The following is a 57,671-nucleotide window of genomic DNA, read 5'->3' on the forward strand; positions in this document are numbered from 1 at the left end:
CAAAGGTCTTTATCGCCATTCAAGCGACAACTATCTTAGTATATCACCTACTACTCTTCTTGTCAATACCTTTTTTCATCTTTTTTTCTAACGCTAAAAGTTTTAAAACGAACCGAAAGTTCTAAAATGAAGTTAGCTACTTGAAAATAGAAATAAATATCTTAGAAACATGTCTACTGCCCCCCAAGAATTAAATACAATGATTAAAAGAGCCGATTCCAATATCTTAATAAACTGAAACCAGCCATTCAAGACTGTACTATTTTTATGAGTACGATTCGACACAAAACCGTCTAAAGTTTTTATGCACATTCAGTCTAACACCTTATTCATAAAGAAAGGTATCGTTTTTGTGTACGCCTTTGGATCTATCACAAACAATAAAAAAAAGCAATAATAGCCTTGATTTATCACTGTCATAAAAATAATTTTTATTGAAAGTGTTGATATCTTTTGTAAATGGTAGAAAAAGAATTTAATCCTGTCCAATACAGAACTAAATCCTTTCAATATTTTCTTATACAACTTTCGGGACAATACACTTCTTCTTATAGAATTTTCTCATCATACTTGCATACAGTTAGCTCAAAGAATCTTCTCATCTATCCTATTTATGTCTTAATTTTCTAGTCAAAAAATCACCAGCAAACTGGATAGTAAAGATAAGAATAATGATAATCACTGTTGCTAAAATAGTGACATCATTGTTATAACGATTGAAACCATAAGCAATAGCAACATTGCCAATCCCGCCGGCTCCGACAGCACCGGCCATCGCAGTTTCACCTACAAGTGAAATAAGAGTCACGGTCGTCACACGAATCAAATCGGGCAAACCTTCACTCAGATAGACCCCAACTAGGTCACTGAAAGTCGCTCCACTTGCCTGAGCAGCCTCAATAACACCATTGTCTAATTCGGCGAGAACAACCTGAACTTGACGAGCAAAGAAAGCAAATACAGCAAAAGAAAGTGGTACGATAGCTGCATTTGGTCCAATGCTAGTTCCTACAATCAAATGGGAAAACGGAGAAAGTACGGCTAACAAAATAATAAATGGAATTGCGCGAAAGATTGACGTGGTTTTATCTAAAATCCAAAAAACTACTTTATTTTCCAAGACTCCTCCCGGAGCGGTCAAAACAAGAAAAAGCCCAGCAATTAACCCTAATAATCCACCAATAACAAAAGAAGTGACTGTCATATATAATGTCAAGTAAATAGCCGTTCCCCATCCTGCCTGACCACTCCACCCCATTCGATAAACATTTGGCAAATATGTTTGAATAAAGTTTTCCATTTATGCTTCTCCCTTCAATACCGTCAACTGAACACCAGCTTCACGAATAGCTGTTTTAGCTGTTGCTAGATTTTTCTTTTCACCAGATAAAACAACAACCAGTTCTCCAACAGGCGTTCCACCTAAAATTTCAATATTTCCATAAAGTATGTTGGCAGTAACTTGATGATGTTTGTAAATCTCATTCAGCAAGGGTTCATCTGTAGATGTTCCCGCATATTTCATTTGCACCAGAAGGCTATTTGAAGCCAAATACTTTACAATCTCTTGCTGCTCAATCTTATCCATAGCATCATCAATTCCTGTTGCAGTTGAGATAAAATCTTTGGTTAAGTCTTGCTGAGGGTTAGAAAAAATATCCAAGACAGATCCTTCTTCAATCAGTCGTCCATTCTGCATGACTGCAACACGATTAGCGATATCTTTGACAATTTGCATCTCATGAGTAATCAAAACAATCGTTAATCCGAGCTTTTGATTCAAATCTTGTAACAATGCTAAGATTTGTTTGGTCGTTTTGGGATCAAGTGCAGAGGTTGATTCATCTGAAATTAAGATTTTGGGATCATTGGCAAGAGCACGTGCAATTGCAACCCGTTGTTTTTGCCCTCCAGAAAGCTGAGAGGGATAATTTTCAGCACGATCTGCTAAGCCAACGAGCTCCAACAATGTGTGTACTTTCTCTTTCTTCTCTTCTTTTGACAAACTAGAATGTTTCAACGCAAACGCAACATTTTCTTCCGCTGTTAATTGACTCATCAAATTAAAATGTTGGAAAATCATGCCAATATCTTGACGTTTACGACGCAATTGTTCTGCTGTTAAGGTTACTTTCTTGTCAAAAAGAACATCCCCATCTACAATAATTTTTCCACTTGTGGGTACCTGCAAAAGGTTAATCACACGCACCAAGGTTGATTTCCCAGCTCCAGAATAGCCAACAATTCCATAAATGTCTCCTTCCCGAATATGAATGGTCACATCTTTAACTGCTTGAATCTGACGTTTCTTTTGTTGAAAAGTTACGTCAATATGCTCTAACTGAATCATTTCTTTACTCATAACTTACAATCAGCTCCTCTACTAATTCAATATGGGTGTAATAATCTGCAATGCGTACATTCTCATCACCACCATGGTCTCGACTATTTGCATTACCAAGTCCAAAAGCGACGATCGGTACTTCAAGAGCTTCAAATACTGTATGCATCGGACCTGTACCGGCTGTGGTCGGCAAGACAGAAACTCCTTTTTTATAGAATTTCTTAGCCAGTTCAATAACCTTTAAAATCGGTGGCGCACTCATATCACTACGATAACTCATTTCGCCCAAAGTATAGACTAATTCTACCTTATCAAAACCATTTTTATCGAGTTGTTTTCGGATTAATTCTAATACTCTATGAGGTTCTAGTCCTGGAACTAAACGAACTTCTACTTTTGCTGAGGCTTCTGCAGGAAGGATTGTCTTGACTCCTTGTCCTTGGTAACCAGAAGTAATTCCTTCAATATTAAAAGAGGGTTCAAAGAAGATTCGATTTAAAAAATCTTTTTTCTCCGCTTGTAATAAAGGTAATTTCAAACCGTAAATGGCTTCTACTTCTTCTGGACTGCGCTGAGCGTATCTCTCCACCAAAGCCAATTCTCGTTGATTGGGTGTTATTACTTGTTCATAAAGCCCTTCTACTTTAATGCGTCCATCCTTATTTCTCAAGCTAGTAAGGGCATTAATCAAGTACCAAGAAGCTGAATCAATCACGCCACCAAAACTGGAGTGAATGTCCACTTCTGCACTTTTAGCCTTGATATCAAACGTGACAATTCCCTTATTTCCACCAGAAATTTCAAGTTGACCTAAAGAATTTTTAATGCCTTGCTCCCAAACCAACAGGTCTGCTCCGTGTAGAAGAGATTTGTGTTTCTCTATATATTTCTCCAAATCAACCGAAGCTGATTCCTCCGCACCTTCCATGATAAAAATGACAGTAACAGGCAAGTCATCATGAGTTTGTAGGTATTTTTGAACAGCCGTCAAACGTGCAATAATATGCCCTTTGTCATCATCGACTCCACGACCATACATGCCACCATCCCGAATAGATAGAGTGAACGGATCATCTGTCCAAATTTGATCACTATCTGCCGGAACTGTATCATAGTGGTTGTAAAAAATAATTGTCTTAGCTGTTGGATTCTGACTTTTAAATTTTGCTATCACAAATGGCGCTGTATAACTTTCATCTAATTCCACCTCTGCACCGGCTTTGATAAAGATTTCTTTTAGATAAGCAGCAACTTCTTGTAGACCAACCTGTTGGGCAAAGATTGATTTTTTAGAAATCAATGCCCGCAAAACGGCAATATAGTCTTGTGCCACCATATCCTCTTCAAATCTTTTAATTTGTTCTTCTTCACTTGAAAATGTCATCTTTTTTCCTCATAGTTATGGCGACAAAACTCAGTCGGCGATTCCAACTGAGTTTTGTCAAACTGAAATACAGATAAATAGGGGGAATCTTACCAAACTGGTTGATCTAGACCATCTGATGTTTCGTCAACTACTTTTTTGACTTCATCTGTATGATAGGCTTTGATAATTTTCTTAATGGCATCTGCTTTTGGAGATTTTTCCCAATCTTTTTTAGCTGCAATGATATTAAACCATTGTTTTGAGTTTTTATCTTTTGGTTCAACAAACAGAGCTTTTTTAAAATCAATTTTTGCTTCGGTAACAAAAGTATTATTGACAACAGCTGCATCTACAGATGTCAATGAACGTGCTGTTTGACTGGCATCCAATTCTGTAATTTTCAATTTCTTTGGATTTTCTTTGATATTTGCCACAGTTGCCAATTCATTCCCAGATTTGTCTAATTTAATCAGACCTGCAGATTGCAATAGATTGAGTGCTCGACTTTCATTTGTTGCATCATTTGGAACTGCGATTTCTGCACCATTTGGAATTTGACTTACTTTCGTATATTTATTTTTTCCATTTTTTGTACCAGAATAGAGGCGAATTGGGGCAATATAAGTTTCAGCTGCTGCGACTACGTTTTGCTTGTTTTCCTTATTCCAGTTGTTCAAAAAATAGTAGTGTTGGAAAGCATTGATATCCACTTCACCATCAGCAACTGCTTTATTCGGCTGAGAGTAATCCGTAAATTCTGTAAATTGCAACTTGATGTTATCTTTTTTCAACAACTCTTGAATCTTGTTCCAACGTTTTTCTTCCGAATCACTTTTTGTCATCACACCAATTTTAACTGTCTTGGCATCAGCATTTTTATTTCCCGAACCACAAGCTGCTAAACCAATTACTGCTGTCGCTGCTAGAGCTGTTATTCCAAACCATTTTTTCAATTTCATTTTCATTCTCCTTTAAAAATCTTATGAAAATAGTATCGCACATATTTACCTGATTGACAAATTGTTATTTCATAACAAGGGTTATAGTTTTAAGCTATAACTAAATTTATTAAAAAACCAGCTGACATTTAGCATCTAGCTGGTTTTAAGTTTCTTATTTCACATCTGCTTCTGCTGGCAAGTAACTACCACCAAAGAATTTTTGAGATAATTTTTCCAGAGTCCCATCTTTGTACAAGTCTTGAATGCGCTTATTGACAAATGTTTTCAATTCATTTTGCCCCTTTGCTAAAAGTGGATAAACATAAGGTTGTTGATTGCTTGGTAAATCAATCACTTTTAGGTTATCCAGTTTTTGATTTTTAATAACTGTTTCAACACCGATTTTATCAAAAATCTTATAATCAAACTTTCCATCGTTTAAATGGTTCATAATTTGTTGAAAATCCGCTTTTGTATAGCTAATTTTTGTTGGATTGTTAGCATGTGCTTGATTGTATTTTTCTAATTGTGCGGCAGTCGTTGTCCCTTGCACTACTTCTGTTTTCTTACCACCAATATCATCCAATGATTGAATAGTTTTATCCGATTTTTTCACTACTAAGACATTTGGATTTTTAGCAGTCGGAGCTGCATACAAGTACTTACCTGCACGTTCTTTTGTATAGCTGATATTGTTCACTGCCATTTGGTAGCGATCGCTATCTAGACCAGCGAAAATACCAGACCACTCTGTCGTTTCAAATTTGACCTTGTATTTATTAGAACCTTTAAAAATGGCACGAAGAACTTCAATCTCATAGCCGGTTAGTTTCCCATTTTCTTCATAGTTAAATGGCTTTGGTGAAGCATTCGTTGCAACTTTGACTTCCGTTTTCCCAGATGAAGTAGCTAACTTTGAATTAGAGCATGCTGCTAACATTCCTGCTGTTAAAAGTCCAAGAGCTACTAAAGAAGAGTATTTCAATACTTTTTTCATATTCCTACATAACCTCTTTCATTAAGATAAATCCTATCATATCAAATATTTTTCTTCTTGACTATTATTTGATTTTAAACATGGGAATGTTTATAGATAACGGTTCAAAAAACAGCCCAATTCAAATCTTTGAAACTAGGCTGTTCTCATAATATTATACATTATACACTAACAATAGCATTTTAATAAGTATTTCCTCTAAATATACGCATCAACGATTCATAAGACGTATCGCTTGAAGTATCTACAGTCCACTTATTGCCTTTTTTAACCAATTTTACTTCGTAACCATCACGACTAACTGAATTATTTGTAACTAATGGCAAACTTTCAAATTGGCTTGGCGCGTTTTCTAAAATATATTTTTCAGCAGCTTTATATGCATCGTTATACTCCGTATACTCACCTTTGTGCTCATCAACAAATTTAGAAATTAAATCATAAGTTCGTAAATTTTTAAGTCCAATTGTTTCTGGACGAACATAAACAACTGCAGTCTCTGGCAAGAAAGTTTTTACTTTGTATGATATTTTAGCTCGTTTAGCATTAACCTTAGCATAAGCTTCTACAAAAGTTCGTAATTCAGCTTCGGTTGGTTTATAGTAAGTAAAGCTTTTACCAAGCTTATCGATGAATTTTTTCACAAATTCATTACGATCTTTTTCTAGATCACCACCTAAAGTAAAATCAGCATTTTTAACGTCTTTTTTTGCTAACAAGGTAATAGCTGCTTGATCAGAATCTTGAGAAGTACTTAACTTTGAAGCTTTTCCCGAAGCATTTCCACTCAAAAATACTTTCTCTATATATTCCTTTGCAAGATCCGTTACTTTATCAACATTATCAGGGTATTTAGAAGCATCCACTTTCAGTTCAATATCTTTGGAACCTTTTTGACCAGTTCCAAAATCTAAAGGAGAGTAATGAAGTTTGTATTTTTCCTTCGGTTTTACTTCAAAAACAACATAACCACTAGCACTCTTCTTTTTCGAAATACTTTCAAAAGCAAAAGTTTGAAATTTATTACTTGAATCATAAACCTGAATTGGTTTAACCTTTTCATCATCTGAATTGTAGAGATTGATATCTCTTGTTGTAAGATTCAGAGTTTTATTGCTCTTATTTTTAATTTCGATATTTAATGCAAGGTATTTTGAATCTGAAGACTCATCGCGTGGCAACACGTACATTCCATTTTTTACTTTAAGATCAACATCATTATTTCCAGCAGTGTTCTTCCCACTCGTTTTACCAGCACTACAAGCCACAAGAGTTAATGCTATACCAGCAATTAACAGATATTTAAAAATCTTTTTCATAAATATTCTCCTTAAAATAATCTTTATCTATTTTACCATAGATATAGTACTAGGTAAACCAATTTTTGCAAATCATTTGAAATTTCCAATGAAAAATGAGATAAGTTCCATTTCGAAACCTACCTCATTTTTAGGCCTATTAAAATCCTTCTACATTTGTATAAATTTTTTGGACATCTTCGTCATCTTCCAAAACAGCATACAATTTTTCAAATGTTTCTAAGTCTTCACCTGATAAAGTCACATCAGATTGCGGAATCATTTCCAATTCGGTAACTTGAAATTCCTCCACACCAGATTCGCGGAGAGCAGTCAAGGCTTTGTGCAAATCTGTTGGTGCTGTATAAACGGTGATAGTACCATCTTCTGCTTCTACATCGTCCACATCAACATCAGCTTCTAGCAGTTGTTCAAACACACTATCAGCATCATCTCCTGTGAATACAATCACACCTTTATTATCAAACATATAAGACACTGAGCCACTCGCTCCCATGTTCCCACCATTTTTACCAAAGGCAGAACGAACATTTGCTGCGGTACGATTGACATTTGACGTTAAGGTATCAACGATGAGCATTGAACCATTTGGACCAAAGCCCTCATAACGTCCTTCAGTAAAGGTTTCGTCTGTATTTCCTTTTGCCTTATCTAACGCTTTGTCAATAATATGCTTCGGCACTTGCGCTTGTTTAGCACGTTCAATAACAAATTTCAAAGCTGAGTTCGATTCTGGATCTGGTTCTCCTTTTTTAGCTGCTACATAGATTTCAACACCAAATTTAGCATAAACCTTTGAGTTTGCTCCATCTTTTGCTGTTTTCTTTGCTACAATATTGGCCCATTTACGTCCCATTGGATATTCTCCTTTAGATTTTCACTTTTTCAATCTTTTTTATTATAACACAAGTCAACTTGAATTTCACTAGTAAATTAGTGACAAAATGCTGGTTTATAAAACAATTTTTCATCAATCTACCATAATCGGGATTCTTCCAAAATTCTGTTCCTCTAGCTTTACATTTCCTAGTTGGTAAATACGATCAGCTTGCTGTGTTAAGAAATCCCATGGTTCTTGACCAATGCGGCTGATGACTTCGATTTTCTTTTTCATCTTTTTAAGATGTTCTTGACCTGCTTGAGTAAAACCTAATACGTGAATCCCACTAGGCAAAAACTCATCTCTTGCACCAACCAAAATATAGGTCAAAATCCGTCTGATTCGTGCTTTCGTATATCGCTTGGTAGTCACTTGTTCGACCAACTCTTCTGTGGTATAACTGGTTTTTGCTGCTTCCCGCAAGCGCACTGCAAGTTCCTGATTAACCTGATAAAAAGTAGTCAGATCAGGATGACTAATCATCTGATAACGCAAAAAAGGATAGAGTGCTGACCAGGTTACTTTAGGAGACCGAATCAGAAGTTCATGATCTGGGGTAAATTTTGCTAGAAAACCTGAACAATTCATTCGCTTTCTTAGAGCAGTAGCCGAAGCATATTTTTCATTTTCTGCCTGCGAATGGTAGCCTGCTCCCTGACGTATGATTGGTGTCAATTGAATATTTTTTCCAGCGCAAGCTTTGGCATAAGAAAGCCCTAAAATATGATTTGGTGTATTTCCAGTGAAGGCCACACCGGCAAATTTTTTCCACATTTCCTGCGTTTTCTGTGGATAAGACAAATCTTCTGGCAAACTTTGCAAGTAATTCACCATTTTCTGTTGATTATCCTCATAAATCTGTGAAAAGTATTGATAATCCAGATTTTCTTCCGTCCCAAAAGCCAACTTATCCACACCTAGACGCTCTAAAATGTCCACCGCACCTTGTGCAAAGTAATCCGCTGACTGAACAGCCACCAAAAATGGCAATTCAACCACCAAATCAGCCCCATTTCGCAGAGCCATTTCCGCGCGTGTCCACTTATCCACAATCGCAGGCTCACCACGTTGGACAAAATTCCCCGACATGGCAACAATCTTCACACCTTTAGCCTGCTCTAGCAAAGATTTGTGACCATTGTGGAAGGGGTTGAATTCTGCAATGATACCGGTGATAGTCATGGAGTGCTCCTTCATATACAAAACTATTGATCTTTTAAACTGTTGTAGACATCATCAATAAACATCTGAGCAATGCGCTTTTTAAATTGTTCATTGTTGAGGAGAACACCGAAGAAATCTTGATTCTGCATATATCCTTCTGTTAAGGCTTGGTCAATCTCATCTTCAAACGAAAAGGCAAAATCTTCCCTGGAATTAACACGCGCTGATTGCTGCAACTTCTCATTCTTCTTCATCAGCTCACGAATGGAAACTGCTCCACTGATGCCAACTTGTGGGTCAATATCTAAATCCAATTGTTCATTGATTTCCTTGATAATCTCAGATAGTCTTTTTTCTTGCTCATCTGTGACAGAATTCAGGCTTGGTTTTCCTAAGGTTACTTGATAGTCACCTTCCAGATCAGACACCGTATAAACACCTGTCTGTTTATGTTTCATATAGTCTACAACAATCTTATCTGCAATGGTAAAATCATTTCCGCCCAAACGAACATCAATCATCTTGACTAAGCTCTGAAGAAAATTATATCGCTCATGCAAAATTTCATTTTGGTAAGCTGTCGCTTGAATTAAAAAGGTATACATACGTAAGAAACCACGAATAACCTTCTTGATATTCAACTGTTCTTTCTCATCATACTTTTTCACACGATCATAACTGACATTCAACAAAGCAACCATTTTCTGTTTTTCTCGACTAGAACGCTTTTCTTGATAGAGAAATTGATTATATTCATGAACAATATCATAGTCCAGAATCCCATATTCCTCAATCTTTTGGTCTAATTCAAAAACATCGCTTGGTGTAATGGTTTCAGCTAAGATTGTTTCACGATAGTAAGGTGCAAATCCTTTATTAATATCCTCGTATGTATTTTTAAAATCCAGAATAAAAGTTTTCTTATTGTAACCTTTCACAATACGGTTCAATCGCGACAAAGTCTGTACAGCAGCCACATCACGCAGCTTCTTATCCACATACATGGCCACTAGTTTCGGTTGGTCAAAGCCAGTTTGATATTTATTAGCTACAATCAGCACCTGATAAAGATCCGTATTAAAACGATCTTTCAGTTTCTCCTCACCAAAGCCATTCATAGCAGACTCTGCATATTCATGACCATCAAGATGAACTTTGCCTGAAAAAGCAATCAGAGTTTTAATCGTTGTCATGTGGTGTTCTGTCAGGTATTTTTGGAAAGCTAGTTGATACTTAACGGCTGCTTCACGTCCTGATGTCACAATCATAGCCTTACCATTGCCGCCTAATTCAGCCATAATATCATGCGTAATAAAATGATCCATGATAATCTCTACTTTCTGATTAATATTCTCATCAGAAAGTTCGATAAATTTAGCAATCTTCCGTTTGGCAACTGTTGTTTTTAATTCAGGATCCTCTTCGACAGCCTTATTGAGCTTATAATAGGTCTTATAAGTCGTGTAATTATTTAGAACATCCAGTATAAAACCTTCCTCAATCGCTTGTTTCATACTATAAACATCAAAGGGCGCTTTCGTTCCATCAGCATGCGTTTGCCCAAACAACTGTAGGGTGGTCGCCTTTGGAGTCGCTGTAAAGGCAATAATGGAAATATTATCCTGCTTACCAGTCCGAGCAATTTCCCCTTCTATCACATCCCCAACTGATACTTCTTGGACTTCATCAATGGTTCCATTCTCTTGATTAGTCTCTGTCAAGACATGGCTGACCGCAGACATATAAGTCCCTGTTGTTGAACTATGGGCCTCATCAATCAAAATCGCAAACTTCTTACCAGCTGTATTTCCAGCAGTCATCCAATTGGATTTATTGATTTGAGCAAACTTATGGATGGTTGTCGCAATGATTTTGGTATTGCCTGCCAGAGCATCTGCCAGATCACTGGATTTTGCTTTATCATCCATGACCTTGATGACCCCAGGCTGGTGCTGAATGGCCTGTACAGCACTTTGCAACTGACGGTCAACGACAATCCTGTCCGTTACGATTAAAACTGTATCCACAACATTCTTATCTTGATCATCATGAAGATTGACCAAACTGTGGGCCAGCCAGGCAATGGTATTGGTCTTTCCAGAACCAGCTGAGTGCTGAATCAGATAATTGCTCTCTGTGTGATTGACACGCATATCATCTAAAACACGATTAACCGCACGGCGCTGCTGATAACGTGGAAAAATAAGATCTTTCTTACTACGATTTTCTTTATAGACCTTTAAGAAAATAAATCGTTCGATGAGCTGAAGGATACTGTCCTTAGTTAAGACTTCCTTCCAAAAATAGGCCGTATCCGGTCCATCAGGATTGTGGGGATTTCCAGCACCTGTATCAATCCCTTCTCCTTTTCCTTTATTAAAGGGCAGAAAATAAGTGCTTTGTCCTTTGATCTCTGTGGTCATATAAACTTCCAGCGTGTCAAGGACAAATGCTGCCAGAACGCCTGTATTGAAACGGAAAAGACGATTTTTAGCATTGCGTTTTTTCAGCTGTTTCATCCCATCCTGAACCGACTGCCCGTTAGGATTGAATTTGAGCTCAATGACAAATAAAGCCAGACCATTCAAAAAGATAACCAAATCAATACGATCGTCCTCTTGATAGTTCACTTCTTCCATGACTGTCAGACGGTTTTTCTCATAGTTCTGATTCGCCTTGCTGTTGAAAGAAGTTGCAGGCTTACGATACATGAGATGCAGCTCTTTATTTTCAATGTAAACGCCCGATTTTAAGGAAAAAAGAAAACCGCCCTTTGTAATTTCTTGATTAATCAGGTTGATAATGGTTGCTTGATCCAATTTTTTCAAGAGATATTCCATGGTATCTTCCTGAGTTGCCATCAAGAAATCCCAGAGCATCTCCGTATCCATGGCTAAGCGCTGGTCATAAGCAGCATGAGAACACTCTACAAAGCCATTCTCACCGACCAAGTCATCTATAATCCAACGCTGAAAATCATACCGTTCTTTGAGATTTAATTCCGCCATTCCTTGTCCTTTCCTAATCTTCAAGAGATAGGATAGCTAAGTACATATCCAATCTCTCATTGACATATTGCGCAAAAAGATTTTCCATCGCAGCCAAACTCCCCTTGGCATGGTAGTCATCAAAAGCCTGATAATAAGCCAGCCTATCCGTGAATTTGATATCAATCGGAGGAAAGCCAGCCTTCATGAGTTCAAGATTGACCAAGAGTCTCCCTGTACGACCATTGCCATCAATAAAGGGATGGATACTCTCAAAGTCAATATGAAAGCGAGCCAGCTTGGTCACCATGTGCTCACTACTAGACGCATAATCAGCCAATAACTGCTCCATCATAGGGCGAATCCGATAAGGCTGGGATGGTTCATTCACTGCTCCCATGATACGCACAGGTACTTTCCGATAGACCCCACGGTCATCTTTTTTATCCGATAAGACCAGATAATGAATGTCCTTGATGACCTGCTCCGTCAAGGGATGATCTTCCGATACCAAGACCTGGACATATTGGAAAGCCTCACGATGACCAATGGCTTCCATATGATCCTTGAGCGGTTTCTGGTCGATGGTCAAACCACGCAAGACCATGTCCGTCTCTCTCAGCGTCAAGGTGTTCCCCTCGATAGCATTTGAATTATAAGTATACTCTACCGTAAACTCCTCATTCAGCCGTTCTAGCTCCCCAGAAGTTAAAGGGCGTAAAGTAGCCAGCTTGGCCAACTTTTCATCAATCAGGGGCAAGAGGCTAACCGCTCTTTTAAGACGACCATCTGATGGTTTCTTGGCATCCGCAGGAATCTTCCATAAACGTCCTTGACGGACAGCGCCCGCAATCTTGCCCTGCTGACAGAGATCCCTCACACGACGATCTGAGATTCCCCACAGCTGAGCAGCTTGCTTGACAGACATATACATAAAGATACTCAACCTCCTTTGTCATACAAATCTTACTAACATTATAGCATAGTTCGGAAGGATAGGGGAGTTTGCGGAAGGATATTTGGAGATTCGCGGAAAGATAGTTTTAAATGCCAAGTTCAATATTTACAATTTCAAATTATTCATCAATATCAAGTTTAAACTCATTATTCAAGGACTTCAAATATACATTTTCTCCTTTTTTTACATTTAGATTCTTATGACTAATAATAAACTTCTCCACTAAAATCTTATCTTCATTTTCTAATTCACAAGTAAAAATTCGATAATTTAAAATTTCTAAAACAATGTTTACACTAAAATAGTTGTGTTTAATACATAAATATCCTAGCGTGGTAAAGAAAACTAGAAATAGAACCATACTATCCCATTTTGTGAAGTCAAAAGCAAATAAGGGGAGAATATAGGATAAAAGGTATTCAGAGGTAATAGATTTTTCTTCTTGTATATTTTTCAAGACAAAAATACTTGTTCCTTCCTTCTCATCTGAAGAGAACCTAAGCAATACTGCTATCAAAGAAACTATCCACAAGAAAACAATAACAAAAATACTATATTTCTCCGTGCCTAGAGACTGAGAGCACTCTATACAACTTTTTATATCAATAAATAAAATAGATATCCAAAGGGGTGTAAATGAAGTATAGTATAGACTAAAAAACAAAAATTTCGACATATTCTTTAAATCTTATTAAATCCACTTTCTTGAACCAGAAACTTCCATTGGAATATCATCAAACGGATCAAGCATACCTTTCTGACAAAGCAGTTTTACAATTTTATCTGCAACTCCATCTTGAGTGGAATCAAATTTGTCATTCTTTAATGGAATATTGAATTTTTTTGCAATCTTCTTTCGAGACTTTTTATCCGCCAATTTTTCAAGATGATCATCATTGAACGAAACAAACTTCCTTGGATTATGGCCACTACTTGCAGACTCCTTAAAAGAATCAAATCCTTCAATAATAGATTTTACTTCAATTAACTGAATTTTGCTATCACAGATTGAGTGATAAGCTCTTTCCATATTAAAAAGTTTTTCTCCAGATAAATTCAACAGATATACGATATCATTAACGATTACCAAATCTATAGAATTTCTCAATGTTAAAACTTTATTGGAAATCTCTTTAAAAGTTCCATTAGACTGCAAAAATTTATTTTTCAAAGTGGTAATGGGATTTTGCATTGAAACAAACTTTACAGAAATTGTATCATCATCAATTAGCAAATCTCCTTTTATTACAGAGGCTTGGTATTTTAATTCTAGCGGTTGGATTTCTGTATCAGGATTAGCTATTGCTTGGAGTAACAGTCCATACTCGTTTGTTATCAGTTCACTTGACTTACTCAATTTATAAATAACTTTAACATCTGCTGAACCATCGTACTCACGACAATCAGTATATTGTTTTAGCTCTCCTTGTTTGCCCGACTGATTATCAGATAAATATTTTTTTGCCAACTCCTCTACATGCTCTTTTAATCGACCTTTAGGTGATATTTCCACCTCTCTTGTTGAATAACTCGAGCCATTTCTTTTTGAATGAGTAACTTTAATAATCTGCAATGACCATGCATCACACGTTGATACATTTTTTAAAATAGTTTCTAGGTACTGAATAGTCACAATAATCTACACCCTCCGTTTTCCTGTCACGTAATCATAAATCAGCGTTTGTCTTTGCTGATTGATATTTTCAATCTGTTTTTGCTTAATGTCAATCATTTGGTTGATTTGACTAATTTTTTGGTCGAGGAAATCAGCGATTTTTAGTTGTTCCTCCACATTTGGCAACACTATCTGCAGTTCAGATAAATCACTAAAACTTCCTCCTTGTCGAACTCCACCACCAAAACTATAAAATACCTTGCATATATCATAAGCATGGAACAAATAGTGATAGTACTTAGAATTCGTTTGTTTATTTATAGCTCTTATAGTGACATAAGCTGAGGTTATAAGACCTCGTTCTAAAGAAAGTCCCGTTCGTAAGCTTTTCTTATCATTCTGTAAATCAGTTAGCCTAAAGACAATATCATTTGCCTCTATTATATTGTAAGTTTCAAAAGATTCAGGAAGTAATCCCATCAGATTAGTATTTGATTTTCTTTTGATACTACCATAACTTAGCGAAAGTAAGTTATCTTCTCGATTTCCAATGTTTTTATTTTTCACTTCTATAAAATAATTTGAAACCTTTGTCACCCCCCACCCCTCTGGCACTTGTCCTATCCAGTCCACGCCAGAGTCTTTCATCGGGGCGGTTTTATCCAGACCTTTTGTAACGGTTTCATAGATGAGGCTTTGGCGGTAGGCTGCCAACTTCTGGATTTGCTCCTCTAGCAAGGACTTAGCCTTGTCCAATTGAGTAACCTTTTTGTCGAGAAAATCAGCGATTTTATTTTGTTCTTCGTCAGAAGATGGAAATGGAACTACAATATTTCTAATATAATCCCAACTAGCTCTAGGCATCTTACTTCCGTAGGTTGATGAATCCACATCATTTATAAAACTATCACTCTGGATCATCCAATATAAAAATTTTTTATTTAGAGCACTTTCCTTAAAAACAAGGAATTCTGAACTTGCTGTCCCAGAAAAAGTGGCTAGCCAATACTTACGTAAATATGGTCTAAGTTTTCCAAATAAGATATCTCCTTTATTAAAAGAAATATTCTCTGCATTGTCAACTTGGATTTCAGTAGGAATATATTCTCCTATATTCGATATTATATTCTCCATCCCAACATATACGTTAGAATCCGTTGTTTTTGCCTTCTCACTTCTAAGATTAACTAAATATCTGAGCTTCATTTCTTGCCAATCATTGGGAATAGTTTTCATCCACAAATTAGCACTCTCCTTCATCCTAGTCATGCTTCAAGTCCTCCAAGAGTTGCTGCAACTGTTCTTCTAGGTCGTAAAAGTCCTTGAGCAGGTTTTCTGCTTTTTCAGGTGCTTGATACTTGTAGAAATAGCGGGTAAAGGGGATTTCTGCACCGAGTTTGGTGTCATCCCACCAGTAGTGAGCATCTGGCACGTGGGGATAGACTTCACGCTCAAAGTAGGTACTTTCATCCTCAGAGAGCTTGACGATTTCAGAGTCCTTGGTCGTCTTATCATAGATGATACCATCTGCTACTTCGCCAAACTTATCCTTTTTCTTGGTGGTAATCACTTCTGCCGTTTTGTCCATTTGACTCATGGCCAGGGCTAGGGCATTGAGGTTAGCAGATGTCAGCTTGATATCGGCTAAAAGATCCTTGAGTTTTTGTGAAAAATCTTCAAAGTTTGGATAGGTCGCATCTGTTAGCCCGACTCGTAAGGCTGCCATGATTTGCTCTTGCTGGTCTTTCCCCGCCAACATCTTTTGCAAATCCTTATCCTGCTTAGCTGTACGTGGTTCTGTCTCTAGCAATTCTTGATATTTATATTCATCGTAAAGCTTAGTGAAAAAGGGAACAGATTTGATAGCTTCCAAAGTTTCTTCCGTAATGGCACCACGACGCTGCAGGGGCTGCATGACTAAAAATTCCTTGTAAAGAAATTCTTGATTGTCAAAGATTTTAACCTGTTCATTTTCCTTAAAATCATGATACCACTTCACAATCTGACGAATATTATCTGGTGAGAGTTCCCGACGTTTTTGCCCTAGTGACTTACGTAAGGGGACAAATTCCCCTGTCGCATCAATAAACTGAACCTTGTTTTGTCGCTCCGGTTTCTTATCCTTGTTGTAGATCCAGATATAAATCCCAATCCCCGTATTATAGAAAAATTGCCCAGGAAGAGCGATGATTGCTTCCAAGAGGTCGTTTTCTAGGATGTAGCGTCTGATCTGACTTTCACCCGATGTCGTCCCACCTGAAAAGAGAGGTGAGCCATTAGAAATAATCGCAGCTCTGCCATTTTCCTCCATCTTGGCTAAAGCATGCAAGTGGAATAAAAGCTGGGCATCGCCAGTCGTTGGGGTGGCCACGAAACGTCCCTCACGGCCTTCCGTCTTTTCAAAGAGTTCTTGGTCTTTTTTGACAGCTGCTTCGACCCCATCATCCGCATCTTTTCCTCCCCACGATTGCCCAAAGGGTGGATTCGCAATGACAAAATTCATCTTGACATCAGGAAATGAATCAGGATCTTTCAATGTGTCCGCTTTGACAAAATAATCTGATTCTTCTTGTCGAAATAGCATATCTGCCTTCCCTATACCATAGGTTTCAGAAAGATATTCTTGACCAAAGAGTCGTACACTGACATCATGATTGAGCTGCTTGATATAGCTTTGTGCAGTCGCAAGCATACCACCTGTACCAGCAGCCATATCCAAAATCTTGATTTCTTTTCCTGCTTTGAAAAGAGACTCATCAGCTTCCATTAAGAGCAGGTTCACCATAAGCCCGATGACTTCACGCGGTGTGTAGTGGGAACCAGCCTCCTCGTTTTCAGAAAAGCGACGGATAATGTCTTCAAACATATAGCCCATCCGCATAGAATCAACTGTACTTGTAGACAAATCAATTTCAGAGAATTTTTTCACTACAGTGAAAAGACGACCCGTTTTGGCTAAAGTCTCAACTTCGTCCTTGAATTTCAGATTTTCAATGATATCTTTCACTCGCTGCGAATAACCATCTAAGTAATCTAAGAAGTTTTCCTTAATCCCGTCGGGATCGTTGAGCAGATTCTTCAGAGTAAATTGACTAAGATTGTAGTATTTATAGCCAGTGATTGATTCATAAATTCGCTCAGGTGTTTTAGGGTTAGCTTTATATTGTTCCAAAACTTTTTCTTTGGTCGGAAGAAGAGCCGCCTCTAAACGAGCCAAAACAAACATAGGGATGATGACATCACGGTATTTATCAGCCCGATAGGCACCACGAAGAGTATTGGCAATAGACCAGACTAAATTGACATCTTTACTAATATTGACACTATTTCCCTGAAAGAGCGGTAATTTATTTTTAAAGTTTGACATTTTTTACTTTCTATTCTCAGATTCTATTATATTATATCATAATAGCCTATCATTATTTGATAGGCTTCTGTATATTTGTTAATAAAATTCCCCTACTTCAGGCACACAAAGAACCAACGTTTTGATTTTTTGCGTGGCTTTTTATCTTCAAAATCTGCATAGACCTTAACAGTTTTAAATCCAGCTCGTTCTAGTAAAATATCATAGGTTAGAATTTCATAAGTGCGTTCTTCGTGGACTTCGTCGTAACGTGTGAAGCGTCCGTCTTCGTCTTGCAAGAAGAAGGTCAATTCATGCACGACTGAATGTGGGGCTTCATCGGCGTATGTATCCCAAACCATGGCAAATTCATCAGCGTTTTCATGGTAAGAATAACCAGGAAAGACGGTATCTGTCTGGTAAGTTGAGTGCACATCAAAAATGAAAACGCCGCCTTCGTTCAAGCAGTGGTAAACTTGCTGAAAGACATCACCGACTTCAACTTCATCGACCATGTAGCAAATTGAATCAGAGTAACAAGTCACCAAGTCGTATTTACCAACCTGCGACAAATCAAGCATGTTTCCCTGTCTGAATTCAATAGCTTCACCTGCTTCTTTGGCATGTTTACGAGCGATTTCAAGCATCTCATCACTCAAATCCAATCCCGTCACATCAAAGCCAACTTTGGCAAAGCGTACGGATTGAATTCCTGTTCCACAAGCTAATTCTAAGAGCTTTTTCTTATTTTTTGGAAAATGGCGGAGCGAAAAATCGGTCCATTTATCATAAAGACTATCATCCATAATAGCATCATAGACTGATGCGAAGGTTTCATAAGTTGTCATCTTATCTAGAAGTACCAAAAAGGTACTCTTCCTTTCTTCTCATTGAAAGAGGTTGGGACAATGTCCTCAACCCTCATCGTTTTTTATCTACAAGGCTTGTTTCTCAAGCAATGGTGTCACATCCACACCAACGGCTTCATGCCAAAGTTTTTCAAGATTGTAGTGTTCCCGCATTTCTTCAGAAAAAATATGAACAACGACTCCATCTAAATCCAACAGCACCCAGCCTCCAGCAGCATCCCCTTCTACATGGCTAGCTGACAGCCCTACTTCTGTGACTTTTTCACGGATATTTTCTGCAATAGCTTCTAGTTGACGACTATTCATAGAGCTAGCAATGACAAAATAATCAGTCATCGTCGTCAACCCTTGCAAATCTAGCACAATGATATCTTCCGCTCGTTTCTCATCTGCTGCTTTTACGACCAATTCTAGTATTTTTTGTTCTTTCATTTAATCCTCTTTTAAAATTTCTTCCAAATTAGCCACTTGGGCAAAACGTCTGTCCCAAATGTTTTCATAATGCTGTATCAATTGTTCTGCTGCAATTTTTCTGTCATCAAAGGTAGTCGTGCCATTTTTGACAACTGACAAATCATAGCCAAATTCAAACGCCACCTTAATAGTTGTATCAATGCAGTAATTCGTCGCCATGCCAACAATAATCAAATGCTCAATATCATGATTAGTCAGATAAGATTGTAAATGAGTCTCCTTAAAAGCACTATTGTAACGCTTATCAACGACTTGCTCACCAATTTCTGGAGCAATACTTCCGTAAATTTCCCAACCACGACTTCCTGTCATTCATTCGCTGTCATTATGGCGAACGTAAATCACTTCAATATTTTTCTCACGACAAGTGGCAATTACTTTTTGCCAAATAGACAAACATTTATCAACCGCATAAGGTTTAGCCTCTATCAAGGCTGTCTGAATATCAATCACTAACAGAGCTGTTTTCATTTGTTATCTTTCATAAAGCCAACATAAGCATTATAGGTCTCCAAAGTTTGAGGAAAGATCGGCAAGCCCTGATGAGCCAGATATTCCACTGTATGCGCTGTTTCATAAGCCACGGCTCGATTAAGCGAAATACAAGCAATTTCACGCGCCTCTTCCACCCCTGGAAAATCCCGATTGGGCTCAATATAGTCTGCTACATAAACGACTTTATCCAAATCAGACATTTGGGCAGAACCTACAGTATGAATCTCAATCGAGCGCAAAATTTCTGGATCACTCAGTCCTAAATCTTCTCGAATTTTGTAAACACCGACCAAACCATGCCAAACATTATTTCCCCACTCTTTCAGTTTTAGAGCCAGATCATACTTATCGATCAGCGCCAGAAATTCTTCATCAGAAAGCTTTTTTGCATAATCATGAAGGAGGCCTGCCAATCCGGCTTTTTCGCGATCAACTCCGAAACGTTCGGCTAATTCAATCGCTGTTTGCTCAACTCCCAAGCAATGTTTTAACCGTTTCTCTGGTAGAAGCTGCTGCATTTTGACTAAAAGCTGATCACGAGTAATTCCCACGTAGGCTTCATATCCCATTGTAAAGTCCTTCTTTCTCAATATAGTCTAAAACCGGCTTAGGTAGAAGAAAATTCGGCACTCGTCCTTGATTCAGAAAGTCCCGAACCATGCTAGAAGAAATATCCATCAACGGCACATCTACCCAAATAACAGGATAGGACGTTCCTGCTTTATACCTAGGGCGTTGAACACCAACAAATTGAACCAAATCAACCAATTCGTCAATTCGATACCATTTGGGAAGGTAGTCGACCATGTCCGCTCCGATAATGAAATAATAATCTGTATCTGGATGCTTTTCTGTCAAGAGCTTCATCGTATCATAGGTATAACTAATGCCTTTTCTCTCGAGTTCAATAGTTTCAATTCCTAAACCTTCGATGCCTTCAATCGCTAACTCCAACATTTTCAGTCGATGTTTCTCATCAATCGTCAATTTCTTATCAACATGCGGTGGCTCATACTCAGGCATCAGCAGAACCTGCTCTAAACATAGTTGCTGACGAACTTGATCAGCTACGACCAAATGAGCATTATGGACTGGATTGAAGTTTCCACCTAAAATCCCAACTTGCTTTCTTTTTTTTGCTTTTATTTCTGGTTCCAACTTCACTTTAGTGAAAGGAGTCAGTAATTCAATTGCCATAGACTACTTCCTCTAAATTTCTTTTACCTTTACTGAAATTTTGCGGTTTTCCTTTTTGCTGGACTGCTTGTACAAAATCAAAATACGACCAATTTTTTGAACAGTGTCCACGCCGATTTCTTCTTCGAGAATTTCTGCAACTTCATGAATGTTCTCATCTGTATTTTGCAGAAGAGTCACTTTAATCAATTCTCTAGCATCTAGAGCTTGACGAACACTTGTTTTGATTTGATCGTTAAGTCCATTTTTACCAATCTGAATGATTGGTTTGAGACTGTGAGCTTGACTATTTAAAAAAGACCGCTGTTTAGATGTTAATGACATAGATTCCTCTTTTGTTTCTTATTTCGTTTGTATTCTCTTTACTTTTCTAACAGCCATTTCTTCTTAGATAATGGCTTTGCGGGTCACCACTGCTACTCCCTCTGGCACCCAAGCTGCAACCTGTGCCGGCCCTACCACACGAATCCAACCTAAACCTGAAAAAACCACATCTATTTTGGTTTCAATTTTCAGTTCATGTTTGACCAACTTGGGAAAAGTTGGTAATTCTTGTTTAGAGGGTGGTGTTAGCAAAGAACCTACATGCTTATTATAAAACTCTCCTGCTCCTGCAAGCTTGGTGCGATGCAGCTTTAGTTCATTGTCAAAATAAGCTGTAAAACCTTGCTTGTCACCTGATACAAAGTCAAAACGCCCCAATCCACCTAAAAAGAGGGTTTGCTCCGGATTGAGTTGGTAAGTTTTGGGTTTAATCTCCTTTTTCGGACTGACATATTTGAGATGTTTGGCAGACAAATAATGAGCCATTTGATATCGGTGGATAATCCCTGGTGTATCATAGATATGACTACCATCATCCAGCGGAATCTCAATCTTATCCAAAGTAGTACCAGGAAAACGGGAAGTAGTGATAATATCCTTGTCACCAGTGATTTCCTGAATAATGGCATTGATTAGCGTTGACTTACCAACATTAGTTACACCGACCACATAGACATCTCGGCCTTTCCGATACTGCTCAATCTTTTCCATCAGCTCTTTAATAGCTTGCTTGTTTTGAGCTGAAGTCAGAACTACATCAATAGGACGTAGGCCTTCCTCGTGAGCTCGCTCTGTCAGCCATTGGGTAACCTTGTTCGACTTAACCGACTTAGGAAGGATATCTTTTTTATTTCCAACTAGTAGCACATCATTGCCGGCCACAAAGCGTGGTAAACCCGGAATGATGGAACCATTAAAATCAAAAATATCTACCACATTGACTACAAGGGCATTACTGTCACCAACTTCGTGGAGAAGCCTAAGAAAATCATCGTCTGTCAGCTGCACATCAGTAATTTCGTTGTAGTGACGGAGACGAAAACAGCGCTGGCAATACAGTTCGCCTGTCTCCAGTCCTTTTTCCAAAGCGGACTGAGGAGTATAGCCCATCTTGTCCTTGTGTTTTGTCTGAATCGGTGCTCCACACCCAATACAGAGAATATCTTCCATGTTTAAATTCCTTTTTTATATACAATCGGTCCGTACTTTTTCGTCATTTTTTTTAGCACACGCCGCTCACGCGCTCGGTTTATCTGGGTTTTAAACGAATCATGTTCAACCAGTGGCTTGACCAAAATCGAACGAATTCCAGCCCTGTGAGCAGCTCGAATATCCGTCATAAGTTGATCGCCCACCATGACCACTTCGTTTTTCTCAAAATGGAATTCCTTCAACGCACGATCAATCCCCCAAGTAAAAGGCTTCATAGACCAATAAACATAATCAATCTCAAACTTTTCAACCGCTCGTTTGACTCGTTTCTTAGTATTATTGGACACCACAATGATTCGAATTCCTGCATCTCGCACATCATGAAGCCATTGCTTCATTTCTGGTGTTCCATCTGAATTATTCCACGCAATGAGGGTATTGTCTAGGTCTACCAAAACTGCTTTGATGCCGTGTTTTTTTAAGCTTTCAACTGTCAAATCATAAACTGCCTCAATTGCAAAATCAGGCATGTAATTTTCAATCGCCACATTTCTCTCCAAACATTATACTTCTACCTATTTTAACATAAAAAGAAAGTTTTCGCATCTTAGATTTTTTTATCTATTTTATATACAATTTGCCAAAAATTGTTTAAAAATGTTATAGTAAGAGTAACACATTGAACTCGGAGGAATTTATGGCAACTACGAGCAAGAAAATGACTGCCGTCTCTCCTTTTTTGCAAAAATTTATTAACTGGTCTTCTATAATCGGAGCACTTGGAACAGTGATTTTCTGTATCTGGGCTTATTATGCTGGTATTTTACAATCCAAAGAAACCTTATCAGCTTTTATTAAACAAGCTGGTATTTGGGGACCACCACTTTTTATTTTCCTGCAAATCCTACAGACAGTTGTTCCTGTTATTCCCGGAGCGTTGACTTCGGTTGCTGGTGTTTTTATTTATGGTCATATCATTGGTACCATTTATAACTATGTTGGAATTGTCATCGGCTGTGCTATTATTTTTTACCTAGCACGTACCTACGGACCTGCTTTTGTCCAATCTGTCGTTAGCAAGCGTACTTATGACAAATACATTGGTTGGCTAGATGAAGGCAATCGTTTTGAACGTTTTTTTATCTTTATGATGATTTGGCCCATCAGCCCAGCAGATTTTCTTTGTATGCTAGCCGCACTTACGAAAATGACTTTTAAAAAATATATGATCATTATCGTCTTGTGCAAGCCTATCACGCTTGTCATCTATACTTACGGTTTGACATACATTATCGACTTCTTTTGGCAATTATTTTCAAAATGAAAGACAGAGCAATGCAATTCGCTCTGTCTTTTATAATATTCCTTTTCGTTTTTCTAATATTAAATCTTTTATAGAAATTAAGACTACCGCTGATAAAATCATAAACATGCCGACAAAATCTAATAAATAAAATTGCTCATGCATAAGGAGAAAAGCAAAAAATACCGCCGATATCGGTTCAACCGCCGCTAAAAGGCTAGATTTAACAGGTCCAACCAAACTGGTTCCTTTGAGGAATAGCGTATAAGCGAGGATTGTTCCCACTAAGATAATGCCCACCAAAGCTAGGTATACTTCCATTGACAATCGCCAATGAAAATGTAAGATACCACTAAATGGTGTTAGAGCAAGGCCTGCTAATGTCATCCCCACTCCAATCACCGGAATACTGCCCCACCTTTTTATCAATTGAATTGGAATTAAAATATATAAAGCGTAAGTGAAGGCGGCAAATAATCCCCAGAAAAGCCCTGCTGGCGTTACAGATAAGTGATCGAGCTGTCCATGAGTGGCAATCAAAAAAGTACCTCCAATAGCTAATATCATAGACAACACTTCTGTTATAGTAGGTGCAACCCAATCTTTGAGACAAGTATAAGCAAGAATTCCAATTGGACAGACATATTGCAGAACAGTAGCTGTGCCTGCATTGCTTTCATAAATAGATTTTAAATAAGCAAATTGATTGAGCAAAAGTCCTAATAAAGCAAAAAGCACTAATGACATCATCGCTTCCCGATCTTTTAGCATTTCAAATAGTTTTTTTTGATTGGTTAGTAGCATATACAATACCAAGAGAACTCCTGCAATTAAAAGTCGAATATTCGTTAAAACTAAAACAGGAAATCCATGTACCATTAAGTATTGCCCACTCGTTCCAGACAATCCCCATGCAATCCCTGCCACTAATGTTAACAGTGTTCCTTTGGCTATTTTTGACATTCTACTTCTCCCTTTCATCGTATGATTATAACATAAAACATAAAGAAAAATCAGCCAAGTTTGACTGATTCTTATCTCATCATCAAGAAAATATTTATTCTGGTGACACCAAAATTTTAATCTGTGCCTTGTCCTGAGTCAGTTCGATAAAACCTTCCTGCACAATATCTTCTAGCTTAATCTTCTTGGTCACAAGCTTGTCAGCAGAGAAATACCCCTGCTCCATAAGCTCCAACACCTTAGGAAAAATATGCCGATAGGCGATAATTCCCTTGAGCGATTTTTCTTGAATCGCAAATTCATTGGGATTGATACTGGCTTCACGTTCCCAGATAGAAACCACCATACATTCTCCAGCCTTGTGGACAGCAGCCAAAGCTTGTCCCAACACAACTGGTACCCCAGTTACTTCATAAGATACATCTGCCCCACCACCAGTCAAGCGCTGAACAGCAGCTACTGCATCCTCGCCTTCTTCTGGCCGCACAACAATCGCCCCAAGCTCCTCTGCCTTTGCTTGACGCTCTGGAGATAATTCAACAGCATAAATCTTAGAGGCACCGGCTGCTCGCAAAGCTTCAACAATCAAGAGCCCGATTGGTCCTAAACCGAAAACGACTGCGGTATCACCTGCCTTAAGAGCTGACTGACGGACTGCATAAACAGCCACAGCAGCAGGTTCTGTCAAGGCTGCCTGCTCATAGCTAAGGCTGTCTGGAACTTTATGAACAAGATCCCCATCCAAAACACAGTATTTGGCAAAACCACCATCTGCCGCCAAGCCGACAAAGTTTAGATTGGGATCCAGGTTGTAATCCCCGATAAGATTATGCTTGGCTAAAATCGGCTCAACTGTCACTCGGTCACCAACCTTAACCCGTGTCACGGCACTGCCAACCTCAACAATTTCTCCAGCAAACTCATGTCCCAAGGTTACAGGAGCCTTCTGCCCAGAGTAGACATGCTCTGTTTCTGTCGGAATAAAAATAGGTCCATCCAGATATTCATGCAAATCAGTTCCACAGATTCCTGTGAACTTGACCGCAATCTTGACCTGATGCGGTTTGACCTCCGGTACATCCACTTCTTCAATGCGGACATCTTTGGCGCCATACCAACGCGCAGCATTCATTTTTGCCATAAAAATACCTCGCTTTTTAATTTGTTAATTTTATTGTAAACCCTTTCAGAAATCTTGTCAAAAGTTTAGCTACATTTTCAAAAAACAGCATACAAAAAACCAGCCTAACGACTGGTTTTCACTTGTTTCTATAATTTCTCCAACTCTTCATTGAGCAGTTTTTGTGCTACTTGTGGGTTGGCTTGCCCCTTGGTGGCCTTCATCAGCTGGCCGATCAAGGACTTGGCTGCATTCTTGTTACCGCCCTTATAGTCATTGATGGCTTTTTCATTGTTGGCAAATACTTCTTGGATAATTGGCAGAAGCTGGGCAGGGTCTGAAATTTGAATCAGGCCTGCTTTCTGTACATACTCTTTAGCAGAGCCACCATTTTTAGCTAGATGAACAAAGACCTTCTTAGCAATCTTAGAGGAAATCGTTCCATCTGCAATCAGAGCAATCATCTCAGTCAAGTTCTCAGGTGTCAGATCAATCTCAGAGATGGTCTTACCTTCGGCATTGAGGTATTGCGCTACTTCTCCTTGGAGCCAGTTAGAGACAGCCTTAGCATCACCTCCTGCGGCAACAGCTGCTTCAAAGAAGTCTGACACAGCCTTCGTCGCTGTCAACTGCTTGGCATCGTAGTCAGACAGACCGTAGTCGCCCACATACTTGGCACGACGCTCTTTTGGAAAGGCTGGCAGACTGCTACGCACTTGCTCAATCCAAGCATCCTCAATCTCAAAGATTGGTAGATCAGGCTCTGGGAAGTAACGGTAGTCCGCTGAACCTTCCTTAACCCGCATGAGCAGAGTTTCGCCAGTTGCTTCGTCATAACGACGGGTTTCCTGACGGATTTGACCGCCGCTGCGTAGGATTTCTGCTTGACGTTTTTCCTCAAATGCTAGACCCTTACGGACAAAGTTGAAGGAGTTAAGGTTTTTCAGCTCAGTCTTGGTACCAAACTCTTTCTGGCCGTAAGGACGGATGGAAATATTTGCATCGACCCGCATGGAGCCCTCTTCCATCTTGACATCAGAAATGCCAGTGTACTGGATGATTTCCTTGAGAGCAGTCAGATAGGCATAAGCTTCTTCTGGACTGCGCATATCCGCTTCAGATACAATCTCAATCAATGGTACCCCTTGGCGGTTGAGGTCCACATAAGAGTATCCATCGCTGCCGTGGGTATTCTTTCCAGCGTCTTCTTCCAAGTGGGCCCGCTCGATACGGATTTTCTTGGTTGTGCCGTCTTCTAGCTCAATCTCAATCCAGCCATTGTAGCCAATTGGCTCATCAAACTGAGAAATTTGATAGGCTTTTGGATTGTCCGGATAGAAGTAATTCTTGCGGTCAAAGTGCATCTTCTGGTGAATATCCATATTCAAGGCCAGAGCAGCCTTGATACCATAGTCAATGACACCCTTGTTCATAACAGGCAGGACACCTGGAAAAGACCAGTCAATGATATTGGTGTTGGCATTTGGATCTTCACCGAAGTGAGCTGGAGCCGGTGAGAAAATTTTTGAATTGGTCTTCAATTCAACATGGACTTCCAGTCCGATAACTGTTTCAAAGTTCATTATTTTTCACCTCCAAAGATAACTGGCTGCTGTTTGTGGTAGTCAGTCGTCGCTTCAAATGCTGCGGCTGCCTGATAGATGGTCGCTTCATCGAAGTGGTTACCAATCAGCTGCAAGCCGACAGGAAGACCATCTACAAAGCCAGCTGGGATTGAAATGCCCGGCAGGCCAGCCAAATTGACTGGAATGGTCAAAAGATCAGCCAGATACATGGCCACTGGATCTTGGTTTTGACTGCCCAAGTCATATGCTACTGTTGGTGCAGTTGGACCTAAGATTAAGTCATATTTTTCAAATACCTTGGCAAAATCTTGCATAATCAAGGTCCGAACCTGACCAGCTTTCTTGAAGTAGGCATCATAGTATCCAGATGACAAACTGAAAGTTCCCAGCATGATCCGGCGTTTCACCTCATCACCAAAGCCTTTGCTGCGAGATTTGACATAGACATCTTCTAGATTTTCAATGCCTTCTGCGCGGTAGCCATAGCGAATACCATCAAAACGTTGCAGGTTAGAACTAGCTTCAGAAGAAGCAATAATATAGTAGACTGCCACGCCGTACTTGCTGTGAGGTAGGCTGACTTCTTCAACGATAGCTCCTAGACTTTCCAAGTGCTTCGCTGCTGCTAAAATTGTTTCCTTGACCTTACTGTCAATTCCCTCACCCATGTATTCCTTAGGCAGGGCAATCTTCATCCCCTTGATGTCTTGGCCAATCTTGCTAGTAAAGTCTGGCACAGCTTCTTGTGACGATGTCGAATCCTTAGGATCATTACCAGAAATAACATTCAGAAGCTGTGCATTTTCCTTAACCGTTTGAGAGAAAGGCCCAATCTGGTCTAAAGAAGAACCAAAAGCAATAAGACCGAAGCGGGAAACCCGTCCGTAGGTTGGCTTGAGGCCGACTACACCGTTAAAGGAAGCTGGCTGGCGAATGGAGCCACCTGTATCTGATCCCAGCGACAGACGAACCTGACCAGAGGCAACAGCTGTTGCTGAACCACCAGATGATCCACCAGGAACCTTACTGCTATCCCATGCATTTTTTGTCGTCTTAAAGTAAGAGTTTTCGCTGGAGCCACCCATAGCAAACTCGTCCATGTTGGTCTTCCCGATGATAATCATGTCCTTGCCGTAAAGCTTCTCCACGCTAGTCGCATCGAAAATCGGCTTGTAGTTGTAGAGCATTTTAGATGCAGCCGTCGTCAAAATTCCCTTGGTTGAGATATTATCCTTGACTGCCAGCGGAATTCCGCTCATAAGATTGTCGGCATCAATCCCCTTAGCGTCCAGAGCCGCAGCCTGGGCCAATGCCTCCTCTTCGCTAACAGTAATGAAGCTGTCAACAGCTTCTTCACGTTCTTTAATGTCAGCCAAAGTTGCCTGAGTTAACTCTACCGCAGAAATTTCTTTCTTGACCAGCAAGTCGTGCAGTTCTTCAATGGTCTTGTGATTAAAAGTCATTAGGCATCTCCTCCGTCATCTAGGATGGCAGGCACTTTGATGTAGCCCCGCTCTTTTTCAGGTACATTTTGGAAAAGCTCGTCCCGATTCCATCCTGGCTGAGCCACATCTTCTCGCATATAGTTGATATTGGCAGCCACATTAGAGGTAAAAGGCACACCCTCCGTATCCACTTCATTGAGCAATTCGACCATGTCGACAATTTTTGACAGAGTTGTCGCAAACTCTGCTGTTTCTTCTGGAGAAAAAGCGAGTTTTGACAAGTTAGCAACATGCGTTACTTCCTCTTGAGTAATTTTCATCTCTGTTTCCTTTCTCTTCTTTTATTTTTCAGCATAACTGGAAAATAATCGTCTTCTTATTTTATCATAAATAGGCTTCGTTCTTCAATTCCAAATGCAGGTCTTTGAGCTGTCTCTGGTCAATCAAACTTGGACTTTCCAGCATTGGATCAAAGCCAGTACCATTTTTGGGAAAGGCAATAACTTGGCGTATGTTTTCTTCCCTGGCCAAAATCATGACCAAGCGATCCAAACCCAAAGCCAAGCCACCGTGCGGTGGGAAGCCGTACTCCAAAGCTTCTAGGAAGAAACCAAAGTCCCGCTCATAGTCTTCTCGACTCATGCCCAATAGCTCAAACATCGCCTCCTGAGTCTTCCGGTCATGAATCCGCAGACTTCCTCCGCCAATTTCATAGCCGTTCAAGACGATATCATAAGCATAGCTGCGGAATTGACTTGGCTCCTGTCCATCTTCAAAGATCCCCTGTGTGAAAGGATGGTGCATGGCTTGATAGCGATTTTGGTCTTCATTCCACTCCAGCAGCGGCCAATCCACAACCCAGAGGAAATGCACCAGACTTGGGTCAATCAAATCCAAAGCTTTTGCGACTTCTATACGCAGATGGCCCAAAGCTTCCTGAGCCCGACGCTTCTTGGCCATAACTAGCAGGATGAGATCTCCTTCCTTAGCCTCAAAACATGCTAGTAAATCCTGACTTTCAGCCTCAAAAGTGCTAGCCAAATCTCCAACCAATTGACCATTTTCAACCTTGAAACTGGCAAAACGACTGCAGCCAAATTCCTTCATTTCCTGATAGTAGTGACTTAGCTGTTTCTTGCTAAAAGCACTGGCTGCATCGGGCACACAGATTCCCATCACTTCCTCTTGGTTGTCCAAGGCTTTCTTGATGAGAAGAGAGTCATTGGACTGACACAAATCTGTCAAACTCTTCAGCTCTAAACCAAAGCGCGTATCTGGCTTATCAGAACCAAAGCGGCTCATAGCCACTTCATAGCTGATAGTCGGAAAATCTTCTGTCAACTCTAAACCATGAGTTTTCTTGACAACAGCCTTGAGCATAGCTTCAACCAGAGCTTGGATTTCTTCTTCGCTTGCAAAACTCAACTCTAAGTCCACCTGAGTAAACTCTGGCTGACGATCGCCCCGTAAGTCTTCGTCACGAAAACAACGAACAATCTGATAATAGCGCTCGAGGCCAGCTCCCATCAGCAACTGCTTGAGCATCTGTGGGCTCTGCGGTAGTGCGTAGAATTGATTTTTAAAGACCCGACTAGGAACCAAGAAATCTCTAGCTCCTTCAGGTGTTGACTTAGTCAAGTAAGGCGTCTCAACTTCCAAAAAGTCCAAACCATTCAAATATTCCCGAATGGTTGAAGTGACCTGATGACGAAGTTTGAGGTTATGTGTCATCTTCTCACGGCGCAAGTCCAGGTAGCGGTATTTCTGACGCAGGTCTTCACCGGTATGGGCATGCTGGTCCAGCTCAAAAGGCAGTGCTTTGCTGCTAGAAATAACCTCAATCTTCTCAGCTCCACTTGTCCTGACTTAATAGCTTTATTGACAAAGCGCCCTTCTCGTTTGACAACTTTTCCTGTGACAGAGATAACGTCTTCCTTGTGCAAACGGTCAATTTCAGCAAAAGCCGGACTAGCACCTGCTACAAAAACTTGAAGCAAGCCTTCTCGATCACGTAACTCTATAAAAGCTAATTTCCCATGGTTTCGAATATTTGCAACCCATCCAGTCGCAGTCATTTCCCGACCAACTTGTTCTAACCCGTAGTTCCCAATAAAAACTTCTTTCATATTCACTACCTCTTTCTACATTCATTTCAATTCAATCACTAATTGCTCGCAAATTACATATAGAAATCTCCACCCATAGTTCTTAGTGCTAAAGCATTAAGAACTATGGAAAAACGGCTTCCATCTGTATAAACAGACGAAAGCCGTGGTACCACTGTTATTCATTGCATTGCAACCTCAGGCTCGTAACGTGAGCAGGCGTTTGTGCTTTGATTCACACAAATTATTTACAACGATATAATGGGTTTAACCAACTTATCCACTACTACGAACAGTATAGAAAAACCACTCTATCATTGACAGTATGTTCTTTGGATTTTGTCTCCTTGGCGCTGCTCTCAGCTTTCAGCACTCTCTGTGCAAGTCAACAAGCCTACTTTACTGCTTTTTTACTTTTAAATTGTTATCTATTATAGTCGAACCTAAAACATTTTGCAAGTGGTTGAGAGCAAATTGATGATTTTCTTCAGAAAGAGAAGCTACCGCAGATTCTACCACCTCAATTTGATACCCTAAATTGTAGGCATCGATTGCCGTATGCAGGACGCAAATATCCGTCAAGACCCCTGTCAGAACCACCGTGTCTACTTTTCTTTCTCGCAGACGTATATCCAAATCTGTGCCAGAAAAGGCAGAATAATGGCGCTTGTCCATCCAAAAGACTCGAGAGTCCGCTTGATGTCTCTTATAAAAATCAGCTAATGAGCCATAAAGATTACGTCCGCTAGTTCCTTTGATATTGTGTGGTGGAAAGAGTTTACTTTCTGGGTGGAAAGTATCTCCTTCGTCATGGGCATCAATTGCAAAAAAGATATAATCTCCTCGCTCAAAAGCCGCCTCGGTCACTTGGGCAATGGTTTCGGAAATTGCCTGAGCTGGTGCACCTGCCGTCAATTTCCCATTATCTGCTACAAAGTCCACTGTATAGTCAATTGAAATTAATGCTTTTGTCATCAGTAATCTCGCTTTTTAATCTCTTCAAAGATATCAGGGATAAGAACTTTAAGATAGGTTCCTTTCATTCCTAGAGAACGACTTTCGATAATGCCTGCACTTTCTAGTTTACGTAGAGCATTGACAATCACTGAGCGCGTAATGCCAATACGATCTGCAATCACTGAAGCTGTTAGCTGCCCTTCATTGCCGCTTAATTCACCTAAAATAGCAGAAACAGCTCGTAATTCTGAATAAGACAAAGTATTTACAGCCATAGTTACAGCTGTTCGACGTCGAATATTTTTTTCATCTTCTTCTCGTTGGAAGTTGAGTAGCTGAATACCAACCACTGTACTTGCAATTTCAACCAAGATCAAATCATCATCGTCAAATTCTTTATCATTGCGCCAAACAATCAATGTCCCTAAACGAATCCCAGAAACATGAATCGGTGAAATTGTCGTCAAGCCATCTGGAAATTCATCTTTTGTCTCAATAGGAAAAATAGATAAATCATGATTGACTGGAAGATTGGCCTCAGTATCATACATCAAATTTGCGGTGCGAACATACTCTTCTGGGAAGATTTTCGTTTGATAAAATGCTTCCACACGATCATTGTTTGTCTTGTAGCGCATGAAATACCCCAAAAGACGACCCTTGCTATTTACAATACAAGCATTGCAATCCATAATTTCAGCTAATTGTTGGGTAATTGCATTATAAGGTAGTTCATCCTGCAATCGCTCATCTGAACGACGCAAAATAGATGTTATTTTTCTTGTTTTTGCTAATAAGTTTGCCATAATTTACCTCGCATATAATCTTATTGATTATACCATAAAGCGCTTTAATCTTCAACAATTATCTGAAAATTGTTTATTGAGGTACAATTATACTTTGTTACTTCTATAAAAACGAAGATACCTACGCCTGATACAAAAAGCAGCCAAAGGGCTGCCATTTATCATCGTCGATATTGTTTTAAGAAACGAGTCATCTTCTCTTGAATTTGTGCTAACTCATCTACACGAGGCAGGTAAACAATCCGGAAATGATCAGGATCTTTCCAATTAAAGCCTCGTCCATGCACCAGTAAAATCTTTTCTTGCTTTAAGAAATCCAGCACGAATTGTTCGTCATCATCTACTTGATACATTTCTCTATCAATTTTAGGGAAAATGTAAAGCCCTGCTTTAGGTTTTACTGCAGATAGACCTGGGATTTCATTAATAGCTTTATAAATAAAATTCCGTTGCTCATAAATTCTTCCACCGGGAAGTAGTAACTCATCTACTGATTGATAACCGCCAAGCGATGTTTGTACCACGTGCTGAGATAGGACATTTGAACACAGACGCATATTTGACAGCATATTTAACCCTTCGATGTAATCTTTTACATGATATTTTGGTCCAGATAGCACCATCCATCCTACACGAAAGCCTGCAATACGGTGCGATTTAGACAAACCGTTCATACTAACACAGAAAAGATCAGGAGCTAAACTTGCGATAGCTATATGCTTTTCACCGTCCATTACTAAACGATCATAAATCTCATCCGCAAAAATAATCAAATTATTTTGCCGTGCAACGTCAACCAGCTCTTCTAAAACTTCCTTAGGATATAGAGCTCCTGTCGGATTGTTTGGGTTGATAACGACAATAGCTTTTGTATTAGAAGTAATTTTCGATCTAATGTCATCAATATCTGGGTACCAATCAGCAGCTTCATCACAAAGATAGTGAACAGCATTCCCTCCTGCTAAACTCACAGCAGCAGTCCAGAGAGGATAATCCGGCATAGGTACCAGCACCTCATCACCATTGTCTAGCAAACCTTGCATAGACATGACAATCAGCTCGCTGACTCCATTTCCAAGGTAGACATCGTCAATATCAACATTTGGAATATTCTTTAACTGGCAATATTGCATAATAGCTTTCCGAGCAGAAAAAATCCCTTTCGAGTCTGAATAGCCCTCGCTATCCCGTACATTCATAATCAAATCATGAATCACTTCATCTGGTGCCGTAAAACCAAACTCAGCAGGGTTTCCTGTGTTCAACCGAAGGATTTTCTCACCATTTGCACGCATCCGCATAGCTTCTTCTAAGACAGGACCTCGGATATCATAAGCTACATGTTCTAACTTTGTCGATTTATTAAATTCTTTCATCAATTTTTTTCCTCATTTCAAAAGAATCAATTTATTATAACGCAATTTTTCTAAAAAATCTCAAAAACTTCTTGTAAAGTCTGCTTGAAAATACTTTACTTTTTTCATGTAAAGGGTTACAATATAACTAAAGAAAGAATGGAGGTATTCCTATGCTACAAAGATATCAAAACATTATGGTTGCTGTTGATGGTTCTCACGAAGCCGAACTTGCCTTTGAAAAAGGGGTAAATGTGGCGCTAAGAAATAATTCACGTCTAACAATTGCACATGTTATTGATACACGTGCATTGCAAAGCGTTTCTACATTTGATGCAGAAGTCTATGAAGAATTACAAGAAGACGCAAAAAAACTCATGGATCAATATGCTGAAAAAGCCAAAGAAGCTGGTGTGGGAAATGTTGTCACAGTTGTTGAAATGGGAAATCCGAAAACCCTTCTTGCCACTGATATTCCAGAAGAACAAAAAGTTGATCTCATCATGGTCGGTGCTACCGGGCTCAATGCCTTTGAACGGTTACTGGTTGGTTCCTCATCTGAATACATCTTGCGTCATGCAAAAGTTGACTTACTTGTTGTTCGTGATAAGGAAAAAACATTATAATACAAAGATAAAGAGAGATTGGCATAAACCAGTCTCTCCTCTTTTTTATTCTTCATTTTTTTCACAATTTCGTTGATAAGCTTGAATTTGACGTTCAAGCTCTTTTTTGATAGCAGGTTCTGGTGCATAATTTTTTTCCCAATCATCTGGTTTTAAAATTTTATGAGTAACTGGATCAAAGTGCGCTTTACCATCTGGGAAGAGTTTCCCCATATTCGCTTGGTGTACAATTTCAAATAAACGCTCAGGATCTACTCCCATTAAAACAAAACTACCATAAGTAAAATATAGCATATCAATCAGTGCATCTACTTGTCCAACGAGAGACATCTCTGCGTTACTCTTCTGTTTAACCTTATCGGAAGCTTTATCTATCGCTTTATGCAAAGATTGAACAGACTGATTGAAAATTTCTTCTGACGGACTGGCTGCACGTAAAAATTCCACTAGCTCTTCTACCTTGAAGCCTGCACGATGACGAGCACCTTCTGTTGTCCACAAGATGGGCTCTTCCTGCGTGCATTCATCCATTATCCCATGAAATTCTTTAACCTTATTAAAGTGGTGGTCGCTACTGATAAAGACTTTTTCACTCGCCAAAATACCAAAATGCTCCAAAGCCTTATGAATTCCGTCCTGACTATTACTGCTAGTAGTGTGTTTCGCAACTTCTTTCACGCGACTAGTTCCATTTCCCATAGCGATGGACATCCCAACCCCCGCTAACATTTCAACATCATTATCAGAATCACCAAAAGCCATGACTTGATTGATATCAAAGCCATATTCCTTTCCAACCAGCTTAATCCCCTCTAGCTTGGACATACCCTGATTGATAATGTCAGCTGCAAAAGGACTGCTGCGAGTGAATTTTAAATTTGGAAAATCGGCTTCTATAGATTGTGTTTCTCTCGGAGTCGCCAACATTAACACTTGATAAATCGGCTCTTGAATAGATTTAAATAAATCATTCTGTTGTTGAGGGAGCGCCTTACTGATTACATGATTGAAACCTTTATTGACCAAATGTGTCATCTTTTTCGGAACAAAACGGCTAGTCCATTGAGAAAACTTGCTCATGCCAAAGCTCATGATTTTTGAACCAACCATTCCTGATTTTGTCCCAAATGAAATTTCTATTTTATGCCGATGCGCATATTGAATCAAGTGACGTAAGCTCGTTTTATCTATTGGCTTGGCAGAAATGACTTTCTCTTTTGAAAAAATATATTGTCCATTATAGGTTACTGCAAAATCTAAATCCAACTGTTCCATAAAGGATTGAACAAAAAAGGGACCTCTTCCTGTGGCTAAACCAACTAAAATGCCTTGCTGTTTCAAACTATGGATCGCTTGTTCTGTGGATTTCAAGACCGTCCGACTATCGTTTACTAACGTTCCGTCAATATCAAAGAAGACTGCTTTGATTTCCATTCATTTCTCATCTCTTTCTTTTATGATACAATAATTATAGCATAGATTCAGGAGAAGCTCACTTATGACCAAAAGAATTCTAGTTTTACATACTGGCGGTACTATTTCCATGCAAGCTGACACCACTGGAAAAGTCGTCACAAATGAACATAATCCCATGAACCATGTCGCAGTTCCTCTAGAAGGCGTTCAAGTGACTGCTCTTGATATATTCAATATTCCTAGTCCTCACATGACACCGCAGCACATGCTACAATTGTACAAAAGAATCAAGGCAGATGGAAAGCATTTTGACGGTGTTGTGATTACTCACGGAACCGACACTCTAGAAGAAACGGCATATTTTTTGGATACGATGGAACTTCCAAATATTCCTGTCGTTTTGACTGGTGCCATGCGAAGCTCTAATGAACTCGGGAGTGACGGAGTTTACAATTACTTGTCTGCACTTCGTGTTGCAAGTGATGAAAAGGCATGCGGAAAGGGCGTTCTAGTAGTTATGAATGATGAAATCCATTCTGCTAAATACGTAACAAAAACACATACAACAAATGTCAGTACCTTTCAAACGCCAACTCATGGTCCACTTGGATTGATTATGAAAAAAGAAATCCTCTATTTTAAAACTGCCGAACCACGCGTGCATTTTCATTTGAATAAGATTACTGGCTTGATTCCTATTATTCCCACCTATGCTGGAATGACAACCGAATTGCTGGATATGTTAGATTTGAAGAGAATAGACGGTCTCATCATTGAAGCCTTCGGAGCTGGGAATCTACCACAAGAAGTGGCACAAAAGCTCAGTCATATGACTGCTTGTGGTCTCCCAATTGCATTGGTATCCCGTTGCTTCAATGGCATTGCAGAGCCAGTTTATGCTTATGAAGGAGGCGGTGTGACCCTTCATGAAGCAGGGATTATGTTTGTTAAAGAATTAAATGCTCCTAAAGCTCGTATCAAACTTCTCATCGCCCTTAATGCTGGGCTTCAAGGGCAGACATTAAAAAACTACATAGAAGGCTAGAGTTCTTATATAGATAAAAAGCCTCGATTATTTCGAAGCTTTTTAGGAGATTTTATGTTTAGGAGATTTATGAAAAAAAGTTTTTTAACTCGCTTGTTTTTTAGTTATCTACCATATATTTCTAATTCCTTTCCTGTATTTTTGAATGTTTTGTTATAATTCACTTTAATGTTTACTGTCATTGGACTTACCTCTTTCTTTTTGATGAATTTAGTATAGCCCGAAAAACTTAAAACAGGCTTATAGATTTCTTTCAGAAAACTTAATTTTAAAGAGGCTATTACAAAACGCCTCAATTTGAAAATATACGTTGCAATAAACCAACGACACAATAGCTAATTGACTTTTAGTTAGTGGTAGAACTTGCGAAACAGGGTCTCAAGGTTATTCACTTTTCAAGTTTAGTAGAGTTTTAGATGAGAGATAGGACTAAAAAATTTTAGTCCTATCTCTCATCTTTTTTGATGTATCCATCATGCTGACTAAAGTCAGTCCAAATAACCCTGCTTATCCAAATAAAGTGCTACAATATGCCAGTCTGCATGCGTTCGCCAATCAGGAATAGATACAATTTGGCTAGCAACTTTTCTGGCTTCCTCTAAAATCGGATAATCCTCTACAATATCCGCCACCTGAAATTCTGGTAAACCAGACTGCCGAGTGCCAAAGATTTCACCAGAACCACGCATTTTCAGGTCTTCCTCAGCTAAGACGAAACCGTTAGTCGTTTCCGTCATGATTTTCATGCGCTTCTTACCAGATTCAGTCTTGGGATTAGCCACGAGAACCGCATAAGATTGCTTGTCTCCACGTCCTACCCGCCCGCGCAATTGGTGGAGCTGACTGAGCCCAAAACGATCCGCATCCATGATTAGCATAACCGTAGCATTTGGCACATTAACACCGACTTCAATGACTGTTGTAGATACCAGAATATCTATTTTTCCTTTCTTAAAGCCCTGCATAATGGCATCTTTTTCATCGTTCTTCATTTTACCATGTAGCAGAGACACTTGTGCTTTGTCACCGAAATAAATCTTTAATTCCTCTTCCAAAGCAATAGCATTTTTTAGATCTAGCGCTTCTGACTCCTCAATCAAAGGAGAGATGACATATACCTGAGCACCTCGTTGCAGCTCTTTCTCCAACCAATTGAGAACCACATTCAGCTGCTCGTGCTTGACCCAGCGAGTGATAATCGGCTTACGCCCCGCTGGCATTTGATCAATAACCGACACATCCATATCGCCAAAGGCAGTGATCGCAAGTGTCCTCGGAATCGGTGTTGCAGTCATCATGAGAACATCAGGATTATCCCCCTTTTCCCGCAGAACCCGTCTCTGCTCCACTCCAAAACGATGCTGCTCATCAATAATTACTAGGCCCAAACGATGATAGGAAACTCCTTCTTGAATCAAAGCATGAGTGCCAACAATCATATCTACCTGACCAGCCTCAATAGCTTCTAGCGCCTCTTTTCGTTCTGCTTGCTTCATTCCTCCTGTCAATAAAACTATTCGTAGTTCAGGAAAAAGTTGGCTCAAGCTATCAAAGTGCTGTTCTGCTAAAATTTCAGTCGGTACCATAAGAGCAGATTGCAAACCAGCTGTATAGGTAGCGTACATAGCTAGACCCGCAACCACCGTCTTTCCACTACCCACATCTCCCTGCAAAAGCCGGTTCATATGGGTTGGTGCTTTCATATCTTGTAGAATTTCATCAAGACTCCGCTTCTGGGCAGCTGTCAATTCAAAAGGTAGCAGTGTCAGCTTTTTTTCTAATAAATCATCTCGCCAAAGAATAGCTAACCCTTGACTCGCATTCTTGCTTTCGCTCTTTAGGACTTGTAACTGCATTTGAAAGTAAAAAAGCTCTTCAAACTTGATTCGACGCAAAGCTTGTTTGTATTCTGCCAAATCTTTTGGAAAATGCATCGCGCGCACAGCTTGGCTACGTCCCAATAGTTGATAATGACCTAGCAGAATTTGAGGTATATTTTCTTCCAATAGAAGGTCTAGGCCTTGGTCAAAAGCTATTTTAATAGTCTTTACTAAACTCGTTTGACTAATCCCCTGAGCCACCCGATAGACTGGTTGCAAATCATCTTCTACTTGTGCTAAAATTTTCATTCCAGTCAAACCAGCCTTGGCCTTATCCCATTTGCCAAAAATAGCAATAGTTGAACCAAGTGCTACCTTATCTGCTAGATAAGGCTGATTAAAAAAGTTGACGGCAAGGACCACTTCACCTTGCTTGATAGTAAAACGCAGGCGATTACGCTTATAACCATAATACTGCACGTTAGCCGGTGTAACGACCACTCCTGAAACAACTGCCTTTTCACCATCTTCCAATTCTAACACATTTTTACTTTTAAAGTCTTCATAGCGAAATGGAAAATAGAGCAGCAAATCCTGCAGGTTCTCAATACCAAGTTTACTCAATTTTTCGGCAGATTTTGGTCCTACACCTGGCAGAACCGTTAAAGGTTGGTGTAAATTCATAATTCCCCTTCAGTTCTGTTTCTCAAAAATTTATAAAAGCAGACTAAAACAGATCCCCTCTGACAAATCTTTGGAGTGTTTCCGACTGCTTTTAAATGTTAACTCACTTTTTATAGATTCTAGGTACACGGTCACTAAGCAAACAGACCACTTCATAATTAATCGTTCCACGTTTTTCTGCCACATCTGTTGCAGAAATAACCTCTTCCCCGCTTTTTCCGATGAAAACAACTGACGTACCAATAGGATAAAATCGAGGCAAACGAACGGTAATCTGATCCATAGACACACGTCCAACGACAGGACAAGCTTTCCCATCAATTAGAACATTAAAACCTTGCATATCTCGCGTCCAACCGTCAGCATAGCCTAGTGGAATCGTCCCAATGAACTGTGGGCTATCGCTAGTGTAAGTGGCTCCGTAACCAATATCTGCCCCTGCTTCTAATTGCTTCACATGAACCAGTTCTGAAATTAGAGAAAGAGCCGGTTTCATTTCATAAGGAAGCTCCAAGGTACGGCCGCTGGGATTGAGGCCATAGATTATATCACCCAAACGAACTGCTTTCATAACAGTATCTGCATGCCAAAGAGTCGTCGCAGAATTGCTAGCATGAACAATCGGGGGAACAATATCTAATCGCTCTAGAATTTCTTTAAAACGTGCTAACTGTGCCGCAAATTTTTGCGTATCTGCCTCATCAGCTGTCGCAAAATGGGTAAAAATTCCTTCGACCTGAGCCCCTACTTTTTTCAAACGGTGAATCGCTTCTTGAGCGTCTTGGCTATTCCGAAAACCAATCCGACCCATTCCAGAGTCGATTTTTATATGAACAACCAATCCAGTTACATCTATATTTGATTGTAACAACAAATCAATCCATTCTAAACTAGCAACCGTATAAGTAATCTTGTATTTCATTGCCAATGGAACAGACTGGATAGTTGATACTCCCAGAACCAGAATTTTTTTTGAAATACCAGCTTCTCTCAGTTCCAAGGCTTCATCAATATTGGAAACACAAAAACCATCCACAATTGGCTCGATAGATTGCGTAACAGCAACTGCACCGTGACCATAGGCATCTGCTTTAACAACGGCCCATTTTTCAACATCACCTGGTATATGTGCCGCAATTTGTTTTATATTAAAATGGATAGCCGCTAAATCCACAATTGCCTTAGTAGGTCGATGATTACTCGTTTTCATGATATTCCTCCAAAATCACACTAGCTGTAACAATATTACCTGCATGGCTGATCGATACCCAGACCTTGCCAGAAAAAGGGGATTTGGTGAAAATAGGCGCTCCTTTTTCATTATTTAAAATTTCTAAATCCTGAAAGGTGACACAACCAATGCCAGTTCCCCATGCTTTAGAAAACGCCTCTTTAGCAGACCAACGCCCCGCCAAATATTCCATTTTTCGCTTACCAGTCAGCTTTTCAAATCTGTCAAATTCTGCGGCTGTCAAAACTTTCTTGGCAAAACGAGCATTTTTTTCATAAACTTTTTGAATAGAAGAAATTTCCTCTATATCAATACCATGTCCTTTAATCATCTTTTTAAAAAGAGTTGAGACTAGTCTCAACTCCATCCTTTTTATTTTTCATTTTTAGATAGGGTAGTATAAATTTCCTTGACTAATCTGACTGTATTATCCCAACCCAAACAAGGGTCTGTGATGGATTTTCCAAACACTTCAGGCTCATTTTGACGGCCATCTTCTAAGTAAGACTCGATCATAAAGCCACGTACAATTTTTTTGATTTTCTCATTCCAATCACGATTGATTAAAGTTTGACGGACAATTCGCACCTGTTCTAAATACTGTTTTCCAGAATTATCATGGTTGGTATCAATGATGATAAAAGGATTTTCTAAGCCCATTTTTTCATATTGAGCAATCGTATCTAGTAAATTATCATAGTAATAATTTGGAATGTTCTTTCCGTATTCATCAAGACCACCGCGCAGAATAGCATGCGCTAAGCGATTGCCTGAAGTTTCTACTTCCTTACCAGCAAACAAGAAACTTTGTTTGTTTTGGGCTGCATAAATCCCATTAAACATAACATTAAGATTTCCAGAAGTGGGGTTTTTTAAACCAGTCGCAACGTCAGCTCCACTAGCTACAAAACGGTGTTGCTGATCTTCCACAGAACGTGCCCCAACAGCCATATAAGAAATCAAATCATCTACTAACGGAAGATTTTCCGGATACAGCATTTCATCAGCTGTCGTCATTCCCGTTTCTGTAATAACACGATAATGCAAATTGCGCACTGCTTTAATGCCATTGATTAAACTTGGGGCTGCTTTCGCATTTGGTTGATGAATCAAGCCTTTATAGCCGTCACCATTGGTACGAGGTTTTGCCGTATACACACGCATCACCATAAAAATACGGTCTTTTACCTCTTCTTGAAGGGTAGATAAACGTTTTGCATATTCTAGAACAGCTGCTTCATTATCAGAAGAACATGGGCCAATAACCAACAGAATTCGATCATCTTCTCCGCGAATAATTGCGTCTAGTTCCCGATCTCGTGCTTCTTTCTTGGCTAAAGCATCTCCTTCTAATTTTGATATATTGCGAACTTTTGCTACATCAATTGGCTGACTAGTTGCTTTAAATGTCATAATCTCCCCCTATACACTACTTATCTATGGCGCCCATGACAATTTTTAAACTTCTTACCAGAACCACATGGACATAAGTCATTGCGCTTCACTTTTGTCAAATCGATATCACTAGGTAAGCCAGATTTTTGTGCTGCAATATTACGTGTTGCCGTTGTACTGATATGGTGTTCCGTCCGTGGACGCTCTTGCTCATGAATTTGAGCTTTCATCATCAGCCGTGTAACATCAAACTCAATCGAACCAATCATATCATTAAACATGCGGAAACTTTCTGCTTGATATTCAACAACCGGATTGTTTTGTGCATAACCTCGGAGTCCAACAGCATTACGTAATTGATCTAAAGCATCAATATGGTCAGTCCATTTATTGTCCACTACACGCAGAATCAAAACTTTTTGGAATTCTCTGATTGATTCTTCATCTCGCAATTTTGCGACCTGATTGTCATATACTTCCAGTGCTCGTTGATACAAGTTTTCCTTTATTTCATCATCTGATAAGTCGATTAAGTCTGATATGTTGATAGAGTCTTCGGGCACCAGATTATATTTCGCAAAATTCACAATAGCTTCGATTTTTTCTTGCTGTTCGGCACGACTATTGCCATCTACAAAACGATTAATAGTCCGCTTCATCATAGCGTGAATTTCCGGTGCTAAATCACGATCAGCCGTAATGACATCATAACGTTGTGCATAGATAATCTCACGTTGCTCACGCATGACATCATCATATTGAAGGACTTGTTTACGTGTATCGTAATTGTTCCCTTCAACACGCTTTTGGGCTCCTTCCACTTGACGAGTAAACATTTTGGATTTGATAACCGACTCTTCTTCACTCATTTTGAAGCGTTCCATAACTGCTTTAATCCGCTCTGAACCAAAACGACGCATGAGCTCATCTTCAAGTGACAGATAAAATTGCGACTCCCCTGGATCTCCCTGACGTCCGGAACGACCACGAAGCTGATTATCGATACGACGACTTTCATGACGTTCTGTACCAATGACACAAAGCCCACCTAACTCGCGAACGCCTTCACCAAGTTTAATATCCGTACCACGACCAGCCATATTGGTTGCAATCGTTACAGCACCTCGCTGACCAGCATTCATAATGATTTGCGCTTCTTTATAGTGATTTTTCGCATTCAATACTTCATGAGGAACTCCAGCTTCGACTAATTTTTTAGAAATATAATCACTCGTTTCAACAGCAACTGTCCCCACAAGTACAGGTTGCCCTTTTTCATGACGAGCTTTCACATCTTGGACAACTGCTTTAAATTTTGATTCAATACTTGGATAAAGAAGGTCTGGGTGATCAATACGAGCCACCGGACGGTTGGTAGGAATTGGAATCACTCGAATGTTATAAGTTTCGCGGAATTCTTCTTCTTCTGTCTTGGCCGTTCCTGTCATCCCCGACAATTTCTTATACATACGGAACAGATTTTGGTAAGTGATAGAAGCTGAGGTCTTCGTTTCATCTTGAATTGGTACACCTTCTTTAGCTTCAATTGCTTGGTGGAGTCCATCAGAATAGCGGCGACCTTCCATTGTCCGACCTGTAAATTGGTCAACAATCAAAATTTCCTGTTCTTCACTAACCACATAGTCAATGTCCAACAGCATAATATAATTTGCACGAAGAGCATTGTCAACAAAGTGAGTCAGTGCTACATTTTCAATGTCATACAGGTTTTCTAGTTTGAAATAACTTTCTGCCTTATCAATCCCCGAATCAGAAAGTCCAATAGTTTTAGACTGAACATCAATAATATAATCATCTTTGTTTAATGATTTTACAAAGCTATCCGCCATATGATAAAGCTGATTTGTATCAGACGAAGTTGGTCCAGACACAATTAAAGGTGTACGAGCTTCATCAATCAAAATAGAGTCCACTTCATCAACCAAAGCATAGTTAAGTGGGCGTTGCACCATATTTTCAGCACGCACTACCATATTGTCGCGCAAATAATCAAACCCAATCTCTGCATTCGTTGAATAGGTAATATCGCAAGCATAGGCTTCTTTCTTTTCTGCTGATGACTTTGCGGCAAGGTTAATACCAACAGAAAGTCCCAACCAAGAGTACAATTCACCCATTTCAGTTGCGTCACGTTCTGTCAAGTATTCATTGACCGTAACAACATGGACACCTTCACCAGATAATGCATTCAGATAAACCGGCATGGTCGCTGTCAAAGTTTTTCCTTCTCCAGTACGCATTTCTGGTACATCTCCATGGTGCAAGACAATCCCTCCCATAATCTGTACGGGGTAAGGGAAGAGGCCCAACACGCGCTTTGCCCCTTCACGGACAACGGCAAAGGCCTCGTAAAGCAAATCATCTAATGACTCGCCATTTTGATACCGTTGCTTGAATTCATCTGTCTTTGCTTTCAAAGCTTCATCTGACAAAGCAGCCATTTCGTCTTCATAAGCCATGACTCTCTTTGCCATTTTTTCTAGTCTTCTTAACTCACCTTTATCGTTTTCGATAATTGTTCTTAAAATATTCGCCATTTTCTTCCTTACTTGTCATAATTTTTATTTAAAACGTTCTTTTCATTATAGCATTTTTTGCTACATCTTTCAAGAAAATTAAAAGATAAAAACGGCAGTTCCATTTGACACCGCCGTTTTATATTCTTATTCTTTTAAATGATAAGAATAGCTAGCTACAACAACATTTTCATGCCATCTGAGAAAATATTTCAATTTCAGACTCATTTGGTTATGTAGCATATTTTGCCAGCTATGATTTGGAATGAACTGTGGCACTAATACCGTCACAGTATAACCTTTCTTCTGTGCATTACGAGCGACTTTTGTCACATACTGTACTGTTGGTCTGATGATATTACGGTAACTTGTTTCTACATTGACAAATTGGATATCTGAAAAATAGTGTTTAAACTCACTTGCTACTTCTTCATCTTTTTCTTGTGTTTCTTTAGTAGATACGTGCATAGCAATCACTTCATCACCAATACTACAGGCATAATTCATCGCACCGGCACTAACACGCGTAACATTCCCAACAAGGACTAAAACCAGATTACCTGCATAGTTCACTCGTTCGACTTCTTTATTCAAGCGCAGTTGATTAGCGACTTTGTTATAATGATTTTTGATTGTTAAGAAAATCCAAAGCAAAATAATAATAATTGGGAAGAATGGCCAGATATCTCGCAAACGGAAAAGCAACAAAATCGCCACAATCGTGTAACAAATCGCTGCACCCAGAATATTTGTTACAGAATATTTTAAGAAATGTTTTCCATACTGTTTGCGCCAATGTAGGACCATTCCTGTTTGAGAAAGCGCAAAAGGTACAAATACACCAATCGTATAAAGTGGAATGAGCCGCTCAGTATTCCCGTTGAAAATCAATAACAGAAAAATTGCACCAATAGCCAAGGTCAAAATCCCATTTGAGTAGCCAAGACGAGCACCTTTCTCCATATACATATGTGGCATATATTTATTTTTTGCCATATTGTAAGATAGCATAGGAAAGGCCGAAAAGCCTGTATTAGCCGCTACAGCAAGAATGAGAGCTGTTGACAATTGGAAAACATAAAAAAGAAGCTGTCCAATAGGTGAATTTCCTAAAATAGCCTGTGCCATTTGAGCAAGCGTCGTAACGCCCTTTATCGGAACAATTCCAATCCAATAATTTAAAAAGGTAATGCCAGCAAACATAAATCCAAGAATCGCTGCCATAATTGCCAAAGTTTTTGCCGCATTTTCAGCTTTTGGTGTTTTGAAAAATGGGACAGAATTTGAAATAGCTTCCACACCTGTCAAAGAGGCTGAACCGCTCGTAAAAGCACGTAACAGAAGCACTAAGCTAACACCTGAGATGGATTTTCCGATAGGAGCCGTTGCATGATAGGATAAATTTCCCAGCAATAATTGCAATAAGCCAAAGCCAATCAAGAAAACAGTACTTGCGATAAACAAATACACTGGAATCATAAGAGAAACTGCAGATTCCCGCAAACCACGTAGATTCATCAACATTAAAACCAGCACTAAAATAATAGAAATATGCAAATTATAAGGATGCAAAGCAGGAATTGCTGACGTAATCGCATCTGCCCCAGACGAAACGGATACCGCTACTGTCAACATATAATCAACCAGCAAACTACCACCTGAAATCAGACCAGCTTTTGGTGAAAGATTTTCCGTTGTAACCATATAAGCCCCACCACCTTGTGGATAGGCATGAATCACCTGACGATATGAAATGGTTAAACTGGCCAGCAAAATCAGCACCACAATGCCAATTGGTAGCGACCACCAAATCGCACCAGCAGATACAGATACCAACACTAAAACAACTTGTTCAGGTCCATAAGCAATTGAAGACAGAGCATCACTTGATAGCATAGCTAGAGCTTGCAACTTTGTTAATAGGTTTTCTTCTTCTCCCTCATTGCTTGATTTCAAAGGGCGCCCAATAAAAATATTCTTCAGCTTGGAAAACATTTTTTTCTCCTAAATTTTTCAATATCAGCCATTATAACGTTTTTCTGAAACACTATCAACGTTTTCTGAAAATGACATCAATTTTTAATATAACTGACAATTCCTGCAAAAATATAAGGATTATACAGTTGGGATCGCTTTGCAATTACGTATAAAAATAAGTAAATTAATGGAGAACTATGTCATAAGGTTTTAGATTTGAAAAAGCAAGCACACTCCGTGAAACTTCTGTTTTTTACTTGGCGAACTTTTTCGACTCATACTATTTTACTTCTTGATTTGGTTTAATGAAGTATTGCAAGGCAATACGATTCTCTGGATGTCTATCAACAAGATAGAGCACTAGTAAGAAAAACCATTCCAGTGGTTTCATAAGAAAATAAATCAAATCTGCCTGCCAAGCTTTCTTAATGTGCCGCGAAATAGGATAGCCGTAACGGTCATAAAAATCTCTGATGAGACGGTGGGTTTTAGGCATTTTTTCTTCTAGAACTTGCTCAAAAGCATTAGCAACGAGGAGCTGGCGGTTAACCACAATCCGATGTCCGTGCCGAACACCCATACGAAGTGGTTTCACGATTTTTCGATGTCCTGAAGCACCTACAGTACACAGATAATGTTCATCATAAGTTACACTAGGCGGTGATATTTTTTGTGACAGCGTCCAATCACTAGTATTAATCCACATTTTAATTAAAGCAGCGGGCTCTTGACCAAATAAAGTCAGAATCATAAGGGCAACCCCTAAGATAGGTAGGAGTAACAGCAGAGCCATAACTGGAAGATGATAGCTTTTTGATAAGAAGCCAGCTAATTTTGTTCGCCAAGGCTTCTGATAAGTAACCTGATGTTGCTGCTGATTCCATGAATGAATCGTCTGAGTGATAACGCGCAGACAAATAAGAGCATAATTCCAAGGCATAAGACACATGAGAACATAGGCTGGTAAACCCAGTGAGTTAGAAGTAACATTAGTGATAATTGTAAACATTTGAATAGACCAGGTAAAAGAAAGGGCGATTCCAAGATAAAGCAGTCCTATACAACTGGCCAGGACTAGAGGCGGTAGTTTTTTGAAAGGAATAAAATTTAAAACAAAGTACCCAACAAGACTCAGCAGAATTAATGTAACAAAAGTCGGAATAGCATCTGGCCAAATTGGAGCGTGTAGAGCGTCATTCACATTTACTTCAGTCCAAGGATTGTCACTAATCTTAAATATTTGATTCCCAACAAAAATTGTCAACAATGGTCCAAAGGTAAGGATTAATATGTCATTAGTATCTGTATTTGATTTTTTTACTAAATCTGTGTTTAGTTTTTTTGCTGATGTAAGACCATTTATCGTTTTAGTAGTAACAATGATTGGGATTGCTATCAACAATAATATTAGAGGTAAAACAATAAATAAACCAAGCATTTTTTCTCCTTTTAAATGTAAAATAGTATAGCTACCGATTTCTAAACTTCACTCCTTCAAATAAGTAATTAATAGAGTGTCCCCCACTCTGGTGATATTGATTTTTGCATAACAAATATTCAATATCTATCATATCTTCACTTTCTGGAGGAATGGGAAATATTGTCAAAGATTACTGTCAAGAAGTCTCTTTTTCATCATTGACCTCCTGTCACCGACTCTAGACGGCTTAAAAACTTAGATACAGGTTAAAATAGCCTTTACCACTTCTCCCACTGCGTTTTCACAGTTACTTGACCGTAATTCTTCGGTGAATACTTGCTTTTATAAATAGAGCACCAGTCTTTTAAGACTTTTTGATTCACGATTTTTTCATAGTAAGCATCTAAATCTTTCGCAGTAATGCCGTATTTCTTCAGATAAGATCTGACTTGGGTTTCGTCTTCAATATATTTGTCGGAATCACCCTTTTCTAAAGCGATTTTAACAGATTTTGTTAAAGTCCTATCCTGACGAGTATATTTATTCCATATTCTAACTCGGACATTTGGGCCAATTTCTTTTTCAAAGTATATAAGAATATTATTATTTTTGTTTAAAAAACTAAAATCTATCGCTATTTTTGTATAATTCCCTGTTTTAGCAATATCCTTATACAAAATACTTGGATAAAATTTTGAATCATCGCTATATTCTTGATAGCTATGTACTTCTACATCAGTCAATTTGTTAAAAATATTATTCAATCGATACGTTTTCTCCGTTTCTTGATAGATCTCATCAAAAATATTTTTGGGCTGATTCATATAGTAATAAATGCCTGCCGATAAACTAAGTAGAAGACAAGCTAAAATACTGATTGTCTTTTTCATCATTGACCTCCTGCTACCGCTTCAAGCCGGTTTAAAAACTTAGATACAGGTTAAAATAGCCTTTACCACTTCTCCCACTGCATTTTCACAGTTACTTGACCGTAATCCTTTGGCGAATACTTACTTTTATAAATAGAGCACCAGTCTTTTAAGACTTTTTGATTCACGATTTTTTCATAGTGAGCATCTAAATCCTTCGCAGTGATACCGTATTTCTTCAGATAAGCTCTGACTTGGGTTTCGTCTTCAATATAATCATCTGATGCCCCCGGTGCCAAAATTACTTGAACAGTCTTTATAAGTGTCTTTGATATTGGATTATATTTAGCTACAACCCACAACTTTGTCCCCGAGTTGATTTTTTTTTCAAATGAAATCGACATTATACTAGATTTCCGTATAAAATTAAATCCAATTCTTATTTCAGTGTATCCCTCTGAAAGACTTTCTCTCTTATAATTTCCAAATGGAGTATATTTGAAATATTCACCATCACTAGGCCAGACTGCTCTAATATCAAAACCATCTATTTTCCTCAAAATATTATTCGCTCGGTATGTTCTCTCCGTCTCCTGATAGATTTCATCAAAAATATTTTTGGGCTGATTCATATAGTAATAAATGCCTACCGATAAAATAAGGAGAAGGCAAACTAAAATACTGATTATCTTTTTCATCATTGACCTCCTGCCACTGCTTCAAGACGACTTAAAAACTTAGAAACATCTGAATAGAGCTGGGCAATATAATCCTTAACGGCAGGTTCGGCATTTTTGTTAATCCCATTTGGAACCAAACTGTCGTAAATGGTCTTCTTCACTCTCTTCCAATCCTTATTTTTCAGAAATTCTTTCTCCCGAACAGAATGGTCTTTTTGCACATCCTTGTAGTAGGAAGACATAGCACTTTGATAAGATTGCCCTTTTTTCATCCGACCAATGATATTGACAGAGTCCAGATCTGCCTTGTAATCATCCTCACCAATGCTCGGTTTTCTTTCGTTGGCATTATAGGTGGTATCTCCTTCCCAGCCTGCTAAATCCTTGACATGTTCCCTGCCACCATAAATGTCAGACAGCTGCACACTAATCGGATTCAGATGGGTGCCCATGGTGACAGATTGGTGGGTGAAGTCTACATCAATTTTGCTGTAATAACCAAGCAATACTACCACTTCTCCCACTGCGTTTTCACAGTTACTTGACCGTAATCCTTTGGCGAATACTTGCTTTTATAAATAGAGCACCAGTCTTTTAAGACCTTTTGATTCACGATTTTTTCATAGTAAGCATCTAAATCTTTCGCAGTGATGCCGTGTTTGTTCAGATAAGACCTGACTTGGGTTTCGTCTTCAATATAGTTATTTGAACCATTCTCTTTTATAACAATTTCTACAGTTTTAGCTAAATATTTATCTTTAGCACTATACATATTCCATAGTGACAAGCTAATTTTTGAATCCAATTTTTTTCTAAAGGATATTGATACTGTTTTTCTATTTCGTTTAAAATTAAATCCAACTCTAATATTAGAATAGTCGCTACCTTCCTCTTCGATTTCATAGGTACCAAATGGAGTGTACTTATAACTGTCACTATCCGCCGGCCAAACCGCTCTAATGTTAAAGCCATCAATTTTCCCTAAAATATTATTCATTCGGTACGTTCTCTCCGTTTCTTGATAGATCTCATCAAAAATATTTTTGGGCTGATTCATATAGTAATAAATACCTGCCGAAAAAATAAGAAGAAGGAAAACTAAAATCCCGATTATCTTTTTCATCATTGACCTCCTGCCACCGACTCTAGACGGCTTAAAAACTTAGATACATCTGGATAGTTTTTCGCAATATAATCCTTAACGACAGAATCGGCATTTTTATTAATCCCATTTGGAACTAAACTGTCGTAGATGGTCTTTTTCACCTTTTCCCAATCCTTATTTTTCAGAAACTCTTTCTCCCGAACAGAATGACCTTTTTGTACATCACTGTAGTAAGAAGACATGGCACTTTGGTAAGATTGCCCCTTTTTCATCCGACCAATGATATTGACAGAGTCCAGGTCTGCCTTGTAATCATCCTCACCAATGCTAGGTTTCCTTTCGTTGGCATTATAGGTGGTGTCTCCTTCCCAGCCCGCTAAATTCTTAACATGTTTCCTGCCGCCATAAATATCAGACAGCTGCACACTGGCAGGATTCAGATGGGTGGCCATGGTGATAGATTGGTGGGTGAAGTCTGCATTCCCCCTTCCATCATTGGAATAAGCTTTTAGCCTTTCATCCCAAAACTTGTCAAATCCTTCTGTTGTGCCATAAACTAATTTGTAAGAATTCTTAGCCGTTTCATAATAATCAGGATCTTGTTTTACCATATCTCCTGTCGTAGATAGTGTTCCTCCAGCCATTTCATGCTGTAAGCTCAGATTATACTGTAACTGCTTAGCTTCTGCCTTACTGAGTCCTAACTCCTGAAAGATGTCCAGCAAGGATTTCGGCACCTTCTGCTTCTCACCCGTTACTGGATTAGACACAACTTCCTTGTAAAAATACCTGCTCAAATAGCCAGCTGTCTCATCCCACTTCACTCCATTATATGAAACGGAGCCAATAATTCTAAATAGAAGATAATCTCTTTCTTCCTGAGTGTAGTCGTCAAAAATACTTGAAAACTTCCGTTCAAGTCCCTGTTTCAACTTCAATATCTGCCTTGCTGTGGTGCTGTCAAAACCATATTCTGTCATCAGATGTTCCAGAAAGACCTTATCTTGTTTGCTTAAGGTCAAATCCTTTAGTGCCGCATAAGCTGAAAGGCGCTTGCTCCAACTTAAATCACTCGGCAGAGTGAATGTCTTGCTTTTACTATCCCAGCTCCGTTCTGCCTGTGCTAGCCCCCTTTGGAGTTGTAAATCAATCTCTTCCAACTCTTCAAATAAAGTGGCAGAATAAGTATCATAAACCCGCAAACCTTCTAAAATCACTTCATAAACTCGTTTATTCGCTTGATGACCACGAATCAGATCTGTATTCGTCCGGCGGAGATTCTGCTTTTCTGTCCTGGAAATCTCTAGTCTAGAAATACTCTCATAAATTGCCTCCAATTGATGAGTCTGCTCCTCTTCCTGACGAATCAAGCGAAGTAAGTCCTCTTCATCCCAGCTTTTGGTATCTACCCTAGCCTGATACTCCTCGGGAAGTTTGGCAATGGCTTTTTGCAGGCTTTCTGCATAGAGCTCACTACCTTGAGCCAATGGTAAAAGAATCGTTGAAAAGTAGGCTCTTGCGGAATCATATGCTTTGCCTTTCAAACTTTCTGTATCATTTGCGAAAACTTGAATGGATTGTTGCAGGGCTTGATAGCCTGCCATTTGAGCTTGGCACATCTTCTTCACACTATCTGCCTGTGCTTGTGATTTCCCCAAGTCCATCTTGATACTCATCCTACTTCTTCTCCTCTTCTTTACAACTTTCCTTTAGTTTTTCGTAATAAATAACATCCATCTTATCTTCCAGCCGACGTTCTTCAGCTTTGAGAGTAGTGATGCAATCATCGAAGTCATTGAAAAAATTGTTTTTATAAACATTTAATTGGTGGCTAGTTTCCTCCAATTGATTGGCATATTTACTTTGGTAGGTAGCTTCATAAAGTTCCATTTCCAAAGACTGATTATTGCTCATATAAATCTCAATGTCGTCTAAAATTCTTTCTGCTCGAAAACGACGATGAGACACTTCTTCTAACTGATACGACAATTGCCGCTCTTGCTGGTGCAACTCATCCCATCTACTCATATTATTTCCCCTTAAAAGATTTTGCACCAGCTTCATCAATAGCTTCAAACTCACTGGCTACCGAATGAAGATGATGGGATGCTGTATCAACAGCTGAAACAATTTTATTTAATAAAGTCTTCGATTGCCCCAGAACAGTATGTGCTCGTGCATTCCCTTCAAGCGTTGTTTGGTCATCTTGTTCTACGCCTGCAATTCCGCTTAGTTCTTGACCTGCCTTTCTTAGATTCGTTGCATAAGTTTGTGCAACTCCTGATTCACTTTTTATCATCCCCATATTATCTATCCTTTTATTAACAATTATTGCTATTTATTTTATCACAAATAACTGACCAAACATAGAAAAAACTGCTAAATGTCTCTTTCAATGCTTCAAATATATTTTAATTCCCCGCATTTACAATAACTACGCCATAATGCTTTACCTCATATAAAAGAGGTCAAGGAATTTCCCCCAACCTCTGATTTTTTATATCATTTTTTACGGATGACTGACAATCATTTCAAGATCTTGTCCCTCAAAAGTCCAAGCCTCCACGTCGCTTGGTAGGATAAAATGAGTTCCTTTTGCAATTGGATAAGTTTTCTCATCTACTGTCATCATCCCTTGTCCTGCCAGCACACTCACTAATAAATAAGGAGCCGTTTTCTCAAGAGTAACTTTTCCTGATACTTCCCACTTATAAACAGCAAAAAAGTCACTGGCCACTAGCAGCGTTGAGGCCAAATCATCTGCTTTCACAGTAACTGGTCGACTATTGGCCGGCGCACCGATATTGAGTACATCAATGGATTTTTCCAAATGCAATTCCCGCAAATTACCTTGGGCATCTTTTCGATCAAAATCATAAACACGATAGGTTGTATCACTAGATTGTTGAGTTTCTAGAATCAGAATACCAGATCCAATCGCATGCATCGTTCCACTTGGCACATAGAAAAAATCCCCAGCCTTGACTGGCACTTTTGTCAAGAGCGTATCCCATTCTTTCTTTTCAATCTGCTGGCGCAGCTCTTCTCGCGACTGAGCATTGTGCCCATAGATGATTTCTCCTCCTTCATCTGCAGCAATCACATACCAGCACTCGGTTTTTCCTAATTCTCCTTCGTGCTCCATAGCATAGTGATCATCCGGATGAACTTGAACACTCAACCAATCATTGGCATCTAAGATTTTCGTTAAAAGTGGAAAGACAGGTTCGTTACTATTTCCAAACAGATCACGGTGTTCAGCATAGACTTTATCCAAGCCCCTACCAGCAAAACGACCATTCTTTATGGTAGAAACACCGTGTGGATGAGCCGAAATCGCCCAGTATTCGCCCACTTTGTCACTGGGAATTTCATAGCCAAATTCATCTCGTAGCTTCGTTCCACCCCAGATTTTTTCATGCATAACAGATTGTAAAAATAATGGTTCCGACATCATTGCCTCCTTTTAATTATAGATAACTTAAATATTTTTAACATCTAAAAGAGAATACCCTCTCGTGTCAAATCGATTGCGACTTCTTGAATACTCAATTGGACGTCCAGTTTCCAAATAAACAACTTGCTCTACTTGCAAAATTGGATCCGTCTCTTGACAAGACAAGTAGGTCTGATCGTATTCATCTGGTTTTTCAGCTGTAATATGGCGATAACTTCCGGCAAATTTTAAGTTTAATTCGTCCCATAAATAAGCATAAATAGACTGAAGCAAAATAGTCTCATCCAACCCTGGCACCAACTCACACGGCATATAGGTATGTTCCAACACATAGGGCCTCTCATCAAGCAGACGCAAACGTATGATTTTATAAACCGGCGCCGTCACCTCCACTTGCAGGCGCTCTGCAATCTCGGCTTCTGGAAATTCAACTGTAAATTGAACAATTTTACTGGTTAATGTTCGATCATCATTTTTGAAATCTTGACTCAAGCCATTGTAATTATTCAAACGAAATTTTGAATCTTCTTTATCCCAAAAAGAGGAATTTAACACTCTCGTTCCATTTCCTTGTTTGGAAAAAATCAATCCCTCAATGGTTAGAATCTCAATGGCTTTTTTTATAGTCATTCGGCTAACACCGAACTCTTTTGATAATTCAAACTGAGTAGGCAACATGGAGTCTACTGGGTAGACTCCATTTGCAATTCGATCTCGAAGTATATTTGTTATTTCTTCGTATTTAGGCATAAGATAGCTCCCGCGAATCTCTCTTTCATATCATTATAATACAGAATCAGGTTGTTTGTCCAGCATACGAAGGAATGGATACCAGATAAGACCTACAATGACCATATCCACCAATTGAAGAATACCTCCTAAAATAGAATTGGTTGCTAGTATTCCGCTAAAGAATATGGGCACTGTCCAAGGAACTGCCACTCCTGTTGGAGCCGGAACAATCCCCAAGGTCATCACAATATAGTTAAATGCAGTAACAATAATTGGTGCCAAGACCCACGGAATCAAAATAGTCGCATTCAACACGATTGGCAAACCAAAGATAACTGGTTCGTTAACATTGAAAATTCCAGCACCTAATGCCAAGCGACCCACGTTCTTATACATTTTCTTTTTCAGAACAAAAGCCATAATGATGACAACTGCTAAGGTCATACCTGAACCACCAAGTCCTACAGTAAATGTTTCCATAAACGATTTTGAAATGATATTCGGTAAATGCTTGCCGGCTTGATAAGCTTCCAAATTGTCCAACATCAAGGTATTCCAAATAGGATCCATGACAGAATTGACAAGAGTTTGTCCATGAAGCCCAAAGAACCATAAAAATTGCACAAAGAAGATTGCAAGCAAAGTTGCCCAGATACTGCGCCCCAATCCAACCAATGGTATTTGAATAACCTTGTAAATAATATCATGAAGATTTGCATTTAAAAATCCTGTCAAACCAGCATTGACAAACAGGAACACCACTAGAGTTAACATGGCAGGAACTAAAGCCGCAAATGATTTGGCTACTGCAGGCGGAACGCTATCTGGCATTTTAATCTGCCAACCTTTTTTCGTCGCCCAGCAATAGATTTCTGCTGCTAAGAATGCAACAAGCATCCCGAGAAACATCCCTTTAGCTCCTAAACGATCTAAACTAAGAACCCCTGAAACCTTTGCTCCTTTATCCGTCATCGTGTAAAACGGTGTCAAAAGAAGGAAACTAGAAAAGGAAATAGCTCCACCAAAAATCCCTTCAACTTCATAACTCTTAGACAAATAATAGCCAATACCAAACGTTACAAAAACTGTCATAATTGACATCGTTGCATTTTGTCCACTGCTAAATAGATTAGACAAAGTAGCTTTCGTTGCATCATTGAAAAACGGCAAATTGTTAAATACGACTACAATTGAGCCAAACATCGTTAATGGGAAGGAGAGCATAAAGGCATCCCGCAAAACAGTCAAATAACGATTGGCCGCGAGCTTGTTTGCCAATGGCAATAACTTATCACCGATTTGATCTAGAAACTTGTTCATCAATTATCCCTCTTTTTCTTTTTTGATACTTTAACTATACTATATTCTTCAAAAAATGTCTATACTTTTTAACAAAAAGATTGACTTTTTCTACAAAAGGTATAGAATTGTGTTGTAAAGATTTTTTAAAAGGAGAAAATATATGACATTTTTAACATTTCCAAAAGGCTTTTTCTGGGGAACTGCTTCCAGTGGGCCGCAAACAGAAGGTCGATTTGACGGTGATGGAAAAGGAGAGAATATCTGGGACTATTGGTACAACAAAGAACCTGAAAAATTTTTCAACCATATTGGACCTGATAAAGCTTCCTATAATTATCAGTATTACAAAGAAGATGTGCAACTAATGAAAGCAACTGGACACAATTCTTTCCGCACTTCTATCCAATGGAGTCGGCTAATCCCAGAAGGTGTTGGTGCTGTTAATCCACAAGCCGTAGATTTTTACAATTCATTCATTGATGAACTGATTACAAATGGAATTGAACCATTTATTAACTTATACCATTTTGACATGCCAATGGCACTACAAGCAAAAGGCGGTTGGCTTAATCGGGAAACGGTTGATGCTTATGTAAACTTTGCAAGAACCTGCTTTGACCTATTTGGTGACCGCGTCAAATATTGGTTCACTCACAATGAACCCATTGTTCCCGTCGAAGGTGGCTACCTCTACAATTTCCATTATCCAAATGAAGTCAACATGAAACACGCTGTACAGGTGGCTTTTCACGAAATGCTCGCCAGCAGCTTAGCTGTCAGAGCCTATCACGAAAAGCAAGATGGTAAAATTGGGATTATCCTCAACTTAACCCCAAGCTATCCGCGTGATGAGAATAATCCTGAAGACGTCAAAGCTGCTCAAATTGCAGATGCTTTCTTTAATCGCTCTTTCTTAGATCCTGCCATCAAAGGCGAATACCCTGCTGATTTGATTGCTCTTATTAAGGAACTAAATATGGTGCCAGAACACACAAATGAGGATTTAAAGACCATTAAAGAAAATACCATTGACTTGCTTGGTGTCAATTATTACCAGCCACGTCGAGTTCAAGCCAAAGAAAAACCTATTGATAAAAATCCGCAGAATCCTATGCCAGATGATTTCTTTGACTACTATGATATGCCAGGAAAAAAAATGAACCCTTATCGCGGTTGGGAAATCTATGAAAAAGGAATCTACGACATTATGATGAATGTTCGTGATAACTATGGAAATCTTCCTTGCTATATCTCAGAAAATGGTATGGGGGTTGAAGGTGAAGAACGTTACATCAACGCAAATGGTC

General features: G+C 39.1%; 50 protein-coding genes and 3 pseudogenes (1 of these 53 running past the window's edge). 4 read left to right on the forward strand and 49 right to left on the reverse strand.

Annotated elements, in window-relative coordinates; translation table 11 throughout:
* Positions 1-607 precede the first annotated feature (607 nt).
* The 22 genes and pseudogenes from HMPREF1654_RS09005 to HMPREF1654_RS09110 all read right to left on the reverse strand — a co-directional run bounded on the left by HMPREF1654_RS09005 (position 608) and on the right by HMPREF1654_RS09110 (position 22,976).
* A complete protein-coding gene (locus tag HMPREF1654_RS09005) occupies positions 608-1,300 on the reverse strand; it encodes a methionine ABC transporter permease (RefSeq protein ID WP_003075829.1) in 693 nt (230 codons plus the stop codon).
* Entirely contained in the window at positions 1,301-2,362 is a 1,062-nt protein-coding gene (locus HMPREF1654_RS09010; protein ID WP_003075790.1) for a methionine ABC transporter ATP-binding protein, read from the reverse strand.
* Positions 2,355-3,728: a M20/M25/M40 family metallo-hydrolase gene (locus HMPREF1654_RS09015; protein WP_003076039.1), complete on the reverse strand. Its 1,374-nt coding sequence runs from the start codon at positions 3,726-3,728 to the stop codon at positions 2,355-2,357. The genes HMPREF1654_RS09010 and HMPREF1654_RS09015 overlap by 8 nt, the downstream gene beginning before the upstream one ends.
* A gap of 89 nt (positions 3,729-3,817) precedes the next feature.
* Positions 3,818-4,669, reverse strand: a complete 852-nt coding sequence (locus HMPREF1654_RS09020) for a MetQ/NlpA family ABC transporter substrate-binding protein (protein ID WP_003075906.1) — start codon at positions 4,667-4,669, stop codon at positions 3,818-3,820.
* Between the two features lie 154 nt (positions 4,670-4,823).
* A complete protein-coding gene (locus tag HMPREF1654_RS09025) occupies positions 4,824-5,648 on the reverse strand; it encodes an amino acid ABC transporter substrate-binding protein (protein WP_003075839.1) in 825 nt (274 codons plus the stop codon).
* 182 nt (positions 5,649-5,830) lie between these two features.
* Positions 5,831-6,967, reverse strand: coding sequence for a DUF5105 domain-containing protein (locus tag HMPREF1654_RS09030; RefSeq protein WP_003076160.1), 1,137 nt, complete (start codon positions 6,965-6,967; stop codon positions 5,831-5,833).
* Positions 6,968-7,106: 139 nt separating this feature from the next.
* Positions 7,107-7,823: a YebC/PmpR family DNA-binding transcriptional regulator gene (locus HMPREF1654_RS09035; RefSeq protein WP_003076092.1), complete on the reverse strand. Its 717-nt coding sequence runs from the start codon at positions 7,821-7,823 to the stop codon at positions 7,107-7,109.
* 114 nt (positions 7,824-7,937) lie between these two features.
* Positions 7,938-9,029, reverse strand: a complete 1,092-nt coding sequence (locus tag HMPREF1654_RS09040) for a nucleotidyltransferase (RefSeq protein WP_003075925.1) — start codon at positions 9,027-9,029, stop codon at positions 7,938-7,940.
* A gap of 23 nt (positions 9,030-9,052) precedes the next feature.
* Positions 9,053-12,019 (reverse strand): type I restriction endonuclease subunit R, encoded by a 2,967-nt coding sequence (locus tag HMPREF1654_RS09045; protein WP_003076073.1) that lies wholly within the window; start codon positions 12,017-12,019, stop codon positions 9,053-9,055.
* A gap of 13 nt (positions 12,020-12,032) precedes the next feature.
* Positions 12,033-12,932: a Fic family protein gene (locus tag HMPREF1654_RS09050; RefSeq protein ID WP_003076167.1), complete on the reverse strand. Its 900-nt coding sequence runs from the start codon at positions 12,930-12,932 to the stop codon at positions 12,033-12,035.
* 142 nt (positions 12,933-13,074) lie between these two features.
* On the reverse strand, positions 13,075-13,473 hold the full coding sequence (locus HMPREF1654_RS09055; protein WP_231840230.1) for a hypothetical protein: 399 nt from the start codon (positions 13,471-13,473) through the stop codon (positions 13,075-13,077).
* Positions 13,474-13,647: 174 nt separating this feature from the next.
* Positions 13,648-14,589, reverse strand: a complete 942-nt coding sequence (locus HMPREF1654_RS09060; RefSeq protein ID WP_003075966.1) for a Kiwa anti-phage protein KwaB-like domain-containing protein — start codon at positions 14,587-14,589, stop codon at positions 13,648-13,650.
* A gap of 6 nt (positions 14,590-14,595) precedes the next feature.
* Positions 14,596-15,840 carry a restriction endonuclease subunit S gene (locus HMPREF1654_RS09065; RefSeq protein WP_003076058.1) on the reverse strand — a complete coding sequence of 415 codons (1,245 nt, stop codon included), beginning with the start codon at positions 15,838-15,840 and terminating at the stop codon, positions 14,596-14,598.
* A complete protein-coding gene (locus HMPREF1654_RS09070; protein ID WP_003076145.1) occupies positions 15,833-17,938 on the reverse strand; it encodes a type I restriction-modification system subunit M in 2,106 nt (701 codons plus the stop codon). Before HMPREF1654_RS09070 ends, HMPREF1654_RS09065 begins: the two co-directional genes overlap by 8 nt.
* A 92-nt stretch (positions 17,939-18,030) precedes the next feature.
* The gene (locus tag HMPREF1654_RS09075; RefSeq protein ID WP_016670431.1) at positions 18,031-18,765 is read right to left on the reverse strand and encodes a class I SAM-dependent DNA methyltransferase; all 735 of its coding nucleotides are present in this window, start codon (positions 18,763-18,765) and stop codon (positions 18,031-18,033) included.
* Between the two features lie 87 nt (positions 18,766-18,852).
* Positions 18,853-19,218, reverse strand: a complete 366-nt coding sequence (gene rsfS, locus HMPREF1654_RS09080) for a ribosome silencing factor (RefSeq protein ID WP_003075880.1) — start codon at positions 19,216-19,218, stop codon at positions 18,853-18,855.
* Positions 19,219-19,731, reverse strand: a pseudogene (locus tag HMPREF1654_RS09085) (cysteine hydrolase family protein).
* A complete protein-coding gene (gene yqeK / locus HMPREF1654_RS09090) occupies positions 19,728-20,324 on the reverse strand; it encodes a bis(5'-nucleosyl)-tetraphosphatase (symmetrical) YqeK (protein ID WP_003074481.1) in 597 nt (198 codons plus the stop codon). Before yqeK ends, HMPREF1654_RS09085 begins: the two are co-directional and overlap by 4 nt.
* On the reverse strand, positions 20,314-20,952 hold the full coding sequence (locus HMPREF1654_RS09095) for a nicotinate-nucleotide adenylyltransferase (RefSeq protein ID WP_003074479.1): 639 nt from the start codon (positions 20,950-20,952) through the stop codon (positions 20,314-20,316). Before HMPREF1654_RS09095 ends, yqeK begins: the two co-directional genes overlap by 11 nt.
* Before the next feature lie 12 nt (positions 20,953-20,964).
* The gene (gene yhbY, locus HMPREF1654_RS09100) at positions 20,965-21,276 is read right to left on the reverse strand and encodes a ribosome assembly RNA-binding protein YhbY (RefSeq protein WP_003074477.1); all 312 of its coding nucleotides are present in this window, start codon (positions 21,274-21,276) and stop codon (positions 20,965-20,967) included.
* A gap of 63 nt (positions 21,277-21,339) precedes the next feature.
* Positions 21,340-22,446 (reverse strand): ribosome biogenesis GTPase YqeH, encoded by a 1,107-nt coding sequence (yqeH, locus tag HMPREF1654_RS09105; RefSeq protein ID WP_003075990.1) that lies wholly within the window; start codon positions 22,444-22,446, stop codon positions 21,340-21,342.
* A 2-nt stretch (positions 22,447-22,448) separates the two neighbouring features.
* Complete coding sequence (locus HMPREF1654_RS09110) at positions 22,449-22,976, reverse strand: YqeG family HAD IIIA-type phosphatase (protein ID WP_003075797.1); 528 nt, start codon at positions 22,974-22,976, stop codon at positions 22,449-22,451.
* Between the two features lie 149 nt (positions 22,977-23,125).
* Between HMPREF1654_RS09110 and HMPREF1654_RS09115 the strand changes: the two genes are divergently transcribed.
* A complete protein-coding gene (locus tag HMPREF1654_RS09115; protein ID WP_003074471.1) occupies positions 23,126-23,752 on the forward strand; it encodes a TVP38/TMEM64 family protein in 627 nt (208 codons plus the stop codon).
* A 30-nt stretch (positions 23,753-23,782) separates the two neighbouring features.
* Here the strand turns inward: HMPREF1654_RS09115 and HMPREF1654_RS09120 are convergent, their stop codons facing one another.
* The 9 genes and pseudogenes from HMPREF1654_RS09120 to HMPREF1654_RS09165 form a co-directional block, all read right to left on the reverse strand.
* Entirely contained in the window at positions 23,783-24,694 is a 912-nt protein-coding gene (locus HMPREF1654_RS09120; protein ID WP_003076055.1) for a DMT family transporter, read from the reverse strand.
* A 94-nt stretch (positions 24,695-24,788) separates the two neighbouring features.
* Entirely contained in the window at positions 24,789-25,835 is a 1,047-nt protein-coding gene (locus tag HMPREF1654_RS09125) for a 2,3-butanediol dehydrogenase (protein WP_003075978.1), read from the reverse strand.
* 128 nt (positions 25,836-25,963) lie between these two features.
* Complete coding sequence (gene gatB / locus HMPREF1654_RS09130) at positions 25,964-27,397, reverse strand: Asp-tRNA(Asn)/Glu-tRNA(Gln) amidotransferase subunit GatB (RefSeq protein ID WP_003075784.1); 1,434 nt, start codon at positions 27,395-27,397, stop codon at positions 25,964-25,966.
* Positions 27,397-28,863 carry an Asp-tRNA(Asn)/Glu-tRNA(Gln) amidotransferase subunit GatA gene (gene gatA / locus HMPREF1654_RS09135; RefSeq protein ID WP_003075815.1) on the reverse strand — a complete coding sequence of 489 codons (1,467 nt, stop codon included), beginning with the start codon at positions 28,861-28,863 and terminating at the stop codon, positions 27,397-27,399. The genes gatB and gatA overlap by 1 nt, the downstream gene beginning before the upstream one ends.
* A complete protein-coding gene (gene gatC, locus HMPREF1654_RS09140; RefSeq protein WP_003074461.1) occupies positions 28,863-29,165 on the reverse strand; it encodes an Asp-tRNA(Asn)/Glu-tRNA(Gln) amidotransferase subunit GatC in 303 nt (100 codons plus the stop codon). The genes gatA and gatC overlap by 1 nt, the downstream gene beginning before the upstream one ends.
* A gap of 64 nt (positions 29,166-29,229) precedes the next feature.
* Positions 29,230-30,971, reverse strand: a pseudogene (gene aspS / locus HMPREF1654_RS09145) (aspartate--tRNA ligase).
* Between the two features lie 378 nt (positions 30,972-31,349).
* The gene (locus tag HMPREF1654_RS09155) at positions 31,350-31,925 is read right to left on the reverse strand and encodes a cysteine hydrolase family protein (RefSeq protein ID WP_003074458.1); all 576 of its coding nucleotides are present in this window, start codon (positions 31,923-31,925) and stop codon (positions 31,350-31,352) included.
* The gene (gene codY / locus HMPREF1654_RS09160; RefSeq protein WP_003035535.1) at positions 31,925-32,713 is read right to left on the reverse strand and encodes a GTP-sensing pleiotropic transcriptional regulator CodY; all 789 of its coding nucleotides are present in this window, start codon (positions 32,711-32,713) and stop codon (positions 31,925-31,927) included. The genes HMPREF1654_RS09155 and codY overlap by 1 nt, the downstream gene beginning before the upstream one ends.
* A gap of 161 nt (positions 32,714-32,874) precedes the next feature.
* Positions 32,875-34,089 carry a pyridoxal phosphate-dependent aminotransferase gene (locus HMPREF1654_RS09165; RefSeq protein ID WP_003075849.1) on the reverse strand — a complete coding sequence of 405 codons (1,215 nt, stop codon included), beginning with the start codon at positions 34,087-34,089 and terminating at the stop codon, positions 32,875-32,877.
* Between the two features lie 152 nt (positions 34,090-34,241).
* On the opposite strand from HMPREF1654_RS09165, the gene HMPREF1654_RS09170 reads away from it, so the two are divergent.
* Positions 34,242-34,694 carry a universal stress protein gene (locus HMPREF1654_RS09170; RefSeq protein ID WP_003028799.1) on the forward strand — a complete coding sequence of 151 codons (453 nt, stop codon included), beginning with the start codon at positions 34,242-34,244 and terminating at the stop codon, positions 34,692-34,694.
* Between the two features lie 45 nt (positions 34,695-34,739).
* Here HMPREF1654_RS09170 and HMPREF1654_RS09175 read toward each other — a convergent pair whose 3' ends face one another.
* Positions 34,740-36,128, reverse strand: coding sequence for a Cof-type HAD-IIB family hydrolase (locus tag HMPREF1654_RS09175; protein ID WP_003074451.1), 1,389 nt, complete (start codon positions 36,126-36,128; stop codon positions 34,740-34,742).
* 64 nt (positions 36,129-36,192) lie between these two features.
* Between HMPREF1654_RS09175 and HMPREF1654_RS09180 the strand changes: the two genes are divergently transcribed.
* Positions 36,193-37,155, forward strand: coding sequence for an asparaginase (locus tag HMPREF1654_RS09180; protein WP_003075884.1), 963 nt, complete (start codon positions 36,193-36,195; stop codon positions 37,153-37,155).
* Positions 37,156-37,643: 488 nt separating this feature from the next.
* Here the strand turns inward: HMPREF1654_RS09180 and recG are convergent, their stop codons facing one another.
* From recG to celB, 17 genes and pseudogenes are all read right to left on the reverse strand, one after another.
* Complete coding sequence (recG, locus tag HMPREF1654_RS09185; RefSeq protein ID WP_003075749.1) at positions 37,644-39,659, reverse strand: ATP-dependent DNA helicase RecG; 2,016 nt, start codon at positions 39,657-39,659, stop codon at positions 37,644-37,646.
* A gap of 103 nt (positions 39,660-39,762) precedes the next feature.
* Complete coding sequence (alr, locus tag HMPREF1654_RS09190) at positions 39,763-40,869, reverse strand: alanine racemase (protein ID WP_003075741.1); 1,107 nt, start codon at positions 40,867-40,869, stop codon at positions 39,763-39,765.
* Positions 40,856-41,221, reverse strand: a complete 366-nt coding sequence (gene acpS, locus HMPREF1654_RS09195) for a holo-ACP synthase (RefSeq protein ID WP_009569309.1) — start codon at positions 41,219-41,221, stop codon at positions 40,856-40,858. Before acpS ends, alr begins: the two co-directional genes overlap by 14 nt.
* A 41-nt stretch (positions 41,222-41,262) precedes the next feature.
* The gene (locus HMPREF1654_RS09200) at positions 41,263-42,303 is read right to left on the reverse strand and encodes a 3-deoxy-7-phosphoheptulonate synthase (RefSeq protein ID WP_003075862.1); all 1,041 of its coding nucleotides are present in this window, start codon (positions 42,301-42,303) and stop codon (positions 41,263-41,265) included.
* A 20-nt stretch (positions 42,304-42,323) separates the two neighbouring features.
* Positions 42,324-44,843: a preprotein translocase subunit SecA gene (secA, locus tag HMPREF1654_RS09205; RefSeq protein ID WP_003074440.1), complete on the reverse strand. Its 2,520-nt coding sequence runs from the start codon at positions 44,841-44,843 to the stop codon at positions 42,324-42,326.
* 126 nt (positions 44,844-44,969) lie between these two features.
* Positions 44,970-46,817 carry an APC family permease gene (locus HMPREF1654_RS09210; protein ID WP_003076120.1) on the reverse strand — a complete coding sequence of 616 codons (1,848 nt, stop codon included), beginning with the start codon at positions 46,815-46,817 and terminating at the stop codon, positions 44,970-44,972.
* A gap of 262 nt (positions 46,818-47,079) precedes the next feature.
* A complete protein-coding gene (locus tag HMPREF1654_RS09215) occupies positions 47,080-48,237 on the reverse strand; it encodes a DUF6688 domain-containing protein (RefSeq protein WP_003075909.1) in 1,158 nt (385 codons plus the stop codon).
* A gap of 260 nt (positions 48,238-48,497) precedes the next feature.
* Positions 48,498-49,109 carry a T7SS immunity protein TipC2 gene (tipC2, locus tag HMPREF1654_RS09220; RefSeq protein WP_003076213.1) on the reverse strand — a complete coding sequence of 204 codons (612 nt, stop codon included), beginning with the start codon at positions 49,107-49,109 and terminating at the stop codon, positions 48,498-48,500.
* Positions 49,110-49,171: 62 nt separating this feature from the next.
* Positions 49,172-49,786, reverse strand: a complete 615-nt coding sequence (locus tag HMPREF1654_RS09225) for a TipC family immunity protein (protein ID WP_003076005.1) — start codon at positions 49,784-49,786, stop codon at positions 49,172-49,174.
* A pseudogene (locus HMPREF1654_RS09230) lies at positions 49,786-50,250 on the reverse strand (hypothetical protein); the annotation flags it as partial. The gene HMPREF1654_RS09225 and the pseudogene HMPREF1654_RS09230, both read right to left, overlap by 1 nt.
* Before the next feature lie 26 nt (positions 50,251-50,276).
* Positions 50,277-50,891 carry a T7SS immunity protein TipC1 gene (gene tipC1, locus HMPREF1654_RS09235; RefSeq protein WP_003075919.1) on the reverse strand — a complete coding sequence of 205 codons (615 nt, stop codon included), beginning with the start codon at positions 50,889-50,891 and terminating at the stop codon, positions 50,277-50,279.
* Complete coding sequence (locus HMPREF1654_RS09240) at positions 50,891-52,549, reverse strand: T7SS effector LXG polymorphic toxin (RefSeq protein WP_003075835.1); 1,659 nt, start codon at positions 52,547-52,549, stop codon at positions 50,891-50,893. Before HMPREF1654_RS09240 ends, tipC1 begins: the two co-directional genes overlap by 1 nt.
* A 1-nt stretch (position 52,550) precedes the next feature.
* Positions 52,551-52,901: a DUF3958 family protein gene (locus HMPREF1654_RS09245; protein ID WP_003075847.1), complete on the reverse strand. Its 351-nt coding sequence runs from the start codon at positions 52,899-52,901 to the stop codon at positions 52,551-52,553.
* Between the two features lies 1 nt (position 52,902).
* Positions 52,903-53,178: a TIGR04197 family type VII secretion effector gene (locus HMPREF1654_RS09250; RefSeq protein ID WP_003075976.1), complete on the reverse strand. Its 276-nt coding sequence runs from the start codon at positions 53,176-53,178 to the stop codon at positions 52,903-52,905.
* Between the two features lie 204 nt (positions 53,179-53,382).
* Positions 53,383-54,327, reverse strand: a complete 945-nt coding sequence (gene manA / locus HMPREF1654_RS09255) for a mannose-6-phosphate isomerase, class I (RefSeq protein ID WP_003076029.1) — start codon at positions 54,325-54,327, stop codon at positions 53,383-53,385.
* A gap of 27 nt (positions 54,328-54,354) precedes the next feature.
* Positions 54,355-55,080: a GntR family transcriptional regulator gene (locus HMPREF1654_RS09260; RefSeq protein WP_003076141.1), complete on the reverse strand. Its 726-nt coding sequence runs from the start codon at positions 55,078-55,080 to the stop codon at positions 54,355-54,357.
* A gap of 33 nt (positions 55,081-55,113) precedes the next feature.
* Positions 55,114-56,382: a PTS cellobiose transporter subunit IIC gene (celB, locus tag HMPREF1654_RS09265; RefSeq protein ID WP_003076131.1), complete on the reverse strand. Its 1,269-nt coding sequence runs from the start codon at positions 56,380-56,382 to the stop codon at positions 55,114-55,116.
* A gap of 142 nt (positions 56,383-56,524) precedes the next feature.
* Between celB and HMPREF1654_RS09270 the strand changes: the two genes are divergently transcribed.
* Positions 56,525-57,671: the 5' portion of a glycoside hydrolase family 1 protein gene (locus HMPREF1654_RS09270; protein ID WP_003075777.1), read on the forward strand. It continues 251 nt past the right edge of the window; the window shows 1,147 of its 1,398 coding nt (coding positions 1-1,147); it begins with the start codon at positions 56,525-56,527; its stop codon lies off the right edge, out of view.

The sequence above is a fragment of the Streptococcus intermedius SK54 = ATCC 27335 genome (genome assembly GCF_000413475.1).
In the GTDB taxonomy this organism is placed as follows: domain Bacteria; phylum Bacillota; class Bacilli; order Lactobacillales; family Streptococcaceae; genus Streptococcus; species Streptococcus intermedius.

Coding starts and splice junctions, on each gene's coding strand:
- tipC2 (WP_003076213.1), bottom strand. CDS start 49,109: ATGAAAAAGACAATCAGTATTTTAGCTTGTCTTCTACTTAGTTTATCG.
- HMPREF1654_RS09155 (WP_003074458.1), bottom strand. CDS start 31,925: ATGACAAAAGCATTAATTTCAATTGACTATACAGTGGACTTTGTAGCA.
- HMPREF1654_RS09180 (WP_003075884.1), top strand. CDS start 36,193: ATGACCAAAAGAATTCTAGTTTTACATACTGGCGGTACTATTTCCATG.
- HMPREF1654_RS09210 (WP_003076120.1), bottom strand. CDS start 46,817: ATGTTTTCCAAGCTGAAGAATATTTTTATTGGGCGCCCTTTGAAATCA.
- celB (WP_003076131.1), bottom strand. CDS start 56,382: ATGAACAAGTTTCTAGATCAAATCGGTGATAAGTTATTGCCATTGGCA.
- HMPREF1654_RS09215 (WP_003075909.1), bottom strand. CDS start 48,237: ATGCTTGGTTTATTTATTGTTTTACCTCTAATATTATTGTTGATAGCA.
- gatA (WP_003075815.1), bottom strand. CDS start 28,863: ATGACTTTTAATCACAAGACCATTGAAGAACTGCACGACTTGCTGGTC.
- acpS (WP_009569309.1), bottom strand. CDS start 41,221: ATGATTAAAGGACATGGTATTGATATAGAGGAAATTTCTTCTATTCAA.
- HMPREF1654_RS09075 (WP_016670431.1), bottom strand. CDS start 18,765: ATGACAACTTATGAAACCTTCGCATCAGTCTATGATGCTATTATGGAT.
- HMPREF1654_RS09035 (WP_003076092.1), bottom strand. CDS start 7,823: ATGGGACGTAAATGGGCCAATATTGTAGCAAAGAAAACAGCAAAAGAT.
- manA (WP_003076029.1), bottom strand. CDS start 54,327: ATGTCGGAACCATTATTTTTACAATCTGTTATGCATGAAAAAATCTGG.
- HMPREF1654_RS09250 (WP_003075976.1), bottom strand. CDS start 53,178: ATGGGGATGATAAAAAGTGAATCAGGAGTTGCACAAACTTATGCAACG.
- HMPREF1654_RS09040 (WP_003075925.1), bottom strand. CDS start 9,029: ATGACTATCACCGGTATCATTGCAGAATTCAACCCCTTCCACAATGGT.
- HMPREF1654_RS09045 (WP_003076073.1), bottom strand. CDS start 12,019: ATGGCGGAATTAAATCTCAAAGAACGGTATGATTTTCAGCGTTGGATT.
- HMPREF1654_RS09225 (WP_003076005.1), bottom strand. CDS start 49,786: ATGAAAAAGATAATCAGTATTTTAGTTTGCCTTCTCCTTATTTTATCG.
- HMPREF1654_RS09240 (WP_003075835.1), bottom strand. CDS start 52,549: ATGAGTATCAAGATGGACTTGGGGAAATCACAAGCACAGGCAGATAGT.
- tipC1 (WP_003075919.1), bottom strand. CDS start 50,891: ATGAAAAAGATAATCGGGATTTTAGTTTTCCTTCTTCTTATTTTTTCG.
- HMPREF1654_RS09020 (WP_003075906.1), bottom strand. CDS start 4,669: ATGAAATTGAAAAAATGGTTTGGAATAACAGCTCTAGCAGCGACAGCA.
- yqeK (WP_003074481.1), bottom strand. CDS start 20,324: ATGGGATATGAAGCCTACGTGGGAATTACTCGTGATCAGCTTTTAGTC.
- yqeH (WP_003075990.1), bottom strand. CDS start 22,446: ATGGAAGATATTCTCTGTATTGGGTGTGGAGCACCGATTCAGACAAAA.
- HMPREF1654_RS09170 (WP_003028799.1), top strand. CDS start 34,242: ATGCTACAAAGATATCAAAACATTATGGTTGCTGTTGATGGTTCTCAC.
- HMPREF1654_RS09070 (WP_003076145.1), bottom strand. CDS start 17,938: ATGTCAAACTTTAAAAATAAATTACCGCTCTTTCAGGGAAATAGTGTC.
- codY (WP_003035535.1), bottom strand. CDS start 32,713: ATGGCAAACTTATTAGCAAAAACAAGAAAAATAACATCTATTTTGCGT.
- HMPREF1654_RS09010 (WP_003075790.1), bottom strand. CDS start 2,362: ATGAGTAAAGAAATGATTCAGTTAGAGCATATTGACGTAACTTTTCAA.
- HMPREF1654_RS09005 (WP_003075829.1), bottom strand. CDS start 1,300: ATGGAAAACTTTATTCAAACATATTTGCCAAATGTTTATCGAATGGGG.
- HMPREF1654_RS09175 (WP_003074451.1), bottom strand. CDS start 36,128: ATGGAAATCAAAGCAGTCTTCTTTGATATTGACGGAACGTTAGTAAAC.
- HMPREF1654_RS09095 (WP_003074479.1), bottom strand. CDS start 20,952: ATGGCAATTGAATTACTGACTCCTTTCACTAAAGTGAAGTTGGAACCA.
- HMPREF1654_RS09125 (WP_003075978.1), bottom strand. CDS start 25,835: ATGGCAAAAATGAATGCTGCGCGTTGGTATGGCGCCAAAGATGTCCGC.
- HMPREF1654_RS09120 (WP_003076055.1), bottom strand. CDS start 24,694: ATGTCAAAAATAGCCAAAGGAACACTGTTAACATTAGTGGCAGGGATT.
- HMPREF1654_RS09260 (WP_003076141.1), bottom strand. CDS start 55,080: ATGCCTAAATACGAAGAAATAACAAATATACTTCGAGATCGAATTGCA.
- HMPREF1654_RS09115 (WP_003074471.1), top strand. CDS start 23,126: ATGGCAACTACGAGCAAGAAAATGACTGCCGTCTCTCCTTTTTTGCAA.
- rsfS (WP_003075880.1), bottom strand. CDS start 19,218: ATGAAAGAACAAAAAATACTAGAATTGGTCGTAAAAGCAGCAGATGAG.
- alr (WP_003075741.1), bottom strand. CDS start 40,869: ATGAAAACGAGTAATCATCGACCTACTAAGGCAATTGTGGATTTAGCG.
- HMPREF1654_RS09245 (WP_003075847.1), bottom strand. CDS start 52,901: ATGAGTAGATGGGATGAGTTGCACCAGCAAGAGCGGCAATTGTCGTAT.
- secA (WP_003074440.1), bottom strand. CDS start 44,843: ATGGCGAATATTTTAAGAACAATTATCGAAAACGATAAAGGTGAGTTA.
- HMPREF1654_RS09200 (WP_003075862.1), bottom strand. CDS start 42,303: ATGACATTTAAAGCAACTAGTCAGCCAATTGATGTAGCAAAAGTTCGC.
- HMPREF1654_RS09030 (WP_003076160.1), bottom strand. CDS start 6,967: ATGAAAAAGATTTTTAAATATCTGTTAATTGCTGGTATAGCATTAACT.
- HMPREF1654_RS09025 (WP_003075839.1), bottom strand. CDS start 5,648: ATGAAAAAAGTATTGAAATACTCTTCTTTAGTAGCTCTTGGACTTTTA.
- HMPREF1654_RS09050 (WP_003076167.1), bottom strand. CDS start 12,932: ATGTATATGTCTGTCAAGCAAGCTGCTCAGCTGTGGGGAATCTCAGAT.
- HMPREF1654_RS09065 (WP_003076058.1), bottom strand. CDS start 15,840: ATGACTAGGATGAAGGAGAGTGCTAATTTGTGGATGAAAACTATTCCC.
- gatB (WP_003075784.1), bottom strand. CDS start 27,397: ATGAACTTTGAAACAGTTATCGGACTGGAAGTCCATGTTGAATTGAAG.
- HMPREF1654_RS09015 (WP_003076039.1), bottom strand. CDS start 3,728: ATGACATTTTCAAGTGAAGAAGAACAAATTAAAAGATTTGAAGAGGAT.
- gatC (WP_003074461.1), bottom strand. CDS start 29,165: ATGAAAATTACTCAAGAGGAAGTAACGCATGTTGCTAACTTGTCAAAA.
- HMPREF1654_RS09165 (WP_003075849.1), bottom strand. CDS start 34,089: ATGAAAGAATTTAATAAATCGACAAAGTTAGAACATGTAGCTTATGAT.
- yhbY (WP_003074477.1), bottom strand. CDS start 21,276: ATGTCATTAACATCTAAACAGCGGTCTTTTTTAAATAGTCAAGCTCAC.
- recG (WP_003075749.1), bottom strand. CDS start 39,659: ATGAATTTACACCAACCTTTAACGGTTCTGCCAGGTGTAGGACCAAAA.